Here is a 57,671-nt window from a genome sequence, read left to right on the forward strand (position 1 = left end):
AATGCCCTCCGCCGCCAAAGCGGTAGCAGCACAAACGATCAGCGGTAAAGTCCTCGATGAAAAAGGACAGGCCGTGGAAAATGCCACGGTTACCCTGCTCCCCGGTGCCAAAGGCGCGCTCACAGATGCCAGAGGCACCTTTACTATTACCGGCGTAGCCCCCGGCAGTTACACGCTGCGGGTAACATTTATCGGCTATACTACGTATGAACAAAAGGTCACTGTAGATAAAGACCTGGCCAACCTGCAGATCACTTTAAAGATAGCTGCAAGCTCCTTAAATGATATTGTTGTTGTTGGATATGGTACCACTAAGAAATCTGATATTACCGGCGCTATTTCCTCTGTGACATCAGATGAGCTGACCCAGGTAAATGCGGTATCGAACGTATCGCAGGCATTACAGGGCCATGTAGCAGGTGTGCAGGTAAACCAGGCCTCCGGCCAACCCGGCGAGTTTATGCGTATCAAAGTAAGGGGTACTACCTCCATCGGCGCCAGCAGCAACCCACTCTATGTGGTAGACGGATTGCCACTGGACGACGTGACCGCCCAACTCAATCCTGATGATATTGAAAGACTGGAAGTGCTGAAAGATGCTTCTGCCACGGCTATCTACGGCTCCCGCGGCGCTAATGGCGTCATCCTCATCACTACCAAAAGGGGCAAAACAGGTAAGGCAAGGGTGAGCTATAGTGGCTACTATGGCGTACAACAACTGCGTAAAAAAATGGACCTGATCAATGCCCACGATTTTGCTATCCTGCAAAATGAAGTGGCCACCAATGACGGCACTCCATTACCATGGACTACCGGGCAGATAGACTCCCTTAGCGGTAAGGGCACCGACTGGCAAAACCTGGTGTATCGCAAAGCGCCGGTACAGGATCATAACATCTCCATTTCCGGTGGCAACGAAACCACGAAGTACTTTACTTCCTTCGGTTATTTTAACCAGCAGGGAATCATAGAAAATTCTTCTTTTAGAAGAATCTCTTTCAGAACTAACCTGGACCAGGTGATCACCGACCATTTTAACATCACGTCTAATGTATCGATGCAACAGTCGAGGTACGCACAGGCACAATACGAAGGCGCTGAAGGCGGTGGCGGCGTACCCTGGACCACCATGGTGATCCCGGCTACACAACCGGTGTATAATCCCGATGGCTCCTACACCCGCTTTACAGGCGTGCCCTGGGGTGAGTCCAACCCGGTAGGCATCTCCAAAGAATTGTATCAGCCATCCAATGCCACCCGTATCATTGGTAACGTAGCGCTGAATTATAAAATCATTCCGGGCCTGCTGCTGAAACTCTCTGCCGGCGTTGATAAGAACGACGTGAAAGAAGATTACTACGCGCCAGGTACCATTACCATTGGCCGCAGTACTGATAAAGATGGGAATCCTATTTCCGGCGTAGCCAGAAAGAACTATAGCAACAACCTCACTTTCATTAATGAAAATACGCTGAGCTATAACAAAGCTTTTGGTGAACATACCATCGATGCAGTAGGAGGGATCACCTACCAGCAAACTACCTACGATGAGCTGAGAACCGGCGATGCTACCGGGTTTATCACCGACCTCTATAAGAATAATAATATAGGTGCAGCGGTAGTACCAGCCCAGCCTAATACCGGCTATAGGGATTATAAACTGATTTCTTACCTCAGCCGGGTGAACTACAACTATAAAGGGAAATACTTTGCTACTGTGACTGGCAGGTATGATGGCTCTTCAAAATTTGGGAAAAACAATAAGTTCGCCTTCTTCCCATCTGCTGCCCTGAGCTGGAATGTGTCGCAGGAAGAGTTCCTGAAAAACAGTACCAACGTATCCAATCTGAAGTTGCGTGTGAGCTACGGCGCTGCCGGTAACCAGGCCATCAACCCGTATCAGACACTGGCCAGTATGAGCTCCAGGGCCGTCGTTTTTAATAACACGCAATACAACGGATTCATTCCATCATCACTGGAAAATAACGGGCTGAAATGGGAAACTACCCGGCAGTTTGACGCCGGCTTCGACCTTAGCCTGTTCAGGGATCGCGTGATGATCACCGCAGATTATTATAACAAACGCACCAGCGATTTGCTGTTGCTCGTAAGCCTGCCTTCCTCCAGTGGTTACAACGACGTGATACAAAACGTAGGCGTAGTGGGCAACAAAGGTTTTGAATTCCAGGTAAATACCCGTAATCTCACCGGGCCTTTCAAATGGGAGTCTGCGCTGACTTTCACGAGCAACCGCACCAAGGTACTGGATCTGGGCAAAGATGCACAAGGCAATGAAATTACCTATAAAGAAATTGGTCCCGGCGGTAACTGGTTCCCCACTATCGTAGGACAATCCATGATGCAACTGTATGGCTATACGGTTACCGGCGTATACCAAACAGACCAGGAAGCCATCAACAATGGCGAACCTTCCAAACATGCCGGTGATTACAAATTCAAAAATTGGGATGGAAAAGGCACCGTCAACGATGCCGAGGACCGCACCGTTATCTCTCACCTGGAACCAAAATTTACTTTTGGCTTCAACAATAATTTCTCTTACAAAAACTTCGACCTGTCCCTGCTATTCGTAGGCGCTTACGGGAATGATATCGTGAATGAATTCCGTAAATACAATATTGCCATGAATGGTAAATGGACGCCTACACAAGCGGCATTCGATAATCGTTGGAAAGGAGCAGGCACCAGCACCACCATCGATAAACCTTCCGCCAACAGTGGCAACTCTATCCGTGATTATGCCAACAGCTTATGGGTGGAAGATGGCTCCTATCTGCGTCTCCGCGATATTACGCTGGGTTATACTTTCAATGCCAAACAATTGTCGTTTGCAAAAGTGGCTTCCATTCGCGTGTATGTGAGTGCGCAAAACTGGTTAACACTGACCAACTACTCCGGCTACGATCCGGAAGTATCGTGGGCCATTCCTACCGTCAATGGCTGGGACAGGGGAAACTATCCTTCTACCAAATCCATTACAGTAGGTGCTAAAGTTAATTTTTAACATCGTAAATGTTGAGAGATGAAAAACGGTTTATTAATACTTGTCTGCATATTATGCCCGGTTATTTTCCTGTTGCCGGCCTGTAAAAAATTACTGGAAGAAAATCCGCGTTCGTCCATTAGCCCTGATGCTTATTTCAAGAACCCGGAGAGTTATGAATCGGCTGTAATTGGCACCTACGACGGGCTGCCGTTGAATGTAACCGAACTGAATGAAATGTTCTCTGATATTTATGGCACACCACAGCCTGCAGAGCAGGTGTTACCGATTTATCAAAATCAGCCGTCGGCAAATTTCTATTCGTCAGCTACAGCGTGGAGTGTTCCATTCGCCATGGTAAAGAATGCCAATTTCATTTTAGATAAATTGCAGGCCGCACCGTTGCCCGACGCGAAGAAAACACAGTTGGAAGCAGAAGCCCGGTTCCTGAGAGGCTACGCTTTTTTCTATCTCGTACAAATGTTTGGAGATGTGCCGCTGCCACTGAAAGCGGCCAGCAACTACCAGGATGTACAACTGCCACGAACGCCGCAGGCCGACGTATACACACAGGTGCTCAATGATCTCATCTACGCGGAAGCGAATTTGCCCGATGTGGCGCCACAGCAGGGGCGTGTATATAAACTGGTAGCTACCGCAATCCTGGCAAAAGTATACCTGACCATGGCAGGTAATCCACTGAACAAAACAGAAAATTATGCAAAGGCAAGAGATAAGGCATTAGCGGTAATCGGCTCCAATAAGTTTGCCCTGAAAGATAACTATGCAGATGTGTTCCATAACGTGGCATACACCAGCGAGTCTATCTGGGAGAAACAATACATCCCCGGCAGACAGAACAATCCTTTGCAGAGCCAGGCCTCGCCGGCACCGGGATATGTACCGATTTTATTGCCGGCCGCATGGTTTATCAATAGCTATGCTTCCGGCGACCAACGTAAAGTATGGGGTATCAGAACGAATTATCCTTCACCGGCAGGTGGCACGTTGCCCGCTTTTTTTGCCAAGTTCGTGGATCTTTCCACCATTGATCAGAACATTGGTCCTTCTAATGCCAAAGTACCGTATTCCTTTCCTATAGTGCGTTTGGCGGAAATGTACCTGGTGGCGGCAGAAGCTGAAAATGAAGTCAATGGTCCCGCGCAGGCGTATCAGTATATCAACAAAATCCGCTGGCGCGCAAGGATAAATAAGAACAGTACCACCGACGTACCGGATCTGAAGAACCTGGGTAAAGACCAGTTCCGCGATGCCGTATTGATGGAACGTAAATGGGAATTGTATAATGAAGGAGATGCCTGGTTTGACCTGAAACGTACCAATACCTTCCAGCGTATACAGGCCGTGAGACCCACTTCCCTGAGTGTGCCCATTGGCCCTTATAATCAAACCTGGCTGATACCTACACAGGAAATTACCAATAACAATATCAAACAGAATCCGCAGTATCAATAGTATGAAAAAACTCTTCTTCTTTTGTTGTATCGTCTCTACGCAATGGGTCGCTGCACAAACCGTTTTGCATGTATCAGTTACGGGTAACGACCGGCAACCCGGCACCGCGGCGAAGCCTTTGAAAACAGTACATCGGGCAGTTGAACTGGCCATGAAGAAAAAAAATGAGCCCGTCACTGTCTGGTTGCATGGTGGCACCTATTACCTGGATCAGCCCCTCATCCTGCAGGCCGCCAATATGGCCTGTAAGCGCCTGGACATAAACGCCTGGCAACAGGAGGAAGTTTTTATCAGTGCAGGGCGGCAGCTATCGTTGGATTGGAAGCCATGGAAAAATGGTATCTATGTAGCTACTGTGCCTGCAGGGGTTACGTTTGAACGGCTGTTCGTCAATGGCCGTTTGCAGGTGTTGGCACGTTATCCTGATTATGATTCCACTGCCAAAGTATTTCATGGTACGGCGGCAGATGCGTTGAGTCGTGCCCGTAAGTGGCAGCATCCGGAGAACGGCTATGTACATGCCTTGCATGCGTACGACTGGGGCGGCTTTCACTACCGTATCACTGGTAAGAAAGATACGCTTACCCTGGAAGGCGGCTGGCAGAACAACCGTCCCAACGTGATGCATCCGGAATATCGCTTCGTGGAAAATAACCTGGAAGAACTGGATGTAGCCGGTGAATGGTTCCTGGATAATAACACCCGGCAGTTATATTATTACCCTTCGGGAGATATACAACTGCAGCAGGCCCGCATAGAAGTAGCACATTTAAAGAACAGCATCGTGTTGAAGGGCTCTGCCGCCGCCCCGGTGAAAAACGTTACCCTGCGTGGATTACATTTCATTCATAATGAACGTACGTTTATGGATACCCGTGAGCCGCTGCTGCGGAGCGACTGGACCATTTACCGTGGCGGCGCTGTGCTACTCGATGGTACGGAAAACTGCCGTGTAATGGATTGCTCTTTCAGCTACCTGGGTGGCAACGCCATTATGTTGAGTAACTATAACGTACATGATACCATCAGTGGTTGTTACCTGCATCACCTGGGCGCCAGCGCGGTTTGTTTTGTGGGAGATGTGAAAGCAGTGCGCTCGCCTGACTTCAGGTATGAAGACTTTACCCCGTATCGCCAGCTGGACAAAACGCCCGGGCCGGCCAGCAATAACTATCCGCGGGAATGCGTGGTAACCAATAGTCTCATTCATCATGTGGGTGACATAGAAAAGCAGGCTACCGGCGTGGAAATCACCATTTCTTCCGGCATTACGGTGAGTCATAACAGTATCTATAATACGCCCCGCGCTGGCATCAACATCGGCGACGGCTGTTTCGGCGGCCATGTGCTTGCCTACAACGACGTGTTTAATACCGTGATGGAAACCGGGGATCACGGCGCATTCAATTCGTGGGGGCGTGACCGTTACTGGGCGCCCGACAGGGGATATATGGACAGCCTGGTGGCCGTACACCCGGAGTTAATTAAGTTGGATGCACAAGAAACCACCACCATCCGTAACAACCGTTTCCGGTGTGATCATGGCTGGGATATTGACCTGGACGATGGCTCTTCCAATTATCATATCTACAACAACGTATGCCTCAATGGAGGACTGAAATTAAGAGAAGGATTTCAGCGTATCGTAGAAAATAATATTATGATCAACAACTCATTCCATCCGCATGTATGGTTTAAAAACAGTGGCGATGTGTTTGCGCATAATATTGTTACCCGCCGGTATGCTCCTATAGAAATCAAAGCCTGGGGTAGGGAAGTAGACTATAACCTGTTCCCGGATGCAGCGGCTTTGCAGGAAGCGCAGGCGCAAAACACCGATGCGCACAGCATCGCCGGTGATCCGCAGTTCTTAGACGCCGCTACCGGGAACTACCAGGTAGCGAAAACTTCTCCTGCATTTAAAATCGGGTTTCAGAATATTCCTATGGATAGCTTTGGAGTGATGAAACCGGCGCTCAGGAAAATAGCGTTACAGCCGGAGATTCCTGTGTTCCTGAATTTGAGTCGTGCCGATGCCGGCACCACCACCAATACCAGCATAGTGGAGTTACTGGGCGGCAAAATAAAATCGATAGAAGGATTGGGCGAACGTTCTGCCTATGGCCTGGCTGATGAGTCCGGGGCGCTGGTATTAAGCGCAGGTGAAAACACGTTGTTATCATCTTCCGGAATAAAAACAAAAGATGTGATCATTGCGGCAGACGGCAAGCCCGTGAAAACGGCCGCCGACCTGCAGGATATTGTAAAAGCAGCGGCCTGGAAATCCAGTATTCCTGTGAAGATTATGCGGAATCAGCAGGTCGAAGAAATTATCCTGAAGGTAAAGTAAGTGCTGCCAGGAGACATTTTAATTTGGTTTCATCCGCCGTTCTATAAAATAAAGCCCTGTAACCTTCGTAGTTGCAGGGTTTTTGTTTTATAGAATTATTGTGAAAGAAATAATATTTAGTATTTTTTATTAAAAAGTAGTTGGGTTTATCAGAAAAATTTTATTTTGTGGTATGCACGTGACCATGGAAGCGTTACTATATCGGATACAATTTCATGACGACCAACAAGCCTTTAAAGCGCTGTATCAGCAGCAGGTATTCCCGTTATACCAGTTTGCTTTTGCATTCCTGAAACAGCGACAACCGGCCGAGGAGATCGTGAACGACGTATTTGTGAAGCTCTGGGAAAAGCGGCAGCAACTGGATAAGATCCATGAAATAAAAGTATATCTCTACGTAGCAGTAAAAAATGCCGCACTTAACTACCTGCGCAAAGCCACCATATTCACGGAAACGGACCTGGACTCGCTGCATGTACAACATTTCCGCCTCGAAGCAGATACAGCCCAATTACTGCTTACCCACGAACTACAACAGGCCATAGCCGCGGCCATTCAGCAACTACCGCCCAAATGTAAGCTCATCTTTAAACTCGTAAAACAGGACGAACTATCGTATAAAGAAGTAGCCGGTATTTTGGGTATCTCCCCCAAAACAGTAGACGCACAACTCACTATTGCCATGAAAAAACTGGCGGCCCACTTGCAACCATTTGCCGGAGCAGAAAGTATAAAGCAGAAAGCAAAAAGCTATTGAAGCGGAGATGTAGGTGATTTCCGCTTTCTGCTCAAAAAAAATTTTCCTGTCTCTTAGGGAATCCCTCCGGCAACTGTGTCCCTATACATGATCCTATCTGGAAATAAATGAAATCAGAACGAATTGCAGCCCTGTTGGCAAAAAGAGCAGGACAGGCTGCCACCATAGAAGAGCTGGAAGAATTGGACCGTTTACTGGCGGCAGACCGGGAGGCAGCGTGGCTGGCCGGCATTGTAGATGCCGTTGGCACCCGCAACGAGGACGCCGCTACCACGTTCGCTACCGCCGGATGGGAGCAAGTGGCTGGTAAGCTAACGGTAACGCCTGCACCGTTGCGCCGTAAAGCCGCCTTCTGGTGGGCAGCGGCCGCAATCATCGGCGTTATCTTGTCCGCCGGTATCGGCTGGCAAATGATGCAGCAGCGGAAAACTGCTCCATTGGCGGCTGCCCGGCAACAACTGGCGGCGCCCCTCGGCAAAACAGTGAAAGCACTGCTACCAGACGGTACTATCGTTTGGCTCAATGCAGGCAGTAACATCAGCTATGATGCCGGCTTTAACCACAATAACCGCAACATTACCGTTACCGGGGAAATATTCCTGGACGTCACGAAAAACGAGGCCCTGCCATTTATTGTACATACCAGCAACATGGATGTACACGTGCTCGGTACCTGCTTTAATATCAAGGCCTACGAAGACGACACCCGTTCTGAAGTAACCGTCATAGGAGGAAAGGTACAGGTGATCATGCGCAACAGCCCGGAGAAAAAGGTGATCCTGCTGCCGCATGAAAAACTGGTGCTGGCTGTAAAGCCTAATACCACAGCCGCACCGCAGGCCCACGTGAACTTCCAGGTACAGGGCCTCGCCGGTACAGCAGATACCAGCCTCGTGATGGAAACAGCCTGGCGCGATCAGAAACTGGCTTTTATGAATGAAACATTCGAAGAAGTAGCCCGGAAAATGGAACGACAATTCAATGTTACCATTTCTTTTGAAGATGAAAACATGAAAAGAGAAATACTCAGCGGCGTATTTGAAAAAGAAAATATTAACAAAGCACTACAGCTGCTGCAAATGATTACACCATTCCACTACAGCATAGACCAGCAACACGTTTATCTGTCTAAATGAAAAACAAACCAATCAACATTTTATCAAACCAAAAATCACCTGTAATGCAAACACACGTTAACAACGGCAGTACCTGAAAAGGGGAATAAAAAAAGGAAGAGCTTTCACTCTTCCTTCAAAAGGCTGATATGTATCAACAGGGGTAAGCGGGCTTCGAAACTACACTTACACCCTTCTTTACAAACCTTTCTAAAACAAATCTATGAAAAAAAGCAGATTTGGCAGGGCACCCTATGCGCTCCGCCAGACACTCAAACTACTCCTCATTATGAAGTTATGCTTTGTACTGGTGCTGATATCCTGCCTGCATGCTTCCGCTACCGTATTTTCCCAGGAGAAATTCACCCTGTCTTTTGTAAAAACGGATGCAGACAAAATTTTTGAGAAAATACAGAAAGAAAGCAACTATCGTTTCTTCTACAACTATAACTCTATCCGCCGGTTGGGAAAAATTGACCTGCAGGTAAAAGACGCAGGCCTCAGTGAAATCATGAGCCGCGTATTGGATAGCTCTATGGCCTACAAAATTGTAGACCAAAACCTCGTCATCATTTCCCCCCGCACAGAAGCCGCTGCTGACAAGGTAACCGGGCGGGTGGAAGATACGAAAGGTACCCCACTGGTAGGTGTTTCCGTGAAAGTAAAGGGAAGCAGCCAGGGCGCCATCACCGATGCAACGGGTAACTTCTCCCTTGCTGCTTCCGCTGGCGCCGTACTCGTAGTGACTTACATGGGTTTTGAACCCAAAGAAGTAATGGTGAAAGATAATGAGCCCCTGCGCATTGTATTGGAAGAATCTACCAGCGGCCTGAATGAAGTGGTAGTCATCGGCTACGGCACCCAAAAGAGAAAAGACGTTACCGGCGCTATCAGCTCCCTCGGAGGCAAAGACCTGCGCAATGTCCCCGTACGCAACGCGGCAGAAGCCTTACAGGGAAAAGTGAGCGGCGTTACCGTAGTACAAAGCAGCGGTAGCCCAGGATCTGCGCCTGTAGTACGTATTCGTGGTATCGGCTCTATCAACGGACAAAATAGTCCACTCTATATTGTTGACGGGTTACCACAATCCGATATCGCCTGGCTCAATCCCAACGACATTGAAGCCATGGATATCCTCAAAGATGCTTCTACCGCCGCTATCTACGGTGCCAGGGCCTCCAACGGCGTGGTAATCGTGACCACCCGGAAAGGGAGTCGCACCGATCAGAAAATGCACGTAACCTTCGACACCTATACCGGTATGCAGTCAGCCTGGAAACGCCCACACATGCTCAATGCTGCGGAGTTCATGACCTACAAGCAACGAGCCGCCACCGCCGGTGGTTCTCCACTGCCTGCCAGTATGGACACAGAAGAAAAAAGAACACAACTGCTCAAATTTGTAACGGAAAATACCGGCAGCGCCAATGGCACCGACTGGTGGAATGAAATCATACAAACCAATGCACCCATACAGAGCTATAACGTAGGCCTGAGTGGTGCCGGCAAAAGCATCGTATATGCTACCAGCGCGGGCTACATGAAGCAACAGGGCATTGTGAAAGGATCCGACTATGAACGCATCTCCTGGAGAACCAATGTGGGCGCCGATATCAGCTCCCGCGTGAAGCTCACTACCAACATGAACCTGGTATATGAAAGCCGCCGGAATGTGGATGAAAACAATCCTTTTACCGGCACCATTTTCAGCGCCATGGCCGCCGATCCTATTACACCGGTGTATCGCAACAACCTGAAAGATATACCTGCTTTCTTCAACAGCATCATGGATGGTTATGAAGCAAACAATCCCTATTCCCGCTATGCCGGTATCCTGTATACCAACAAACCTAACCCGGTAGCACAGGTAGACCGTATGCAGCAAAGTGTTTGGGAAGGTATCGCCATCAAAGGTGGTGCTGCACTGGATGTAAAAATTATTGACCCGCTGACTTTCCGTACCAACTTCGGCATGGATCTTTCCCGTGGCATCTCCAAAGGATTTACGCCTTCGTATTTCCTGAACCCGTTTGACTATGCCACGTATAATACTGTGAGCAATAATTCCAGCTGGGGTAACTATTTTGTGTGGGAAAATACGCTCAACTACGATCAAACGTTTGGAAAACATCATATCACCGCACTGGCGGGTATTTCTACGGAGCTGACCAAAGGGCTTACTTACGGCGCTTCCAAACAGGGCATTGTAAACAATGATCCCGACATGCGCATCATCGATGCGGCCACCATGAATCCCGCTGCTTCCGGCTATACCTATTCCAGCGCGCTGCAATCATTTTTTGGACGTATTAATTACGTATATGCTGACCGTTATATCCTGGCCGCTAACATCCGTCGCGACGGTACTTCCAGTTTCGGTGATGGTTACCGTTGGGGAACTTTCCCTTCTGCCTCCGCCGCATGGCGCTTTACAGAAGAGGATTTTATGAAAGGCGCCGGTATCTCCTGGCTAACCAGCGGTAAACTCCGCGCCAGCTACGGTGCCGTGGGTAACCAGTATGTGGGTGGTGGCAGCGGTTTGTATTTATCTACCTACGGTAACACTTTCCAACGTTATGTATTTGGTAATACCAGCGCCGGCTTCCTCGGGGCAGAGCGTAAAACCATGGCTAATCCTGCCTTGCAATGGGAAACCTCTTCACAGGCAGATGTGGCGCTGGACCTGCAATTATTCAACGGAGAACTGGATGTAACTGTAGATTATTTCAACAAGCGGGTGAACAACATGCTGGTGATCATGCCATTACCCTCTACCATGGGTTATCCTACCGTTAACCCGTTTTGGATGAATGGAGGTAGCATGGTGAACAAAGGCTGGGAGCTGTCATTGGGCCATCACCACACTTTTGGTGACTTCTCTTATAATGTTCGTGCTAATATTTCCACGTTTAAAAATGAGGTGTTGAGCATGGGCGGCGGAGAACCTATTTACTCCACTGCCCATTTGGGAGAAGTGATCAGCAAAACAGAAGAAGGTAAACCGGTAGGCTACTATTTCGGCTGGCAAACCGATGGCATCTTCCAAACCCAGGCAGAGGTAGACAAAAGTCCGCAGAAAGGCGTAAGCACACCTGGTGATCTTCGCTTCAAAGACATCAACGGCACCGATGCCAACGGGAAAGTGATCCCTGGCCCTGATGGCAAGCTGGATGCTGCAGACCGCACCATGATCGGCAATCCATGGCCTGATTTTGTGTATGGCGTAAACATCGGCCTCAACTTCAAACGCTTCGATCTGAGCATGTTCTGGCAGGGATCACAAGGCAATGATGTGATGAACATCCTGCGCTATGATACCGAAGCAGGTACCGGCTGGTACAATGCGCCCAAAGGCTTCCTCGACAAAGCCTGGAATGGTGCGGGATCTACCAACAAGTACTACAAAATTTCTTCTGTGGCAGCGTTGAACAACAGTGTGTCTGATTACTTCGTGGAAGATGGCTCCTACCTGCGCCTGAAAAATGTGCAGTTGGGATACAACTTCCCTGAGAAATGGCTGGAGCGTACCCGCATCCCACAGTTACGGATATACGTAGGCGCACAGAACCTGTTTACGTTCACCAAATACAGCGGCCTGGATCCGGAAATGGGCAGCGAAGATCCAAAGCTGATGGGCATCGACCAGGGATATTTCCCGCAGGCCCGCACTTTTATGATCGGGCTGAATGCCAGGTTTTAATCATTAAACACTGCTACTCATGAAAAAACTCGTATATACTTTACCGTTACTGGCGGTTTTACTGACCGTATCGTGTTCAAAAAACTACCTGAACCGCCCACCACTGGGCGTGCAAACGGACGATAACTTTTTTAAATCGCCCGGAGCCGGCATGAAAACCGTAGTTAACTGCTACCTGGGATTCTATGATTTCTGGGGCTACCAGGCTGCCATCGCGGAACTGGGCAACATGGCCACCGATGAAAGTGATAAAGGTGGCTCTGATAACAACGACCGCCCCTTTGTGCTGGACCTGGGCTATGGCAGAACGCTGTCGAATAATGAAACCCTTAATAATTTGTGGAAGGCCTGCTATAATGGTATCGGCAACTGTAACGTAGCGTTGGAACGCCTGCCGGGTGCACCTTTGCTGGATGATAAAGGAAATCCGCTGGATGAAAATGTGAAGAAAAGATACCTCGCAGAAGTACGTTATCTCCGTGCTTATTATTATCTCGACCTGGTACGCATTTTCGGTGGCGTACCACTGCTCACCAAAACGCTGACCATAGACGACCGTAATAAAATTGTGCGTGCTACTGCAACGGAAACCATGCAGTTCATCACCAGTGAGCTGGAAGCAATAACAGCAGATGCAGCACTGCCATCCCGCAAAGATATGCCCGATGCAGAATTGGGCCGTGCCACCAAAGAAGCGGCGTGGGCATTGCAGGCCAGGGCTTATCTCTTCTTCGCGGAAGATGATAAGTCGCTGTACGCCAAAGCGAGGGATGCCGCTAAAAAGGTAGTCGATTCCAAAGCATTTAGCCTGGAACCACAGTACCAGCAATTGTTTTTGAAAGATGGATACAAAAGCAGGGAATCTGTTTTCCCGATTATCTTCGGAGATGATCCTGCCGCCTTTATCTATGGCTCTACACAGCCTATCTATTGCTCACCACGCAGTGCCGGTGGCTGGGGTTTTGATTGCCCTACACAGTCGCTCGTAGACGCATTTGAACCCGGCGATCCCCGTGCCCTCTTCACCATCCTGGACCAGGGCGATGTATTTCCCACAGCCGGCGGTAAAGAGGTGCTCGACTTCTCCAACTATCCCAATACCGGCCATCATAACCGCAAAGTGTTTCTGCCGCAAAACCGCCGTGGACAAGGTTGGGGCAATGATGCCTGGACCATGTACCTGATCCGCTACGCCGACGTATTGCTGATGTATGCGGAGGCAGAGCTGGAAAGTGGTGGCAATAAACAAATAGTGGCAGATAATATCAACCTGGTAAGAAGCCGCGCCGCCACTTCTTCTCATACCGATGTAGAAGCTACTTCCCGCGTGCGCGTTATTCCTGCTACGCCGTTGCCTCCTGTTACGGCCGCCAGCGATCTCCGTGCTGCTGTACGCCATGAGCGCCGCGTGGAACTGGGGGGAGAATATGGCCGCCTGTTCGACCTGCTGCGTTGGAACACCTACGTGTCTACCATGAAAGATTTTTCTGCCAAACCGTATTCCAATGGCAAAGGCAACAGCTTCAAAGCGCCTGCCAGCGGCAATAAATACCTGTTCCCAATCCCTCAGTTGGAAATAGACCGGAGCGGTGGATCTATCAAACAAAACCCTGGTTATTGATTCTATGATACGGGGCCGGCTATACGTTTTTAGCCGGCCCTGCATATGACTACGCGCTATGAAGAAACTTTGTCTGTTATTGCTGCTGGCAGGACTATTTGCCTGTGGCGGAAAACGAACTGTTACCCGGATTTTATGCTTCGCCACCAACCACGAAAGCCCCTGGGTAAAACAACTGCAGGCTACCGCAGGTAAAGAAGGCTGGCAGCTGGTACTTACCTCCGATACCCATTTATTCCGGGAAGATTCCCTGGCCACCTTTAGTGCGGTATGCTTACCTTTTTCATTGACCGACAGCCTGAACTTCCGCACCGTGCCCGCATTGAAACGCTATGCGGAATCCGGCGGCGGAGGCATCCTGGCGATTAAGGATACAGGCTATCAGCGTAAAGACTGGCCCTGGCTGCATGAGTGGCTGGACCAACCCGTTGGGAACGAATTAGTGCAGGACGGCGGCAGGTTATATATTGTTTCTCCGGCAGTAGCAGCCAATGATCTGCGTACCGCACTACAATACCTGGTTGGCAACAACACGCCACCGGATTATAAATCCACTATCACCCTGTTGCCACCGGATACTAACCGTTATACCTATACGGTGTTGGATCATGGCCTGGATGAACCCATGGAAATGTGTATCCTGCCGGATGGAAACGTGCTCTTCATAGAGCGCAAAGGCGCCGTGAAAATGTACGATGCCCGCTTGCATCAAACCAAAACCATCGGGCACTTTGATGTGTTCAGCGGCATTGAAGACGGCCTGCTGGGCGTAGCGCTGGATCCCGGTTTTACTACCAACCACTACATCTATTTCTATTATGCACCCGCCGGTGAAAAATGGTATAACAACCTGGTGCGATTGGAGCTGCACGGTGATACCCTCAACAAAGCAACTCAAAAGGTAGTGATGGAAGTACCCACGCAACGCCGCTACTGCTGCCACTCTGCGGGCTACCTGGCCTTTGGCCCCGGTGGATTGCTATACCTCTCTATCGGTGATAATACCAACGCAGAAGAAACGGAAGGTTACACTCCGGTAGATGAAAGACCAGGAAGACATCTTTCTGATGATCAGGCCAGTGCCGCCAACAGCAATGATTTGAGAGGAAAGATACTCCGCATCAAACCGGAACCGGATGGCAGTTATTCCATCCCCGATGGTAACCTGTTTCCCAAAGACGGCTCCAAAGGCCGCCCGGAAATATACGTGATGGGGTGCCGTAATCCTTACCGCTTCCACGTAGACATGAAAAATGCTTTTGTATATTGGGGCGACATCGGGCCGGATACTAAAGTCCCTTCCCCGGAGGGAAGCACCGTCAGCTTCGATGAAATTAACCAGGCACGGAAACCAGGCTTTTTTGGCTGGCCCTATTTTAACGGCAATAACCAGCCATATCCACTCTGGGATTATGCCGGTAAAAAAGAGCGACCAGTAAAAGATCCGCTGCACCCACTCAACGAATCTCCTAACAATACCGGCATACGCGAGCTGCCACCGGCGCAACCTGCTATGATCTGGTATGGTGATGCGGCCTCGCCGGTGTTCCCCATGGTAGGCAAAGGAGGAGAATCTGCAATGGCTGGTCCCGTTTTTTACAGCGATCGTTATAAAAACGCCCCGTATAAATTATCTGACTACTATAATGGCAAACTGTTTATCTACGATTGGGTACGGCACTGGATCATGGCTGTGACCATGGACTCCGCAGGCAATTACCTGCGCATGGAGCCCTTCCTGGAACATATTCCTTTCGCGGCGCCCGTAGATATGCAGATCGCACCCGACGGCAGTATTTTTATGCTGGAATACGGCACCAACTGGTTTGCTAAAAACTCCGATGCCAAACTGGTACAGATCACCTACGCAGAAGGTAACCGCAAACCGGTAGCCGCCGTGAAAAGCAGCCAGTTGTATGGTGCAGCACCGCTAACAGTGCATTTGTCGGCCGCCGGCTCGCTCGACTACGACAAAGGTGACCAGCTCCGCTACACCTGGAACCTGGAAGGAACGCAACAGGAAGGCGTGGAAATCAACCATACTTTTCAGCAACCCGGTGTTTATAAAGTAAACCTAACGGTAACGGATAATCGTGGTGGCGCAGGTACAGCGGCGATAGACATCAAAGTAGGGAATACCCCACCCACCGTGCAAATTCAAACAAATGCCAACCGAGGATTTTACTGGGATAACGCCTTGCTGGATTACCATGTAATGGTGAAAGATCCGGAAGATGGCGTAATAGATACCAGCAAAGTGCAGGTGTCTTTCGACTATATGCCCGTAGGAAAAGATCTGGCACTGGTGCTGGGCAAAGGTGGCGCGGCCACCCACCTGGAACATCCCCGCGGACATGATTTATTCTGGTCGCTCGACTGTAAAGCCTGTCACGCAGAAAAGACCGCCTCTGTTGGTCCCAGCCTGATGGACGTAGCGCACAAGTATGCTGCAAACGAAACCAACATCACAAAGCTGGCCGCCAAAGTAATTGCCGGCGGTAGTGGCAATTGGGGCAACCGTACCATGTCGTCACATCCGGATATGTCTACCGCCGATGCGAGAGAAATTGTGCAGTACATTTTATCGCTCGCCAATACCAGTGCATCGCTGCCCTTGCAGGGGCAGCAGCCGCTGAGTAAGCATGCCGGCAAAGGCCATGAGGGAGCTTATTTGCTCATGGCCACGTATACCGACAAGGGCGCTAATAAAATAGAACCGATTACCAGCAGGGATTATATCTTGTTAAGAGATCCCCTGGTGCAGATAGAAGACTTTGACGAAGGCAATGTATTTATCAGCACCGTTACCACGCTGGCCGTGAGTTATGGCTATGTAGCACATAATAACTTCATCCGGTTTAAACAATTATACCTCGATGAAGTGTTAAGTCTGCAGTTCAACATCCAGGAGCAGGGTATAGGAGGCATCATCGAAGTACATCTCGATAAGCCCGACGGCCCGGTGGTGAGCAAAGCCACGGTAGCAGCAGGGAAAGCGCCGGATGCCAAAAGCGGATGGAAGGTGATCACTGCGCCGTTCCAACCGGTAAAAGGACAACACGACCTGTATCTTGTATTTAAAAGCAATGATGGACAGCCCGGTCACCTGTTTAACATCGATTGGTGGTATTTATCAAATCGAAATTAATGTATGCCAGTATCTGTTCGTATTCGTTTATCCGTATTGATGTTCCTGCAATACTTTACCTGGGGCGCCTGGTATGTAACTATGGGTACTTACCTGATGACCACGCTAAAAACGGATGCCGTGGAGATGGGAGCAGCTTATGCTAATCTTTCCATTGCGGCCATTATATCACCGTTTTTTATAGGGCTGGTAGCCGATCGTTTTTTTGCTGCGCAGCGGGTACTCGCGGTACTGCATCTAACGGGGGCGGCTATACTCACCTGGATCAGTTATGTGCCGGATTTCAGCAGCTTCTGGTGGCTCATCTTGTTATATACCTTGTTGTACATGCCTACCATGTCGCTAGCCAATGCCGTATCCTTCCGGCAGATGACGGATACAGAACGACAATTCCCCACCGTGCGGGTATTCGGCACCGCAGGATGGATTATTGCCGGCTTATTGATCGGTTTCATGGGCCTGGAAGCCACGGCGGCGCCCTTCCGGATAGCTGCTGCCAGCTCTTTGCTGCTGGGTGGATATAGCCTCTTTTTGCCGCATACTCCGCCTGCACGGACGCCGGTGAAGCTATCGGATATACTTGGACTGGATGCGTTGGTCCTGTTTAAGCAGCGTAATTACGTGGTGTTCTTTATCACCGCCATTACTATTTGTATTCCGCTGGCATTTTATTACAGCCTGGCTAACCCTTTTCTCAACGCCATCGGCGTAGAAAATGCTGCCGGCAAAATGACGCTGGGACAGGTGTTCGAGTCAGTTTTCTTATTGGCCATGCCCTTCCTGTTCAGGAAGCTGGGCGTGAAGAAAATGTTGTTGCTGGGCATGAGCTGCTGGATATTGCGCTATGTTTTCTTCGCCTACGGCGACAACCATGCACAGGTTTGGATGTTGTATGCCGGTGTCCTGTTACACGGGGCTTGTTATGATTTCTTTTTTGTTACCGGGCAGATATATACCGATCAGCGCGCGGATGTTACCGTCAGGAGCGCGGCGCAGGGCCTCATTACATTTGCTACCTATGGCATTGGGATGCTGATAGGTTCTTATGTATCGGGATTTGTCGCCTCACACAACAGTACTACCGTGGGTAACGTATTGCAATATGACTGGCGTCACATCTGGTTGGCGCCCGCCGCCCTCAGTGGGGTGGTGATGGTATGTTTCTTTTTTTTATTCAAAGATCACACACGTAAATCTTAAAATATTTTTATGGGAAGAAAAATTGCCATGCTGGGAGCGGGTTTCATTGGCCGCTTCTATGCCGATTCCATACAGGGACAAAGAAGTAAAGATAAAATTATAAGTATCTATTCCCGCAAAGCGGAAAGTGTGGCAAAGTTTGCCATCGATTATAACGTAGCACATACCACTACCGTAATGGAAGAAGCCATTCAACATCCGGACGTAGACGTAGTATGTATTGCCTTGCCCAATAATCTCCATGAAGTAGCCGTGGACCTGTGCTGCAAACATAAAAAGGCGGTCATCTGTACCAAGCCACTGGGGCGTAATGCAGAAGAAGCGAAGCGAATGTTGCTGGCTGTGGAAGCCGCCGGTATTTTCCATGCTTATATGGAAGACCTGGTGTATACCCCGAAATTTTCCAGGGCGCTTGAAAGCGTACAGGCGGGGGCGTTAGGACGTGTGTTGTGGGCCAAATCCCGGGAAACCCATCCCGGTCCGCACAGTGATTGGTTCTGGGACAAAGAACAGGCCGGCGGCGGATGTATGCTGGACCTGGGTTGTCATTGTGTAGAGATTGCCCGCAGCTTCATCGGCAAAGACATTAAGCCCGTAGAAGTGATGTGCTGGGCCGATACACAGGTGAAACCCATTGAGGCAGAAGACCATGCCATTGCACTTGTGAAGTATGAAAATGGTGCCATCGGGCAGTTTGAAGTCAGCTGGACTTTCCGCGGAGGCCTGGACCTACGCGATGAGGTAATGGGTACCGAAGGAACAATCTGGCTGAATAGCTTCCTGCGCACCGGTTTTGATATGTTTACCACCGGCAGGGGCGGCGACTATATCGCTGAAAAAGCCGAGAGCAACAGCGGTTGGCTATTCCCGGTGGGCGACGAACTCAATGAGTTGGGCTACAACCATATGTTTGCGGATATGTTCAACGCCATCGAAGAAAAGAGAGCGCCCCGCGAAACATTTTACGATGGATATGTGGTGAATGCCATTCTCGACGCCGCTTACCGCAGCGCCGCCAGCAAGCAGTGGGAGCCGGTACAGCTGGATATCTGGCGTGGACAAACCGGTTTAACCAAACCGGTTACCCTGGTACCTTATGATGAGCAACATTATTTGATTAAGGAAGAAGTCACCCATTTTGGCAGTACCAAGTTGATCCTGAAAGAAAAACAAAGCGGTAACATCATCGAAATCGTGAAATAAAAAATCATACATGAACACATCTTCTTATAACCGGCGTCGCTTCATCCGCGATGCCGCCATGACGGGTATTGGCCTGGGGCTCCTGGCACCGGCCGGCAAACTGCTCGCAGCTACACCCGCTGCAGATGGGCGCCGCGTGGGAATCATCGGATTGGATACTTCGCATAGCGTGGAGTTTACAAAAATGTTGAACGCCGTCAACCCTGATCCGGCCTTCGGCGGATACCATGTTACCGTGGCCTATGCGCAAGGCAGCAAAGACATTGCGTCCAGCCTGGAAATGGTGCCCGGTAACCTGAAGCAGGTGAAAGAACTGGGCGTAGAAGTGGTGGACAGCATTGCCGTCTTATTAAAAAAATGCGATGTAGTATTACTCGAATCCAATGATGGACGCGTACACCTGGAACAGGTATTGCCCGTATTTAAAGCCGGCAAACGGGTATTCATCGATAAGCCCATTGCGGCCTCCCTGGCGGATACCCAGGCTATTTTTAAAGCAGCAGCACAGTATAAAGTACCGGTATTCTCTTCTTCCGCCCTTCGTTTTATAGAAAGTATCCGGCAGGTGAAGGAAGGTAGCATTGGTAAAGTAACAGGCGCAGATATTTATACGCCTTCGCCCACTGAAAAAACACATCCGGACCTCTTCTGGTACGGTATTCACGGGGTAGAAATGTTATATGCCCTGATGGGAACCGGTTGTCAGCGCCTTACCCGCACTACCGAAGCGGATATGGATCATATCACGGCCGTTTGGAACGATGGGCGCATTGGTACGCTGAGGGGCGTAAAGAAAGGCCCCTATGGCTTCGGCGGACACGCCTTTGGTGAAAAAGCGATTGCACCTGTCGGCGACTTCAACTCTTACCACCCGCTGATGCTGCAGATCACCGCTTTTTTCCAGAGCGGTATCCCACCTGTGCCTCCGGAAGAAACAATGGAAATGACGGCCTTCATGGAAGCAGCAGATGATTCCAGGCGTAAAAATGGCGCCACCGTGGAGTTGCGGAAAGCATAAAGCCGAAAGCAAAAAGCAAAAAGCTATTTTAGCGAATGATGGATAAGTAGAATTAATAATATACGATTCAATCACTCGCTAAAATAGCTTTTTGCCTTTCGGCTTTATGCTTTCGGCTTATAATAGTACCTTTGTGCCCATTTTTTACAACAAGGGACATTATGAAGCTGAACGAACTATTACAGCAAAGGAGCGACAATAAGTGCGAACTATGTCAGGCCACTGATACGTTGAATGTTTATGAAGTACCTCCTCAATCTTATGCCGATCAGGATAACTGTATCCTCATCTGTGCACAATGCCAATCTCAGATTGAAAAGAAAGCGGAACTGAACAGTGACCACTGGCGTTGCTTATCCGACACCATGTGGAGTGAGATCCCGGGCATACAAATCGTATCCTGGCGCATGCTCAACCGCCTGAAACACGAAAGCTGGGCGATGGACAACCTGGACATGATCTACCTGAACGACGAAGCATTAGCCTGGGCTAAAGCTACCGGCGATCATGAAAGCGATGGCAGTGTAGACCTGCACCGCGATTGTAACAACGCCGTGCTGCAAAACGGGGACTCCGTAGTGCTGATCAAATCCCTCGATGTAAAAGGATCTACCCTGAATGCTAAAATGGGTACTGTAGTAAAGAATATCCGACTGGTAGAAGATAACACCGAACAAATAGAAGGCAAAATAGAAGGGCAGGTGATTGTGATATTGACGAAGTACGTTAGGAAACAGAGCTAGTATTAGCATAAAGCAGAAAGCATAAAGCAAAAAGCTATTGCAGCGAGTGGATTGGCGCGAATATAATTTCCGCTTGGATCACTCGCTGCAATAGCTTTTTGCTTTATGCTTTCTGCTTTATGCCGCTTTATGATGTGCTTCCACTGCTATCACTTTACTGGCTTGAGCTACAAAGAATGGCTCCAGTACTATTTTGGCCCATACAATAGAACAGAAAACCGCTTTTACTGCGTATGGTTCTACATAGGTTCTGGCAATCCAGTAAGGGGTAATTAAATCTGTGGATGAGAAGGAGGTAAATACCAGCGTAAGTACCGCCAGCGTAGTGTTGACGCGTGTGGGCGGCTGCGTGAAATACCAGATGGCTACACCGGTCAACGCAATGATATAAGTAGGTGATTCTCCCTTGTGATTGAAAATAACCACCCATATCAGCACGGATGCCAGCATATTCAGGTTAAATTTCGTTTCCCCGCTGTATAGTATTTTGATAAAAGGCAAGATAAATATAGCAGCTGCGGTAAGGATAAACGCCTGTTTGGAGATGTCCATATTAAACCAGGTATGCCACCAACCCATTACAGAAACGCCATACGAGGCTGAATAATCATTCGCCAGCAGGTGCGCCCAGCTCTTGTACAGGAAGAGTAACTGATCAGCAGAAATCACCATTAAGGGCATTACAGCAATGATCAGTGTCCAGAAGGCAGTGTATAAAGCTGCTTTCCAGCGCTGCGGATACAGCAAAAACAGCGACAAGGCCACAATCCCGAATATTTTAATATAAATAGTAACCACCAGCAATAAGGCTGCCATGGCTATTTTCCTGTTTTCCATGCAATGCCAGGCCAGGATGAAAAAGCCCGTGATAAAAACGTTGATCTGCGAACTGGTCAGGGCAATCATCATCTCTATCGCTAAAAATAACAGGAAAACGGACTGCTTTTCCTTTTTTACCGGCAAGGTTCTGATAGCAACCAGGAATACCACTACGTTCATAATGTTCCAGCAAATCAGCGCCGGTACATCCGGCATCCACGCAAATACTCCCATCCACATCGCAAAGGAAGGACTGTACTTGTACAAATCGTAATATTCGTCCGGATACAGGATATAGAGATCCTTGTTCTGTATCAGATGCGACCAGGCATCTTTGAAAATAAGAAAGTTATTGTAGCGCGTCCATCTGTCCATGTCCTGCGAAGAAAACCAGGAATGGAAAGAGATACCAACGGCCATCAGCAGAAACAAGGTATATAGGTATTTTGGAGGAATGTTACTAATAGCGTGACAGATCGCATTCCAGCGGCCTTTTGTGCCTAAGCTTTGCATAGTCCTTTGTTAAAAGTGTGATCGTTGCAGGTTACCCTATTATAAGTCAGTTAGGTTGTCCGCAAAACTATATAATTTTTTCTTTATTTATTAATTATAAAACTGTTTTAAGAAATTAATAGCATATACCTGCAGTGCCCGCCAGCAAAGGGTTGTGTAGTTGTATTGCCATAATCACTCAATCGTTTGAGTGAATCCTTTATCGCTTATCCAGATAATGATGTATATTTTGCTACTTTTTGTTCAACGCCCGGATCTGTTTCTCAGACGAATAAAATAGTCAACTGATTTTCATAGCCTTACCTTCTGCAGTACTCAATTAACCTTAAAGCTTAATTTTCAACGCCAATGTTAAAATTAACCGTAAAGCATTTGTTGCTGGCCAATACCATCGGCCTTATCATGACATTACCCCTATTTGCACAAACGGGATATAAAATGCAGCCCATCCCCATTCAATCACGGTGGGCGAAGGAGGTGAGCCCCGAAAACGCGCTGCCCGCATATCCGCGGCCACAGCTTGAGCGCGGCAACTGGCAAAATCTTAATGGCCTATGGGATTATGCCATCACCACCGCCAACGCGCAGGCACCCAACACTTTCGACGGACAAATACTGGTGCCCTTTCCACTGGAATCGGCGCTCTCCGGCGTAAAGAAAAGCCTGCAGCCGGACCAACGGCTGTGGTACCGGCGTACTATCAACGTTGCCCCGCACAGCGGCGAAAAAATATTATTGCACTTCGGCGCGGTCGACTGGCAAACCAATGTATATGTAAACGGAAAAAGTGTAGGTACTCACACCGGCGGCTATACGGAGTTTACCCTTGATATTACCGCTGCCGTAAAACCCGGCAACAATACCCTGCTGCTGAAAGTATACGATCCATCTGACCGGGGCATTGGTCCACACGGTAAACAGGTATTGAATCCTGCTGATATTTATTATACGCCCAGCTCCGGCATCTGGCAAACAGTGTGGCTGGAAACAGTTCCTGCCGACTTCATCACCGGTTTACACCTGGTGCCTGATATCGATAAAGATATGCTGGCCATTACCGTACAGGCTCCTCCCGGCTACCAGGTGGAGGCGGTGGCTTCGGGCGCCGGCACAGTAGTAGGCAGCGTTAAAGGCAGCAGCAATACAGTTCTGCAGTTGAAAATACCAGGCGCCGCGTTGTGGTCGCCTGCCAGTCCTTTTCTATACGACCTCTCCGTTACTTTGCTGAAAGGAAATAAGCCGGTTGATAAAGTGAAAAGCTATTTCGGTATGCGGAAAATCTCCATTGCCAAAGACGATAAAGGGGTGGATCGCATCTTCCTCAACAACAAACCCTATTTTAACCTGGGTACGCTGGACCAGGGCTTCTGGCCCGATGGCCTGTATACTGCACCAACAGATGAGGCCCTGGCGTTTGATATCAAAGTCATCAAAGCGATGGGCTTCAACACTATTCGAAAACACATTAAAGTAGAGCCTGCCCGTTGGTACTTCTGGGCAGACAAGCTCGGTATCCTGGTCTGGCAGGATATGGTGAGCCCCAATCACAGCCTGCCAGCCGGGTCTAAAGCCGCCTTCGAAACACAATGCGAGGAAACGCTGGCCCAGCTACGCAATCATCCTGCTATCACTACCTGGGTACTCTTCAACGAAAAATGGGGACAGTTCGACCAGCAACGTTTAACGGAATGGATTAAACGCACCGATCCATCCCGCCTGGTGAACGGGCACTCCGGGGAATACCTCTATGTAAATGATAAGTTACGCAGCCCAAGCCCCAATGCCTATGTCAGCGCTGATCTAACGGATGTACACAGCTATCCCAATCCCATGAACGCCATCCGTATGCCTGGCAAAGCACAGGTACTGGGCGAGTTTGGTGGCATCGGCGTATTTATTCCTGATCACCAGTGGAACATGAGCAGTGCCTGGGGCTATATCCTGGAAAAGCCCGGCGCGCTGAAAGCGAAGTATGCTATCATGAACCAGCATTTGCAACTGTTGCAGCGGCAAGGTCTCTCCGCCAGTATTTACACGCAGCCATTCGATGTGGAGGGAGAGCAAAACGGGTTACTCACTTATGACCGCCAGGTCATAAAAATTCCGTTTGCGGAAATACGGAAAATACACGCACCGCTGAATCCCGATATGGGTACACTCCCGGAGGTAGCCGCGGCAGACGCTGATATCACAGACCCTGCCGCTTTGTACAGCGCAGTATTGCAGGAATATATTGATGGAAAAAGAGACCCTGCATTTTTAAGGAAAATGGCGATGATGGCGGTGCAGGCCGGCGATAAAGAAGGTGCTGCTATGGCTGGTGCAGATTACCTCGCGCAGATCAGGCCTCCCTACACGGAAGATGATCTCCGTTATGTGATGCAGGTCACCAGCAGCACCAGGGATACCGGCTTTACCATTATCCGGAATAATATGGAAGCCATCGATAAAGCCATGGGGGCCAGGCAGGCTGCCGTGAAAATGATGAACCTCATTTACCAGGATCTCATTGCCCCTGCTATGCCAGATAACGGCGCCAATCCTGACTGGCCCGCTATCGCTGCTAATGTACAACCATACGGCGCCACCGGGGAGGAAATATATCTGCGCGCAAAAACTATTTACCTGCTCAATAAACAGGATAAAGCCGGATTTATACCAGTCGCAAAAGAATACCTGGATAAGTACGGGCAATTTGTGAAACTGTCTGAAAAAAAGAAAATAGAAGCATTTATGGAATAGCAGAAAGCAAAAAGCAGAAAGCAAAAAGCTATTGAAGCGAATGACTTGCGCGGATCAACAATTTAGATATCCGCTTAAATTATTCGCTTCAATAGCTTTTTGCTTTCTGCCTTTTGCTTTCTGCTACCCAAAATAACGCATCCAATATCAATTGATCCTGCACATTGCTGCCAAACGTAGCAGATAACTCCCTGTTAGTATGGTGTTCGTAATCAATATCATTATGTCCCATATTCAGGTAGATCATGTTGTATTTTCTGTTGGTCCATACAACAGGGTAGTAGCCGCTATGCCATATCTCATTTGGTTTGGGACCCGTTCCCAGCGGGAAACTCCGGGGATCTATCGATAAGAGAATATCGATATCCCGATTTTTTCGCAGATCATTACTCCAGCGATACCATTCATTGGGACAGGCGGAAAAAGTATCCGGTAAATTTTTCGTTGCCGGATGTTGATGGTCCTCTACCCGTAACACGGCTGTTGTGGGGCGCCAGGTATTGCTGCTATAGGCTCCGGAGCCGAGGAAGGTATGATGATACCAGTGCCAGTTATCCGGGAAGTCGGATGGCGTAAGCGCAAAGGCGGCAAAATGAAAACCCATCCATCCGCCGCCCTGCTCCATGTATTGCTGGAAAGCAGCCCGTTGTGCCGGATCATCCGGGCGTGTATCCAGGAAAATAACCACCTGGTATCTGGACAGAAAGGCAGGGTTCAGGTTTTGCCAGTTGTTGGTGGAGTCATAACTGAAATGATGCTGTGCCGCCATCTTCGGAAACCATGCATTGGCCTCGTGTACAAAGCTGATATGTGCTGCATCGCTTTTGGCAGTATAAAATGCAATCACCCGGAATCGGGGAGTAGTGTCAGTTTGGGCGGAGCTGATGCCAGGAACCAAACCACTTATAATAAGCAGGAGGAGGCAGGTGTGGAATTTTAGCTTCATAAAACCAGTAAATGAATAACAAAATAATTCATTTGAAAGGAATATTCCTGCTTTTTCGTGCAGTGGTATTAGTTAGGAAAGATGGATTAACAACTGTTGTATCTCTGCCGCAATAATTGTCGCATGTCCCCCTTTAGAATGTCGCTAATGCACCTCTTGTATGAGTAAAACGACAGGTACCTTTGTAACAACAGGTCACCTTAAATCTACTGTTATGCAAAAGATCATGCCGTCACTTTGGTTCAATAATAATGCGGAGGAAGCCATGGACTTTTACGCTTCCGTTTTTAAAAGTTTCCGGGTATTTAATAAATCATACTATGGAAAGGGAATGGGGGCGCCGGAAGGCCTGCTGTTGAGCGCTACCTTTGAATTGGAGGGAGAACATTTTATTGCGATCAATGGAGGCCCATTGTTTCCGTTCACCGAAGCAGTTTCTTTTACAATCAACTGTGAAAACCAGGCGGAAATAGATGACTACTGGACCAGGCTCACCGCAGATGGCGGCAGGGAAAGTCAGTGCGGCTGGCTGAAGGATAAATATGGTTTATCGTGGCAGGTGGTGCCCGCTAAATTGAGTACCATGGTGGCCGATAAAGATCCGGCTGTATCCAGCCGCGTAATGGCGGAAGTGATGAAGATGGTGAAGCTGGACATTGCTACACTGGAAAAGGCTTACAACGGTCATTGACGGTGGTTGCCTTCAAAGTTGATCAGCCAGTGATGACCGAATTTATCCGTGAGCGTGCCGAAGAGTGCTCCCCAGAAAGTATTTTCCAATGGTTGCGTTCTCTCACCGTTCCGTGATAATTTTTTATAAAAGGTGCGGGCTTCGTCTTCCGAGTTGCAGTTGAGTAGTAAAGAAACAGCATTCCCGGTCATCAGTCCTGCTTCCGGCACCATATCAGATCCGATAATCACCAGGGCGCCTTTGGTAAGACAGGAATGCAAAATAAAATGTTTCATAAAAGGGGGAATACCAACAGACATAGGCGATTCTCCGATGGTTTGAAAGAGCAGTTCTCCACCCAGGCATTCTTTATAGAAGCTCATTGCCTCCCGGCAGTTGCCATTAAAAGTAAGGTAGGTGTGGATGCTCGTCATTGTACCGGATTTTGCTCGTTAGTAATATTTCACAAAAATCGTAAGCTATCGGCACTCTGAAGGGGGGAGATAGCGACAATTCATAGGTTAATTGCGGCATTCATTCATTTATATTTACCGATATGATACATATCTCCATCCTGGTGCCATTAGGCCATACCAGCGTTGTTAATATCGAAGGCAGTTACCAGATCTTTATGGATCTGAACAATTTCCTGGCTGATAAAGGAAGGGCTCCTCTGTTTGAAGTACAGTTGGTGGGCATTTCTAAAGTGGTGAATCAGCCCAATCGCCTCTTTACCATCACCCCTGATGTGTTGATTAAGGACGTAAAGAAAACAGACCTGATCATTATTCCTGCCTTGCATGGAAATCAGGCCGCGGCGGCGGAACAAAATAAAGCTTTTATTCCCTGGATCATTCAGCAACACGCCATGGGGGCATCGATTGCCAGTCTTTGTCTCGGCGCGTTTTTCCTTGCTGCCACCGGCCTGCTCGATGGTAAAGCCTGCGCTACCCACTGGAAAATGGCGCAGCAATTCAGGGAAATGTTCCCTAAGGTAAACCTGATGGATGAACGTGTCATCACGGAAGAAGATCGTATTTATACCAGTGGCGGCGCATATTCCTATCTCAACCTGATTGTATACCTGGTGGAAAAATATGCTGGCAGAGATATCGCCATCATGACGTCCAAAGCCTACGAGATAGACCTGGAGCGGGATAGCCAGTCGCCCTTCATCATCTTCGAAGGACAAAAAACACATAATGATGAACCGATTCTCAAAGCACAACGGTTTATTGAAGCCAGCTACCAGGATAAAATTACCGTGGACCAGCTGTCGGACCTGACGGCTATCGGAAGAAGAACTTTTGAAAGACGATTCAAAAAATCGACCGGCAACACCGTTGTAGAATATATTCAGCGGATTAAAATAGAAGCTGCCAAAAGGGATTTTGAAACCAGCACCAAAAATATCAACGAAGTAATTTATGATGTAGGGTATGTAGATACGAAATCGTTCAGAACAGTGTTTAAGAAAGTTACAGGACTTACCCCACTGGAATACCGGAATAAATATAACAAACTATCTGTTCACCTTATAAATGAGTAGTCATGGAAAAATTAACATTCAACACCATCATTAACGCGCCTCGTCACAAAGTGTGGGAGATACTTTGGGGCGAACACACGTATCCTGCATGGACTGCCCCTTTTGCAGAAGGGTCTAAAATAGTAACAGACTGGCAGGTGGGCGGTCGTACCTTATTCCTGGATAGTAAAAATGATGGTATGGTATCTACCATCGCAGCGAAGATCCCGGATGAGTATATGTCTTTCAAACACCTGGGCGACATCAGGGATGGTGTAGAGGACCTGACCAGCGACCGTGTGAAAGCCTGGGCTGGCACAACTGAAAATTATACCCTCTCAGAAAGGGATGGTAAAACCGCGCTGCTGGTAGAAATGGATGCAGATGCAGATTTTAAAAGTTATTTCGAGTCAGCGTTTCCCAAAGCGCTATCAGTAGTGAAAGAATTGGCGGAACAATGAGGAGCGGTTTTGACGGGGGAGCACGTTAGCCTATATTTGCAGGCATCGTATTAGCCTGTAAAACTGATCTCATGATATTTCGGAAAGCATCGATTGCCTGCTTACTGTTAATGGCTGTTAGGTCATTATCAGCGCAGGAAAAATATGAACTCAACAGCGGATGGCAATGTAAGAACATTGCCGGGATAACAGCTACGGGACAACAAATTTCAGATCCTGCGTATCAGCTCTCCGGCTGGACACCCGCCACTGTACCGGGTACCGTGTTAACCACGCTGCTGAACAACAAGCAGGTGCCGGACCCGATGTATGGCATGAACAACGAAAAGATTCCGGACATTTATCAAACAGGCCGGGATCATTACACGTATTGGTTTGTAAAAGATTTTACGGAGAAACCCGCTGCCGGCGAGGGGCAGGTATGGCTGCATTTCAGGGGCGTAAATGATGGCTGCGATATTTTTCTCAATGGTCATAAAGTAAATGCCACTACGCATATAGGCGCTTATCAGCGACAGTCTTATAATATCACCCCCTGGCTGGCAAAGAATGGTAACAACCGCCTGGCGGTGATCGTGTATCCGCCTGTATTTCCCGGCAACCCCAATGGTGGCCAGGGAGGAGATGGTACCATTGCTAAAAATGTAGGGCCGCAATACACCGCCGGGTGGGATTGGATACAGCCCATGCGTGATCGTAACACCGGTATCTGGGATAAAGTATTTATTGAGAAAACCGGCGCGGTGCGCATTAAAGATCCACATGTGATCACCCGTGTTCCCGGTGTCCGCAAAGCGGAAGGGCTACAGGCACCGGCTACTGTGATTGTATCGGCCGACCTGGAAAATACCAGCAGCAAAAGCGTAAACGGTACGCTGCGATATAATATCAGTAGTGGAATAACGCTGAAGAAAGTGACATTGCCGCCGCATTCCACTACCACCGTGCAATTGCCGGACATGGTGATAAAAAAGCCATCCTTGTGGTGGCCCGCCGGTTATGGCCCGCAACATCTGTATCATATGCAGTTGCAGTTCGTGAACAACAATCACACGGATGATACAGAAGACGTGGAATTTGGTATCCGCGAAATACAAACCTACTGGAACAATCATACCCGCAGCCGCGAAATTGCGGTAAACGGACAAAAAATATTTATCAAAGGTGGCAACTGGATTACTTCTGATGCCATGTTCCGCTTCAGCAAAGAACGCTATGACGCGGAGGTGCGTTTCCATCGGGACATGAACCTGAACCTCATCCGGATATGGGGTGGCAGCTTAACAGAAAGACCTGAATTCTTTGAAGCCTGCGATAAGTACGGCCTGCTGGTATTCCAGGACTTCTGGATCTCCGGCGATTGCAATGGCCGGTGGCAGGACCCAATGAAGAAAGACGACCAGTGGACCCGCCGCAGGTACCCCGACAATCATTCAATTTTCCTCGAAAGTGTAGCTGACCAGGTGAAACTATTGCGTAACTATCCTTCCCTGGCTTTCTGGTGTGGAGGAAATGAAATTACGCCTCCGGCAGATATATTCCATGCGATGAAAGATTCTATCCTGCCTGCATTGGACGGCACCCGTTATTTCTTCGACTACTCCAACTCTGATAGTATGTCTTATAACTCCCTTGGTGGTAATGGCGACGGACCCTATGGAATCCAGTCGGTGCCCTACTTCTGGAGCTATCGCACATTCCCTTTTAACTCGGAAGTAGGTTCAGTAGGCACCGGTGATTATGAATCACTCGAAAGATTTTTACCAAAAGAGAACCTCGTTGCCCCTGATCCGCAAACGGGTAAAACAGATGCAGTGTGGGATTATCACAAATACATCGCGTATAACAAATCCGTAGATCCATATGGTAAAACTACGGACCTGAGGGAGTGGGCCAATAAAGTACAGTTGGTGAACTACGATCAGTATCGCGCGTTGATGGAAGGTTTCAGCGCACATATGTGGGATTGGTACACGGGTGTTATCATCTGGAAAACCCAGAATCCATGGACCGCACTACGGGGACAGATGTACGATTATTATCTTGATCCCAATGCCTGCCTGTATGGTACCCGCAAAGGCGCTACGCCGCTGCATGTGATGTATGATCCGGTAGAAGGCATGGTAATGGCAGTAAACAACACCTTCAACTACGCCCGCGACCTGATGCTGGAATTGAAAGTATACGATATGAAAGGCCGGGATACTTTGCTGACACAATTATTTGTTGAGGTAGGACCCAGTAAAGTACAAAAGTTCATGACTTTAAAAGGAGTGATCGACAAGATGAGCGAAAAGGAGGGGGCATTCTTTTCTTTACGTCTCCTGGATCACCAACAGCGGGTGGTGGATGAAAACCTTTACTGGCTGGCCGATGGAAAAGGAAATTACTCAGGTCTTCAGCAAATGCCGGCAGCAACAGTGAATATAACTGCACAGAAAGCAGGTACAGACAGTATTGCCGTAACGATCAGTAATCCTGTTGGCAACCCGGTGGCGTTTTTCAACCGGGCATCGTTGGTAGACGCAAAAACGAAACAAAGGATTTTGCCCGTGTTTTACAGTGACAACTACCTCTCGGTATTACCGGGTGAACAAAAAACGGTGAGCATCAGCGGCGCGGCGGTAGGCGCTAACAGCGGTGCACAGGTAGCGGTAGAAGGACACAATGTAAAGCGTCAGTATATTTCGTTATAGCATCACGTCTGGCATTTTAAGCAATACGTCGAATAACTCCGTTGTATTGCTTAAAATGCTAAATGCTTTTTGTACCTTGATTTTGTTAGCCGGTTCCCCAGACCCTATTTGTAGCTGCTGCCCGGAAATCAGGTTTAAAAAAGGATGTTTTACAACAAAATAATTTAGCAAATGACCACCCTGCAGGAAGATACAGTTATCCGGAAATTAAGTCCTGGTGAAAGAATTCCCTATGATCTTTTATTGTTGGCTGATCCTTCTGTGATAGCGATCAACAGTTACCTTTCCCTGTCGGAATTGTATGTAATGGAACAGGGCCAGCAGATTATCGGCAGCTATGTATTGTACACGAATGATCCCGAAGAAGTGGAAATTAAAAACATTGCAGTGAATCCGGCGTGGCAGGGAAAAGGATTTGGTAAAATCTTATTGCAGGATGCCACGCAAAGGGCCAGGGCCAACGGTTTTAGACGCCTCGTAATTGGTACCGGCAATTCCAGCATTGCACAATTGTATTTATACCAACGGCAGGGATTTGAAATCACCGCCGTTAAGAAAGACCATTTTATGATGCACTACCAGGAACCCATCTACGAAAATGGTATCCAGTGCAAACACCTTATCATGTTGGAGAAGCGGTTACGTTGACTTTGGCTCGTTTTCAATGAACGCCCGGGTTTTCGGCAAGCTATCCGGATGATTTTCCCGGATATATTTAATGAGATTTTCCCGGATGTAACAACGCAGGTCAAAGGCGTTACCCGAGGTAGCAGCACTCATCAAAGCCCTCACTTCAATGGTTCTTTCACTGGTATTAGTGACCTGTAGCGCCTTTGCGCGTTTATCCCATAGTGGGGAAAGTGATAATAATCTTTCAAATTCTGCTCTTACCCTGTCTACCGGCACGGTATAATCCATATAGAAGAAAGCGGTTCCCAATATTTCCGCGCCGGTGCGGGTCCAGTTCTGGAAGGGCTTCTCTATAAAGTAATTAATAGGAAGGATCAGCCTTCGTTGATCCCAGATATTCAGCACTACATAGGTCATGGTAATTTCTTCCACCCGTCCCCATTCACCTTCCACTACTAATACATCATCGATACGAATAGGTTGTGTAAATGCAATCTGGAAGCCGGCCAGCAGGTTACCCAATGATTTCTGTGCGGCAAAGCCAATGATGATACCGCCCACACCTACGCCGGTAAGAAGGCCTGCACCCAGCTTGCGAAGACTGTCGAAGCTCAGTAAAATTACGCAGGCTGTAAGTACCAGGATGATGGAGATAGATAACTTACGGATGAACTGTAGTTGCGTGCGTATTTTACGTTCTTTCAGGTTGTTGACTTTGTTCAGGTCATATGTATGGTACACATAGTCTTCCATCACTTTGATTACGCCAATGATCAATGCGGCAAACGACAAGGTTAGCGCTATTTCCGCGGCCTTGCTCATCACCGGTACAAACTTAGGGTTGACGCGCATCAGCGGCAACACCATATTCAGCAGCAGCAAAGGCAGGAAGATGTTGAATGTTTTTCCCAGCCGGTAGAGTATACTGTGCACCAGTGAAAACTCCTGTTTTTGTTTCACTGATTGCCGGATAAATACCGATAATAATAATTTGATCAACCATCCACTGATGAGGGCGATCCCTGCCAGCATCAGGTTCCAGAGGAAATTGGGCAGGTGGTCCGTATAGTCTGTAAATTGATTCCACATGCGCATTTCCGCCCAAAGATGATGCCGGCAGGTGCCGGAAATGTTAATGAGCGTCCGGAAGTACCGTCATCACCAGCTTACGGCCTCTGCTCTGGTTGCGTTCCAACAGCTCATGCGACTGTTGCACTGTCTCCACACTAAAGGTGCCGGTTACATAAACCGGGGAAGGCGTAATCGCTCCCCTTTCCAACAAGGCTGTTATTTGCCGGAGGCCATCTCCATAGTATGATAAATTCCCGTCAAGCGAGTAGGCGTAATTGGAGATATTCATGATCACGATGCCTTTATTGAAAAGGGTAGCGCGCCCCGCTGCTGTGGTCAGTGCTGTCACATCCTGGTAAATACCATTGGTACGGAGTATTTCGGCACATATTTCTGAGAGATGCCCACCTACGAGGTCTATCGCGGCGTCAAATTTCCGGCCATTGTTATATTTTAAAATGGTAGCGATCAATTCCGGTTGCCGGTAATCGATAACCTGTTCCGCTGTTAAACCTGCGAGCAGTAGTTGTTCCCTGCTGGCTTCATTCCCAGCAGTCACAATAAGTCCTGTATATCCCGCGGCCAGCAACAGCTTCACCAGTACCAGTCCTACGCCACCGGCGGCACCACTGATGAAAATGCCGGCATTAGTAGGCAACTGCAACCGCTTATAACACTGCAACGCGGTTAACGACGCAGTAGGCACGGCAGCCGCTTCTGCAAAAGAAATATTGTGCGGTTTGTGCACCAATATTTCCGCCGGCAAACTGATATGCGTGGCATAAGAGCCATTACTACCCATGCTGCCGGAAGCGGCCAGCACTGCATCGCCGGGCGCAAAGCCTGTTACCAGCTCACCTGTTTTTAACACGATCCCGGCACATTCACGACCCAAAATCGGTGAATGCATCCGTTTACTTTCCGGTGCGCCCTGTCTCATCTGATAGTCTATCGGGTTGAATGCAGTAGCCGCTATTTGCACCAATACTTCCGTATCGCCCGGCTCCGGCAGGGGGAGCGTAGCAGCGGAGAAATGTTCTACGCCACCAAAACCATTGAGTATAATTGCCTGCATGTTTTCGTGATCTTTCATGCGTCAAAATTATGGTCGTGTTCCGGTATATTTGCTATAGGTAAACCGGAGGTAACCGGGTAAATGCACATTATGGCAACCATCACAATTAAAGGGGAACAACGGGAAGCCACCTGCAAAGAAGAACTGGCTGCCATGCGTGATAGCATGGAGCTTTTTGGTGGAAAATGGAAACTACAAATACTGCGGCACCTGGCTAACCGCCCCAACGAAACCAATCATTTCAAAAAGATATTGCGCGAGATACATGGTATCTCCGCCAGGATGCTATCGAAAGAACTGAAGTTGATGGAAATGAATTTCCTGCTGACAAGGGCGGTGCTGAAAACGAAGCCGGTAACCGTGGCGTATACCATTACGCCGTATGGGTTAACGGTGCTGCCGTTGGTGGAGCGTTTGGTGCAGTGGGGGCTGGATCACAGGGAGAAGGTGAAGGCCGGGATGCAGGAGGTGACTTGTTGAATGATCCTGTACTGGTGCCACAAGTGATGGCATAAATTCAAATAATTCCTGGAGACATCCGAAAAACAAAAAAGCCTTGCAGCATCGCTGCAAGGCCCGCATATATCTCTAAAACAAAACTTATTGTCCTTGTCCCTGTTTCTTCTTCTTATGATCTACAATTGCACCGGTTCCGGCACCTACACCTGCACCAATTAAAGTACCGATAGCAGCGCCTTTTAAGTGATCCTTGTTTACAATGGCTCCGGTAATGGCACCCGCACCAGCACCAACCACAGCACCTTTAGCGGTGTGGCTCCAACCTTTCCAACCCTTTTTCTTAGCAGGGGCGGGAGCAGGCGCAGGAGCTGCCGGCGCCGGATTGTTCATTTCAGCGTCTGCATAGCCTGGTGTTACGGCTTCATTGCCCTGGGTATGATGAGGGTGTTTTTTCAAATGGTTCATGGAGTCTATTACCTGCTGTTTAATAGCACTCACATTGTTCATCGAGTCGATCGTCGCTTTTTTAGCACTTTCTATAGCGGCGGCATTATCAGCATTGCTTTTGCAGGAAAATAAAACAACTGCTGCTAAGGCTACAAGTAACTGTTTCATGGTTAAAATACTTTTAACCGCCCACCGTCGAAAATTGTGCCAAACTCGAAAAGTTACAGTAGTAGCCGCATTTCTACCAGGTTTTTCCGGAATCCTGCCTTTTCATAGGCCCGCACTGCCGCCTCATTCTGATCGTATACATCCAGTTTAAGCTCGGCAATGCCCCGGGAGATGGCCCAGGCTCTCAGTCCTTCAATAATTAATTTATTCACCCCCTTGCCCCGATGTGCCGGATCTACAAACATAAATCCCAGGTAAGCATACTGCGGGATAGTCCGGTAAGGTTTGGCGTCTTCTATACGTGCATAGCCGGAGCCAATTAATTGGTCGTTATAGGTGGCCACCAGTACTTCCACATGATCGGCTTCAATCATGGCGGCAATATCATAATAATGAATAATACCTGGTTTTAAGGTGTCGTCGTAAGGCCTTTCCGCAGTGATAATGTGTTGTTCGAATGTAAGCAAAACCGGAAGGTCTGCTGCTACCGCCTTTCTGATGAGAACTGTTTCCATGGACTAAATTTATGCTAACAGTAAAACCAAATATCCGTTTTTTTTCAGCAACGTTTGCATAAATAAGCAACATCATTCGTGATTATTGTTGTATAATTGACACTAAAAATGTTGCATGAGATTATCCAGGGCGATGCTGCCAAAATTGTATGGTAAAAACTTTTCTTCTCACTGTTTCGGTTTGCCTGAAAAAGTACTACAATTTGGCACAGGCGTATTACTCCGGGGATTGCCAGACGCGTTCATTGATAAAGCCAATAAAGCCGGTTATTTCAACGGTAGCATTGTGGTGGTGAAATCGACCGGTCGCGGAAGTACAGACGCCTTTGATGAACAGGACAACCTGTATACACAATGTATCCGGGGAATTAAAGAAGGAAAAGAAGTTTCAGAGAATATCATCAACACGGCGATCAGCCGGGTGTTGAACGCTGGCGTACAATGGGAGGAGGTGCTGGCCTGCGCTGCCAATCCACTGTTACAACTGGTCATTTCCAACACTACAGAAGCGGGGATTGTATATGTAGCAGAAAGCATTCACCAACATCCGCCTGCATCGTTTCCGGCGAAGTTGCTCGCCTTTTTATATCACCGCTACCTTCATTTTAAAGGCGACCGGGAAAAAGGACTGGTGATCATCCCTACGGAATTGATACCGGATAATGGCCACCGGCTACAGGAAATTTTGCTCCGGCTATGCACGTACAACGAACTGGATACTGACTTCATAGCATGGCTGCAACACAGCAACGATTACTGCAATTCACTGGTAGACCGCATTGTGCCTGGCGCCGCAGAAAACCTGCCGGAGTATGATGATGCATTGCTGATCATGACAGAAGTATACGGCCTATGGGCCATTGAAACGGATAGTGAACGGGTGAGGGAAGTATTGTCGTTCCGGAAAGCGGCGCCGGAAGTGGTATTGTCGCCCGATATCCGCGTATTCCGGGAGCTAAAGCTACGCCTGCTCAATGGCACACATACGCTTAGCTGTGGACTGGCGCTGCTGGCGGGACTCGACACGGTATGCATTGCCATGAAGCATACGGGAATGGCTGCCTATATCGCAACCCTGATGACCCAGGAAATTACACCGGCTATAACAGACAGGGGTATACGCGAAGATGACGCCCTGCACTTTGCATCCCAGGTGCTTGACCGTTTCCGGAATCCCTATATCGCACATCGCTGGAGTGCCATCAGCAGCCAGTATACGGCCAAATTGCGCACTCGGGTATTGCCCGTGCTGTTGCAATATGTGGAACGTACGGGGCAGGCGCCGGCGCTGATATCACTGGGATTTGCAGGATACCTGTTGTGGATGCGGGAAGCCGGCACTGTGGATGAATATAGCGGTTGGTACCAGGAATTATGGCAGCAGCATTCGCCGGAAGAAGTAGTATTAACAGCATTTCGCAACCAACACCTGTGGGGACAAGACCTGACGCATATTCCCGGTTTTGCATCAGCAGTCACCGACCAGCTGAACGTATTACTGGCAGCAGGTGTGGAAGCTCATCTCTCTAAAAATATATACGCATGAAACAGATAATATTAAAAGTGCACCCGGCCGACAACGTGCTGGTGGCATTACAAGACCTGGAACCAGGAACAACAGTAACGTATAACAGCTCAGCATATACGATGCAGGAAAAGATCCCTGCCAAACATAAATTCGCTGCATCCGCGCTGGCAGAGGGAGATCCGCTGCTGATGTACGGCGTATTGGTGGGACATGCACAAACACCCATTGCTGCCGGCGGCCGCATTACGGTAACGAATGTACGCCATGCCGCCAGTCCATACCAGCTGGCTGCACAACGAAAAACAGCATGGACAGCGCCTGATATCTCCCGGTGGCAGCAAGCCACCTTCCAGGGTTATCACCGGCAGGATGGGAGCGTGGGCACCGCCAATTACTGGCTGGTGATACCGCTGGTGTTCTGTGAAAACAGGAATGTAGAAGTGTTGAAAGAAGCATTGCTGACAGCACTGGGATATGGCCGCCCTGCAAAGTATGCAGCCTTTACCCGCAAGCTGGTAGCGCAACAACAGGCAGGTGCAGATGCCACGGGTATATTGGAAACAGTATATACAGAAGATGAGATTCGCCCGGAAGGTACCCGCATCTTCGGGAATGTGGACGGCATCAAATTTCTGACACATGATGGCGGCTGTGGCGGTATCCGGCAGGATGCACAAACCCTCTGCGGACTGCTCGCCGGATATATTACGCATGCCAACGTAGCCGGTGCCACAGTACTCAGCCTGGGATGCCAGAATGCACAGGTAAGTTTGTTACAGGACGAAATCAGGAAACGGGACCCTGCCTTTGCAAAGCCTTTGTATATATTGGATCAGCAGCAAACCGGTACAGAAAGCGATTTAATTACACAGGCCATCCGGCAAACATTCGCAGGGTTAATGACCGCCAATCAATATACCCGGCAACCGGCGCCCCTGAGCAAACTGTGTATAGGGCTGGAATGCGGCGGCTCCGATGGATTCTCCGGTATTTCGGCCAATCCCGCTATTGGATATACGGCCGACCTGCTGGTGGCACTCGGTGGCTCCGTGATATTATCGGAATTCCCTGAATTATGCGGTGTAGAGCAGGAAATGAGTGATCGTTGCGCCAGCGAAGCAGATGCCACCCGCTTCATTCAGCTCATGCGTACGTACCAACAACGCGCAGAAGAAGCCGGCTCAGGATTCGATATGAATCCATCTCCCGGAAACATAAAAGACGGCCTTATTACCGATGCCATTAAGTCGGCAGGCGCAGCAAAAAAAGGAGGTACTTCACCGGTGACGGCTGTATTGGATTACCCCGAAAAAGTGCAACAGCCGGGACTCCATTTGCTATGTACGCCGGGAAACGACGTGGAATCCACCACCGCAGAAGTAGGCAGCGGCGCCAATATCGTTTTATTTACCACCGGGCTCGGTACCCCTACCGGGAATCCTATTGCGCCCGTGATTAAACTGTCGAGCAATACGCCACTGTATCAACGCATGCACGATATCATTGATATCAATACCGGGACGATCATAGAAGGAACCGAAACCATTCCTGAAGCCGGTGCACGTATACTGGATTATGTGATAGCGGTGGCCAGTGGTACCACTGCCGCAAAATCCGTGGTAAACGGACAGGATGATTTCATTCCGTGGAAAAGAGGGGTGTCCCTGTAAATCTTCTCCCGAAAATTTTTTTAATCACTGCTGACATAGGGCTGTCATACCCCTGTTCTTTCTTTGTGTTATCAAACAAAAAAAACAATAAAAATACAGCCTTATGGAAAGCAATGTTTTAACCGCTAACGTATCAGCAACACAATCCGTATTGACCCCTGAGCAGCTCCTGAAGCACTGGCAGGGACACCGTGACCTGACCCGTCGCACCATTGAGAAATTTCCGGCCGATAAGCTGTTTTCCTACAGCATAGGCGGTATGCGTCCTTTCTCTGTACTGGCCATGGAAGTATTAGGTATTGCTTCTGCCGGCGTACACGGCTTTGCTACGAATGGTGAATGGAAAACGATGGCCGAACTGCTGGAGCACACCGGTGCTACCAATCCCACTACCAAAGAAGAGTTACTGCAGTTGTGGGATATTGTGACCGAACAGATTGACGACTATTGGCCCCGTATTGCTTCGGAAGATTTCCAGCGCCCCATGAAGGCATTCGGACGGTACGAAGGTACTGTTATCAGCCTGCTGCTTTATTTTATCGATAATGAAATACATCACCGCGGACAGGGATTCGTTTATCTCCGCAGCCTGGATATTGAGCCACCATTTTTCTGGGACAGGCATTAATCTTATCGTACAGCACTAAACTTCTCCCGGTATTCAGAAGGGGTCATTCCAACGGTTTTACGGAATACCTTTCTGAATGCTTTGGGGTCGTTGTAGCCGGAATTGAAGATCACTTCCATCATTTGCTGGCCGGTTTGTTCCAGTAGTTTTTTGGCAGCTTCAATCCGGGTGAGCTGAAGGTATTCAATGGGTGTTACACCGGTGACCTGTTTAAACCGGCGTACAATATTTCTGCGGCTGGATGGAATATCTTTTATCATCTCTTCAATAGTGCCGGCTTCCTGGTAACAGGTTTCAATTTTTTGTTGCGCGGTGGCTACCAGGTCATCGTGATGATTACGGGTAGGCTGAAAGGTAGCGAAATAGGACTGCTTATCTCTGCCCATGTCAATAGCAAATATTTTGGCGGTTCTTACGGCTATTTCAATACCGCAATGTATCTCCAGCAAATGCAGCAACAGGTGGAAGGTAGAAGTAGCACCACCGCTGGTATAAATACCGGCATCATGGGTAACTGTTTTATCAGACAAGAGATTTACGGCGGGGAAAGCGGCGGAAAAATCTTTGCAGGCATCCACATGTGTAGTCGCAATTTTTCCATCCAGCAGGCCGGATGCACCCAATAGGAAAGCACCCGTACAGAAGCTGGCTAATGCAGCGCCGTTTTTATATTGTTCTTTTAACCAGGGTAGGCAGACCTTGTTTTCACAAACGGATTGTTGCAGGTCGTCACTGGTAAAAGAGGGTATCAACACCAGGTTGAAACCCGGAGTGGCCGCAATGTCCAGCGATTCATAATTCGGAAAAGCAGTGGATAGATGCGCGGTTTCTTTGGTGCTGACAAGTGTAATGGTAAATGGTGTGGTATCACCATTTTTTTGGTAAATTTTGTTGACGGTTTCAAGTACATCGGTGATAGCTGCCAGGCTGAGAAGCTTGTAATGGCGGATGAGCAGGATCCCTATCTTGATCATATGGGTTTTAATTTTTAATTCGCAGGTTAAACTTAATGATTTTGTCGCAAATACACCCTAAGATTGGCTTTATCAGCATCTGTTGATGCAAGGATTTACTGCTACCTTACAACAACTTTGAATACCTAAAAATACTAAGAAAATGGAAACAGCAAGCAACAGAATGCTGGGCATTCTTTCACTGTTTGATTTGCAAACAGGATTTTTTCCGAATGCCTTGTTTGGAATTTCAGATTCAGATGCGCACAAACGCCTGGATACACCGGCTAATCACATAGCATGGCTCGCCGGCAGCATCGTACAACAACGTTACGACCTGGCCGGTTTTTTAAAGGTGGAAGCCAAATCTTCTGCAGATCACCTGTTTAATAAAAACCAGGGTATTAAAGGAGACGTGATTTATCCATCATTAGAGGTGTATAAAAAAGATTGGGAAACGATTACTCCCTTATTACGTGCGGCCCTGGTATCTGCTACTGATGAGCAGTTGAATGCTATTTTGCAGTTTCCGGAGATGAACATGTCTTTTCCCGTGTGGGATATGGTGACTTTTTCTACCTACCGCGAAGCCAATTGCATTGGCCAGATAGCGCTGTGGCGCCGTTTATTGGGGTATCCTGCTATGAGCTATATGTAATTAAATTTAATGGCATGGTAGAAGTATTTGTAACAAATGTCAGACGGGTAGCAACTGCACAGGAAATAGTAGCGCTGTTGCTCGAGAATTTTCCGGATAGTAAAATCAATTTCGACCTGGAAGATTGTGATAAGGTATTACGCGTGGAAGGAGAAAATTTTCACCCCGGAAAAATAATGATGCTGGTAAATGAAACGGGTTTTCATTGCCAGATTATGGAAGACTAAAGCGCATCCGGGTCTACAGCACCGGGTGCCTTTTGAATTTAGTAAATGAAGAATTAACCTCACTTTGCAATTTTTTTAACTGAATTGATATATTTTCTGCCCTGTTTGGATAAGATAGTTTGAGTATTCCGGATATGCGTTAATTTCAGGGTATGAAAGCGCAGTTTATTGAAGTAGGTACACCTGCCACGAAGACGATTCATATAAAAAAAGTTAACACCGACTATCTGCAATCGCCGTTTCATTTTCATGAGCTCTGCGAACTGGTTTGGATACAGGAAAGCCATGGACAGCGGATTGTAGGCGATCATATTGATCATTTTTTACCCGGTGACCTGGTATTGATGGGACCTAACCTGCCCCATATCTGGCTAAATGATGCCAGCTTCAGGGAAACACCCGTAAAGGGCAGTGTAAAGTCAATAGTAGTATATTTTCCCGCCAACTTTCTACAACAACTATCTGAGGAAGAAGAAATGATCGCTCCCGTAAAACGATTAATAGAAAGAGCCGAACGAGGCGTGCGATTTACTGGTCGTACCCAGCAGGAAGTGATCAAATTACTGTCAGGTATCACTAAACGCAAGGGGCTGGGCAAATTGCTGGACTTCATAAAGATACTGGAATTGCTCACCGACTCTGCAGAATTTGAATACCTGGGTAGTATACAGTTTGAAAACTCCATTCACCCTAAAGATACCGCACGCATTAACCTGGTATACCAGCACCTGATGAATAATTTTTCAGGAGAGATTTCCCTGCAGGAGGTGGCCGCCATAGCCAATATGACGCCCCCGGCTTTCTGTCGTTATTTTAAGAAGCATACCGGCAAATCGCTTACCCGGTTCATTAACGAAATAAGAGTGGGCCATGCCTGCAAGTTATTGCTGGAGGATGTGCTTAGTATAGGAGAGATCTGCTATGAAAGCGGCTATCAGAATCTGACCAATTTCAATAAATTCTTCCGGGAAATAAAGGGGGAGAACCCAAGTCAATACAGAAAGTCTATACGGGCATCTGCCGCGAAGGAATCTTTGTTTTAAATTTTATTAATAAAATATAACGGAAATTGGCCTTTGTTGGGTTAAAAAAGTTGTGATGTTGATTAATAGAGTTGAAAGATTTGGAAGATGGTAGAAATATCTTTGGGCTGTTTAACAACCAGATAATACCATGGAGAAATGGAATAATGATGACGAACTCTTTTCGCTGATTAAAGCAGAACTATTTACAGCGGTAGTAGGGGATGTAATGGACAAAATAGGACTGGTAAGGCAGTTTCTGCCACCACAGATACAACCCCTGCACCCTGCCATGGTGGTGGTAGGAAGGGCCATGCCGGTACTCGAAGCAGATACGATTTCCGGCGAACAAAGTTTATATAACCCCATATTGCAGCAACCATTTGGGCTAATGTTGCGGGCGCTGGATGACCTGAAAAAAAATGAGGTATATATCTGCTCCGGCTCATCACCTGCTTATGCTTTGTGGGGAGAACTGATGAGTACCCGCGCTATGAAACTGGGAGCCGCAGGAGCGGTGGTGAATGGCTACTCACGCGATACCCGCGGCATTTTGGAACTGAACTTTCCTGTTTTCTCTTATGGACGCTATGCCCAGGACCAGGCACCAAGAGGTAAAGTAATGGACTTCCGGGTACCCATTGAAATGAACGGCGTGGTGATTCATCCCGGCGATATTGTAATAGGGGATATGGACGGTGTATGTATTGTTCCCCAGGTGGCAACAGAAGAGGTATTCCGCCTGGCGCTGGAGAAAGCAAGGGGCGAAAAAACAGTGCAGAAAAGCATTGAGAATGGTATGTCAGCCTCCGCTGCTTTTGCGCAATATGGTATTATGTAACAGTATAAAGGGAAAATAGTGACGAAGAAAATTTTACTTTTTATTTCGGGATTATGGCTGTATTTATCTGCATGGGCACAAGCGCCGGCAGATCAATTCGAAATACCCCGTTTATCGCCGCGGCCTTCTATGGTAAAGGGTATTGCAAATCCCTTGCTGTCGCTTAACGGCACCTGGTCATTTTCAAATGGAACCGCAGGGAAAACCTCGCCGGTGAAGGTGCCCGGAGAATGGGTCATGCAGGGATTTCAATTGAATGAAGGAGATACGGCCATATATCGCAAAGAATTTTCTCTTCCGGCCGACTGGCAGGGAAACCGGGTTATGATACGGTTTGACGGGGTAAGCTCCCTGGGAAAAGTATGGGTCAATGGTAAGGCAGTCGCCGAACATGAAGGTGGCTTTGTTCCTTTTGAGGTAGATATCACAGCCGCTTTACATGCCGGTGTTAATCAGCTGGAAGTACAGGTGCAGGCACTCACAATATCGGATAAGCTGGGCTGCGTTTCGCAGTATGCAGTACATACGGTGGGAGGCATCTTACGAAAAGTAACTTTATTTGCGTTACCTGCTGCTAACATAAAGCGCCTGGATGTTACCACGCATTTAAGCGAAGGCTATATAAACGGTACTTTGGATATTAACCTGCAAACTACCGCTGCCAATGGAAATATGCAATACGTTTTAAAAGATGCCACCGGTAAAACGATCATCAACAAAACGTTACCATTGCATGTGCCGCAGCACCTGCCGGTTGGCCGTATACAAACATGGAACCCTGAAAACCCCTGCCTGTATATCCTGCAAAGCAGTTTGATACAGGATGACCAGGTGCTGGAAACAATTACACAAAAAGTGGGTTTCCGCGAAGTGAAAGTAAGCGGTTCCCAACTGCTGGTCAACGGACAACCAGTGAAACTGCATGGCGTAAACCGGCATGATATACATCCTTTATTGGGACGAAGTATTACCCCGGAATTGTCCAGGCAGGATGCTGCCCTGTTTAAAAAAGGAAATTGTAACTATATCCGTACTTCCCATTATCCGCCATCAGAGGAATTCCTGGAGGCAGCAGATGAGCTGGGACTTTTCGTGGAAAGCGAATCGGCGATTTGCTGGATCCGGCACGGTGCCTCGCCAATATGGCAACACTGGAATTATAAAGATGAAAAATACCTGCCTTATTTTATTCGCGCCAATGTGGAAAAAGTAAATGCACAAAGAAACCATCCCAGCGTCATCATCTGGTCGCTCGCCAATGAATCGGGATGGAGCCCTTTATTTGCGCAGGTAAATACCATCGTGAAAGCCCTGGACCCTACCAGGCCTACTACCTTTCATGACCAATGCTGGGGCGGATTTAATAATGCGCACAGCCAGGCAGATATTGCGGTATATCATTATCCTGGCGTCAATGGCGCTGCAGCTACAGATACCATGAACCGCCCGGTATTATTTGGGGAATATGCACATATTTCCTGTTATAATCGCCGGGAGCTGATCACTGATCCGGGCATCAGAGCGGCTTATAGTATGCCTTTAGTCAGTATGTACGATTCCATGTATCATCATCCTAATTGTTTAGGTGGTGCTATCTGGAGTGGTATAGATGATATTTTTCACCTGCCGGATGGCCGCATTGTGGGTTATGGTCCCTGGGGGCTCATTGATGCATGGAGAAGGGAGAAACCCGAATTTTATGGCATGAGAAAAGCTTATGCACCGGTGGTGATTACAAACCTGCAAACACCCGTGATCAAAGGGAAGCAATTATTGCTGACGGTAGAAAACCGCTTTGATTTTACCCGGTTAACAGGAGCGACAATCCAATGCAGCATTGATGGCCGGTCTACGAAGATAGTAGCAGATATTGCCCCACATAAAACCGGTGTGTTGCATATTCCGGTGAATGCGAATACTACTACCGTAATGATATCTTTTACAGATCCCATGGGCAAAGTGGTTAACGAAGAACAGATCACCCTGAAAGCCGCTGCAGCACCATCCGCCCGGTTGGCCGTTGAAATGGAGTATACACAAAATGAACAAACCTATACGATACGCCAGGGAAATCATACCTTCGACATCAGCCGGTTAACAGGCCTGATCGTAGCTGCCAAAAAAGGGGATCATACAATTTTGTGTCAGGGACCGGTATGGTGTGTGGTGCCCATGAACAGTGAAGACGGGGGGAAGCCCAACGTAGCCGGAGAAACCTATCAGAATAACATTTACCCGTTAAAAAATTATCCGTTATATACCCTCTTTGTTACTGCTGCTGAGATATCAAAAAGCGACAGTGGTATTGTGTTAAAAGAAGCGGTGACCTATACCAACGCAAAGGGAACGATCCGTTATCATTTCCGGCCAGACAATAAGGTAAGCATGACCTATGAAATACAGTACAACGGGGAAGATTCACTGCCCCGGCAATATGGCATGCTGCTGCAGTTGCCAGTTACTTTTGATCGTTTAAGCTGGAGCCGCAAGGGAAGTTTCTCTACATATCCGGCAGATGATATTGCCCGTAACAACGGTAGTGCCATGCTGCAGGAATTACAAACCCAGGCCGTAGAGCCATGGGGCAAAGTGCCGGCAGGTAACTGGAAAGATGATGCAAATGAAATGGGAAGCAATGATTTTCGTTCTACCAAACGTCATATTTTACAGGCTTCCCTGAAAGATGTCACAGGAAATGGTATCACTATTTTATCAGATGGCCGGCAGTCGGCCCGCAGCTGGTTGCAGGATGCGCATATACAATGGCTCATTGCGGATTATAGCAACAACGGGGCCGAGCCTTTTTATGGTTCACCATTCACCGATAAACAACATAAGCTACCATCACTTGTTAAAGGAGAATTGGTATTTATAATAGAATAACTGATTAGTATCATGAAAATAACCGAGGTTAAAGTATGGCTGGTAGAAGGAGTTAAGTATAACTGGACACTCCTGAAAATATATACAGATGAAGGATATACCGGGGTAGGCGAAGCTACAAACTGGCCGGGAAGCCCTATTGTATATCATGCAGCCAAACACGTAGGCGAACGTATTATCGGCATGGACCCGATGCGCACAGATTTTATCTGGACCAAACTTTACCGCGACCTGAACTGGATAGGTCCTTATGGCGCCAGTCTTTGTGCTATCAGTGGTATTGACATGGCATTGTTAGACCTGAAAGCAAAAGTATTGGGCGTTCCCTGTTATGAATTGTTGGGTGGCGCCTTCCGGAAAGATGTTTTGTTGTATGCCAATTATTGGTTTACCGGTGGGGCACATACACCGGAAGATTATGCAGCACAGGCATTACAGGTAAAAGCAGCTGGATTTACCGGGTTGAAGTTTGATCCGTTCGCACATGTAAATTATTTCTATGGAGAAGATTTATCTGCTAACCTGAATCTAACTGTGGCACAGCAAAACCTGGCTTTTGATGTCAGTAAAGCAGTGCGTGATGCCGTAGGTCCTGAGTTCGATATTATGATAGAAACGCATGCTATGCTGAATTTCAGGGTGGCCGTAAAAATGGCCCAACGACTGGCTGCGCTGGACATTACCTGGTATGAAGAACCTGTAGGCCCTGAGAGTGCAGATACCCTCAAGGCAGTGCGGGAGCGGCTACCGGGCAACGTAGCCATTTGTGTGGGAGAGCGGCATTATACCCGTCATGGCATCCGGCAGGTACTGGAAAAACAGTTATGCGATATTATCATGCCGGATATTACCCGCTGCGGTGGCCCTTCAGAAATGAAGCGTATGGCTGCCATGATGGAGGCATACAATGTATTGCTGGCACCGCATAATCCTAATGGACCGTTATCTACCATTGCCAGCGCACATGTATGTGCATCTGTTCCTAATTTCTTCCGGCAGGAATTTATGTTTAATGATGTTCCCTGGAGAGATACGGTGATTAATTATCCTATCAAAGATATGATCAGTAACGGGCAGTTGCATTTATCAGATCGTCCTGGCCTGGGAGTAGATTTAGTGGAAGCAGAAATGGAAAAACATCCGGGCATTTTACAACCCCGTCCCGGGTTTTATGTTTAATAAATTATGGCATTATCATTATCACTCACCGGAAAGGTAGTCCTGGTATCCGGTGTAACCTCCGGTATTGGAAAAGGTATTGCGTTGATGATGGGCAAAGCTGGAGCGATGGTAGCCGGCTGTGGCCTTGATCCGGCTGAAAGCCCCGCTGCAAGGGAGTTCCTGGTTGAGCTGCATGCAGCAGGTGCAACGGGCATGTATATCCAGGCAGATATCACCGACGCGATGCAACAGCGCAACCTGGTAAACCAGGTTATCACAGCCTGGGGGCGGCTGGATATTTTAGTATCCAACGCGGGCGCTAATTTTTTCGAAGGCGCTGCTGATTGTACAGAAGAGCAATGGCAGCAAAATATAGAATTGAATCTGGCCTCGCACTGGCGGCTGTGTAAACTATGTCGCCCATACCTGGCAACATCCGGGCAAGGTGTGATTATTATTATCAGCTCCAATCAGGCATATACTACCATACCGGGCTGTTTTCCCTATAATGTAGCAAAAACGGCGCTTACCGGCCTTGTAAGAGCGTTGGCCATTGAATGGGGACCATTCATCCGCGTGGTAGGATTGGCACCGGGATTTATAGATACGCCGGGTAATCAACAGTGGTTCGCTTCTTTCCCCGATCCTGCTGCTGAGCGCGCACGTACAATACAACTTCACCCGGTGAAACGCCTGGGTACACCAGACGAAACCGGTGCCTGGTGCGTTTTCCTGGCCAGCGAATACGGCAGCTTTGCGTCGGGTACCACTTACGTGGTGGATGGAGGGAGATCTGCATTGCTACAAGACCAGGTATAAAAAAATGCAAAAAGCCATCGAATAGATGGCTTTTTACAATGGATGAAATGGATGAGGAGTTTGCAGGATGAAATAATAGGGTGAGATGAAACAGTTAAAGCGCTAATGTCTTCCCCGACCGCCGCCACCATGGCCGCCACCACCGCCGAAATGTTCTCCGCCGCCGCGAGGCATGCCACCACCGTTCATATGCGGCTGTGAGAAATGGGGCTGGTGCTGCATGGCCACCATGCGATTACCACCACCGTTGCTAAAATGATTTTCCCTTGGTGCAGGATTATTGAAATGAGTCTCTCGAGGCGCAGGATTATTAAAGTGATTTTCTCCTCCATTAACACGATTGCTGCTATTGTTAAAATGATTGCCGCCATCGCTGTTATTCATACGCGCCGTTGCATTGTTGTTGCTGAAATGATTGGGTTGTGCACCGCCATGATTTCCTTCCGGTGAAGGTGAAGTAGTACCCTGCCTCACCGTGTGATTTCCGCCCATGATACGTCCGCTGTTGCCGGCAGCCAGCATACTCCGGTTATTCCGTGCATTTTGTTCATGCGATAATTGTGCTGAAGTTGCATTGATATGCTGCTCATTCATCGCTGCCGTTTCTACACGTGTAGGCCTGGCCGTAATACCACCAGGGCCATTAAAGCTGCTGCGGTTGTTGACAACAGTGTTGTTATTGATGTAGGTGTTGTTCACATAGGTGTTATGTACAATAGTGGTATTCACGTTTGAATAAGCCGTGTTGTAATGGTAGGAATTGCCCCGCCACATACCGCCATAGAAGCCCGAACCACAATAACCATAACCGTAATTAACACCACCGTAGAATCCTACATGAGGTCCCCAGTAGCCGGCATGCCAGCTATAAATACCCCCTGCAAATCCCCAGTAACCTGGTGTCCAGAGTACTCCTACGCGCGGTGGCATCACCCATGCACCCGGTATCCAGTAATAACCGTCCGGTCCGTAAGCCCAGTAGCCCGGTGTCCAGATATAGCCGTCATATGGACAGGGAGGTTGTGTATATACCCGCAGTGGGGGAGGTGCTACCCGGATAGAAACGCCTACGCCCACACTTACCTGCGCATATGCTGTTGATCCGGTGCCGATTACTGCTGCCAGCAACAGTAAAGCGATGGTGAACTTTTTCATGTTCAATATGGTTTTTCCATTGGTTGGACCCCGGGGAAAGGAGAAAGTTTAAAAAGTAATAGTCTACAAAACTTGTGTACTAATAAAATTATCTTTACTTTTACGCCGTTGTTCAACATACAGCGTCGTCAGCACTACTTACAGCAGGAACGAAAGCCCTTATAGTTTTTAGCACCACCACATAAAACTATCAGGAAGACAACGCTATGGCACAACACCATTCTCAACCAATAAAACAAGCCAGATGTCAACATCTCACATCTTCTCTATGAGCGACGGAACAAGGTGCTGTTTCGTCTGTTGCGCTATGCAGTAGCCATTTTCCGGCACCTTCTTTTTAATACTTATTCATTCATGCTGTTCATTCAACCAGGTGACAGTGGGCATATTGTGCCCCTTACTCACACTGTATAGGCTTTCCTGTTATCTGATGTGGTCACGGTACTGATCAGCAGATTAAATGTTGTTTACAATGCGACAAATTTTACGAGATAAACACCTGTTAAAAACGGGCTTCTTCCTGTTATTTATTTTCCCTGTTGTGCTGCTGGCACAAACGCCAGGTACACCACTGATCAACTCTCATCTCACCGGCGTAGTGGTGGATGCTAAAACGCACGAACCGCTACCAGGCGCCGTGATAAATATTAAAGGGACCACCCATGGCGTATCTGCCGATGCTGCCGGACGATTTACTTTTGTTACCGGGCAAAAATTTCCATACATACTAATCGTTAGTTACGTTGGTTATCGTCGCCTGGAAATCACGGCCAACGGGGAACACATCGAAATTCCGCTGGAACCGGCACAAAGTCAGCTGAACGATGTGGTAGTGGTAGGCTATGGCACACAGAAAAAAAGTGACCTCACCGGCGCTATTGCCGCCGTTTCCGGTCCCTTGCTAAAGCAACCACTCAGCTCTGTAGATCAGGCACTGAAAGGCGCTGTGGCTGGTGTACAGGTAACGCAAACCTCCGGGCAGCCCGGAGGAGGCGTGAGTATCCGCGTTCGCGGAGGTAGCTCCATACAAGGTGGAAATGAACCACTTTATGTGATAGATGGATTTCCGATTTATAACAGTCCTGCCGGGCCCGGTATCCTCACCGGTACACCGGTAAATCCGCTGGCCAGCATCAATCCATCTGATATTGAAAGTGTAGATATCCTGAAAGATGCTTCTGCCACCGCCATTTATGGCTCCCGCGGCGCCAACGGCGTAGTGATTATTACTACCCGCAAAGGAAAGGCCGACAGGAACAGCATTACCTATGAAGGTAGTTACGGTGTGCAATCGCTTCGCAAAAAAATAGATGTGCTCAACGCACATGATTTCGCGATCCTGAGAAACGATGCTTTCTATGATACCGATCCTTCCAAAGGAAAGTACCAATACCTGTCGCAGGCCGACATTGATAAACTGGGAGCTGGCACCGACTGGCAGGATGCTGCCTTCCGCACAGCTCCGCAACAAAATCATCAGTTGTCGGTGAGCGGGGGAACCGCCAAAACACGGTACTTTATTTCCGGTAACTATTTTGATCAGACGGGTATACTGAAAAATACAGATTTCTCACGCATTGGTTTGCGTGCCAACATAGATGCGCAACCCTATGATAAGTTGAAAATCGGCGCCAATCTCACCGTGAGTAAATCTGACGCAAACGTTGCGCCTTCCGGCATTATCACTTCCCTGCTGCAGATGCCGCCTACCGCCACCATCTACGATGCCAGCGGCAACTACACCCTGCGTAATCCATTTGAAAATATTTTTGCAAATCCAATTGCCACCCTACAGGAGCAGATTAACAAGTCCACCGCCAACCGCCTGTTAGGTACTGCCTTCGCAGAATACAACCTGGTAGAAGGATTAAACCTGAAAGTGTTGCTCGGTACCGACGTAAGTAATAATACCGAAAAAAATTACATACCGGCCTCTATTTATGAAGGGCTGTTAACGAAAGGAAATGCCGCTAAAGGTACTTACAACAGCTATTCCTGGCTCAATGAAAACACCATCTCCTATAGTCGTGTATTCCATCGACACTCGCTGGATGTGTTGGCCGGATTTACCCAGCAGGAATTTAAAAGCGATGTTACCAGGGCCGGCGCACAGCGCTTTGTAACAGATGAGCTGACGTATAATAACCTGCAGGGCGGATCTACCTTGGTTCGGCCTTATTCCGACGCTACTGCATGGGTATTGCATTCTTATCTCTCCCGGGTAAATTATAATTATAACAGTCGCTATTATTTTACGGCCAGTATCCGCGCAGATGGATCTTCCCGCTTCGGTAAAGGCAACAAGTGGGGCTACTTCCCCTCTGCGGCGGCTTCATGGCGAGTGAGCAATGAATCATTTTTTGCACCCTTGTTAAAAAAAATCAGTGACCTGAAACTCAGGGCCAGCTTCGGTACTACCGGTAACCTTGAAATAGGAGAGTACCAGTCGCTCGCCACTTTATATACATTGGGATACCTTTTCGGAAAAGAAGTAGCCACAGGGTTTGCGCCTTCCCGCCTGGCAAATGACCACCTCGGCTGGGAGAAAACCTTCCAGTACAATGGGGGCATAGATATCGGGTTTTTGGATAACCGGTTGTTGCTGACCCTCGATGCCTATTATAAAAAAACAACCAACCTGCTCCTGAATGTAGAAATACCGTGGACTTCCGGGCAGGCATCTTCCCTGCAAAACTTCGGTAGCGTACAGAATAAAGGAATAGAAATAAGCGTAAGCAGCAAGAATTTCGTAGGGGCGTTCACGTGGGGAACGGATTTAAATGTTTCCCTGAACCGTAATCGCGTGTTAACTATTGGAAACGGCGCGAAGTCGTATATCAGCGGCAACTACATTATACGTGTGGGCGAGCCGCTGGGCAGCTTCTATGGCACGGTAACCGACGGTATCCTGCAAACCGGGGAAGAAGGAAAGAAAGGGAAGCTGACGGGCAATGCTGTTCCTAAACCGGGCGACAGGCTATATAAAGATATCAACGGAGATGGCACTTTTACTACGGCTGCCGACAGAACGATTATCGGCAATGCACAACCGGATTTTATTTTTGGCCTCACCAACAACTTCTCGTGGAAGGGATTTAATTTGTCGCTGCTGCTACAAGGGTCCTATGGCAATCAAATATTGAATTCCAACCGCCAATCGCTGGAGCTGTTTAACGGTCAGCAAGGAGCGGCAGCATCTGCCCTGGACCGCTGGACGCCAACAAATCCAAGTCAGGCAATACCCCGCGCAAAGCTGGATCCGGCGCCGGTTTTCTCCGACCGCTTTATTGAAGACGGTTCTTTCCTGCGGGTGAAGAGCATCACGCTGGGATATACACTGCCTAAACGAATCACCGGGAAAATATCGGCGGTGAATGTATTCGCCACTGCACAAAATTTATTCACGTGGACCAAATACACCGGTTTCGATCCGGAAGTGACTTCCGGGAACAACGTTTCACCGGGAACAGACCTGGGTATTTACCCGGTAGCACGTACTATTAGCGGCGGCGCCAGGATTACTTTCTAATCCATATTGTTTATCTAAAAAATCAGGACACATGAAAAAGATATATATCGCTCTACTGCTGGTTATTACGGCGGCATCCTGCTCCAGGCTGGATGAACAGCCGGAAGCAGTGATTACTTCCGATAATTTTTATAAGAATGAAGCAGAAGCCACGGCAGCGGTAACTGCCGCCTATCGTAAATTGTATGAAACAGGACAATCACTGTACAACAGCCTTTTCCAGATAGGCGTGGAAATGGCGACTGATGATTATGAAGCAGGCCCCAGGGCCCGTAACGCCCATGTACGCGCTATCTCCGGTCTTACCCACGATGCTTCCAACGATCGTATGGAGCAACTGTGGAAACAGAGCTATGATGCCATCAATGTATCTAATATCGCCATTGATCAGATTGCGTTGATCCGTAAAGGTAGTATCAACGAAACCATTAGAACGCGTTTGATCAATGAAGCAAAATTCCTGCGGGCACTACATTATTTTAACCTGGTGAGATGGTTTGGCGCAGTGCCATTGGTGCTGCATGCACCGGCATCATTGTCGCCGGACGCCTTATATGTTGAGAAAGCACCCGAACAGGCCGTATACCTGCAAATCATCCAGGACCTGCAGGATGCAGAACATCTGCCGGCACCGGCGGAATATGGCCCGGCAGATATTGGCCGCGCCACTGCCGGCTCCGCAAAGAGCCTGCTGGCCAAAGTATATCTTACAAAAAAAGACTGGCAACTGGCTGCCGATAAAAGTAAAGAGATCATTGATCTTCACTGGTATGAACTGTTTGAGAACTTTGCCGATGTATTTAATGTGGCGAAAAAAAACGGGAAGGAACATATTTTCTCTGCACAGTTCCAGGGAAACGCTGCATACCAGGGAAACAGCCTTGCCAGTCGCTCCGCTCCCAATGAAGTACCTGGTATTAACGGCGACTATGCCGACGCCATACACAAACAGGGAGGGCTATACGAAAGTTTTGGTGAAGGAGATGCCCGTAAAGCGGTCACATTTGTGACCCAGATGACCAGCCCCACAGATGGTAAACTGTACACCTTTGAACCACACCTGAATAAATATTATGATCCTGCCGTAGTAGGCAGCCAGGGCGAATCGTCTAAAAACTTACCTATTATCCGGTATGCAGAAGTATTGCTTATTTATGCAGAAGCATTGAATGAAGTGAATCATGGCCCTTCTGCTGCCGCATACGACGCCATTGATGCCGTACGGCAACGATCCAATGTGCCACGCCTGCAGGACGTAGCCCCCGGATTGAGTGCAGATAATTTCCGAGATAGCGTGTTCCAGGAGAGAAGGAAAGAACTGGTATATGAATACCAGCGTTGGTTTGACCTCGTAAGAAGAGGCCCTGATTATTATGTGAAAGTATTAAAGGCAGCAGGGAAAACGCTGGCGGCGCCCCGTCATATTCACTTTCCTACGCCACAACGGGAACTGAACCTAAATCCGAAGTTGAAACAAGACCCGCTTTGGGTGAACTATTAATACATAAATGCCAACAATGAAACGAATATTATTCCTGCTCTCATGGCTTGCTGCTAGCCATGGGGGCTTTGCCCAGCAGAAACAGGCGTCGCGGCCCAACATCATCCTGATTATGGTGGATGACATGGGTTACTCCGATATCGCGCCTTATGGCTCAGAAATACACACGCCTAATCTCAGTCGCCTTGCGGCGGAAGGCCTGCGGCTACAGGAGTTTTATAACAACTCCATCTGTGCGCCCACGCGTGCGTCGTTGCTTACCGGTCAATCGAATCACAAAGCCGGTGTAGGCTATTTTAACGTGAACCTCGGTCTGCCTGCCTACCAGGGATACCTGAACAAAGAATCACTGACGCTGGCAGAAGTATTGAAGGAAGCGGGTTACAGCACGTTGATGTCGGGAAAATGGCATGTGGGAGATGATAGTATTGCCTGGCCTAATCAGCGGGGTTTCGACCGTTTTTTTGGTTTTATTGGCGGCGCCAGCAACTATTTCGATATTGGTAACTACCCGGATAAGGCGCCACCAGTACCGCTTGTAGAGAACAACCGTTCTTTCAACCTGCAACCGGGACAGTACCTCACCGACGAAATTGCCGGCCACGCGGTGAAATTCCTGGACGAACAAAGCAAATTAAACAAGCCTTTCTTTTTGTATGTAGCCTACAATGCGCCACACTGGCCGCTACAGGCATTGCCGGAAGATATTGAAAAGTATAAAGGTCGTTATGCGATCGGCTGGGATTCATTGCGCCGGGAACGGATTGCTCAACAGAAAAAACTAGGCATCATTGCTCCCAATGCAACGATTGCGCCGGATCCAGAAGTACCTGCCTGGGAAAGTCTTACCTACGACGAGCAGCAATTGTGGCAAAAGAAAATGGAGGTATATGCCGCCATGATTGATCGTATGGACCAGGGCATCGGTAAGATATTGACGAAGTTAAAAGAGTTGAAGAAAGATGAGAATACGTTGATTGTATTTATCTCCGATAATGGCGCCCAGGGCGGTTTTATACCAACAGGCAGGAAAAGGCCACGCAGTTCCGGTCCTATTGGTTCTGCAGGATCTTATGATTACCAGGAACAGAGCTGGGCGCATGTATCTAATACGCCGTTCCGGTCTTACAAGGCCAGTGCCTATGAAGGCGGTATCAGCTCGCCGCTGATTGCCTGGTATCCTGCCAGGATCAAGGCAGGTAGCATCGCACGGGGTACGGCCCACCTGATCGACCTGGCGCCTACATTTTATGAAATAGGCGGCGCTGCGTATCCATCTTCCTACCATCATATCAACACAAATCCTTTACCTGGCATTAGTTTAACGCCATTGCTGTTTGCACAACAGGAAATTACCCGCAAGGTGCCGCTCTTCTGGGAACGGGCCGGCAACAGGGCGGTACGGCAAGGGAAGTGGAAATTGATTTCCTCCTGGCCATCCAAACAATGGGAACTGTATAACCTGGAAACAGACCGCGCAGAAACCAATAACCTGGCGGCACAGGAGCCACAGGTGGTAAAAGAACTGGCTGCTGCCTATGATAACTGGGCCAAAGAAAATGATGTGGTAGACTATGATAAAATAAAGCCCGCCGGTCCGGCTGGATTTGCGGGCCCTACAGGCGGTGGTCAGCCTGCCGGAGGAAAACGGAATAAATAATGCAAACACAAAAAATGATCATGAAAAAATTATTGATTGCTTTAACGGTAGCCGCTATATGGACTACTAACGTTGCCGCACAAACGAAGAAGCCCAATATTATTCTCATCATGGTAGATGATATGGGATATTCGGACCTGGGCGCCTATGGCTCTGAAATACATACTCCCAACCTCGATCGGCTAGCTGCTGAAGGATTGCGTTTAAAAGAGTTTTATAATAATTCTATTTGCGCGCCTACCCGCGCATCTTTGTTGAGTGGTCAGTACCAGCATAAGGCCGGCATCGGCTATTTTGATGTAAACCTGGGCCTGCCTGCTTATCAGGGCTTTCTTAACAAGGAATCGCTGACGCTGGCGGAGGTGTTGAAAACAGCGGGTTATAATACCCTGATGTCGGGTAAATGGCATGTAGGCAACGATAGCCTGTCCTGGCCTAATCAACGTGGTTTCGAGCAATATTACGGTGTGATTGGTGGTGGGGCCGACTACTTCGATGCAAAGCCGATGCCATTGGGCGGGAGCCAATATCCTGTGGTACTGGTAGAGAATAACCAGCGCCTGCACCCGGCAGACAACAGTTATTATTTTACCGATGAAATTGCCGGCCATGCCGTGAAATACCTGCAGGAACAAAGCAAAACCAATAAGCCCTTCTTTTTATACCTTGCCTTTAATGCGCCACACTGGCCCTTACAGGCCTTGCCGGAAGATATTGCAAAGTATAAGGGGAGATATGATATTGGCTGGGATTCTCTTCGCCACGAGCGTTTAATACGGCAACAACAACTGGGCATACTGGACCCTCGTCAAACGGTCGCGCCCCGCGATGAAGAAGTACCGGAGTGGAATAGTCTCACCTGGGATGAAAAGCAACTCTGGAAATCGAAGATGGAAGTATATGCCGCCATGGTAGACCGGATGGACCAGGGTGTAGGCAAGGTACTGGATGCCTTGAAAGCATTGAAGAAAGATGATAACACGCTGGTAATATTCATTTCAGATAATGGTGCGCCGGCGGAAGATGTTGCACACTGGGGGCCTAAAGCAGCCAGGAATACAGGCCCGGTGGGTACCGCCGGTTCTTTTGAGTCGCAGGGGAAAAACTGGTCTTTCGTATCAAACAGTCCTTTCAGGGCTTTCAAAAACTTCATGTATGAAGGAGGTATCAGTTCTCCGCTGATCGCCTGGTTTCCCGGTAAAATTAAAGGGGGCACTATTGCGAAAGGCACTGCCCATCTGATAGATCTGGCGCCTACCTTCTATGAAGTAGCGGGCGTGAAATATCCCGAAAAATACAATGGTGTAAAGCCGAATGCATTACCCGGGAAAAGTCTTGCCGGCTTGTTTTTCCGTGGAGAT

The 57,671-nt window shown here is 48.3% G+C and carries 42 protein-coding genes (2 of these 42 cut by a window edge); 33 read left to right on the plus strand and 9 right to left on the minus strand.

All coding sequences use genetic code 11. The annotated features are described in order from the left end of the window. The 12 genes from J7623_RS08805 to J7623_RS08860 form a co-directional block, all read left to right on the plus strand. Nucleotides 1-3,025, plus strand: partial view of a TonB-dependent receptor gene (locus J7623_RS08805; RefSeq protein ID WP_291919451.1) — the 3' portion only. 299 nt of this gene lie to the left of the window's left edge; the window shows 3,025 of its 3,324 coding nt (coding positions 300-3,324); its start codon lies off the left edge, out of view; its stop codon occupies nucleotides 3,023-3,025. Nucleotides 3,026-3,043: 18 nt separating this feature from the next. Continuing rightward, the gene (locus J7623_RS08810; protein ID WP_291919452.1) at nucleotides 3,044-4,480 is read left to right on the plus strand and encodes a RagB/SusD family nutrient uptake outer membrane protein; all 1,437 of its coding nucleotides are present in this window, start codon (nucleotides 3,044-3,046) and stop codon (nucleotides 4,478-4,480) included. Nucleotide 4,481: 1 nt separating this feature from the next. Continuing rightward, nucleotides 4,482-6,830: a PDZ domain-containing protein gene (locus J7623_RS08815; RefSeq protein WP_291919453.1), complete on the plus strand. Its 2,349-nt coding sequence runs from the start codon at nucleotides 4,482-4,484 to the stop codon at nucleotides 6,828-6,830. A gap of 172 nt (nucleotides 6,831-7,002) precedes the next feature. After that, on the plus strand, nucleotides 7,003-7,587 hold the full coding sequence (locus tag J7623_RS08820; protein ID WP_291919454.1) for an RNA polymerase sigma-70 factor: 585 nt from the start codon (nucleotides 7,003-7,005) through the stop codon (nucleotides 7,585-7,587). Between the two features lie 107 nt (nucleotides 7,588-7,694). Further along, complete coding sequence (locus J7623_RS08825; protein ID WP_291919455.1) at nucleotides 7,695-8,723, plus strand: FecR family protein; 1,029 nt, start codon at nucleotides 7,695-7,697, stop codon at nucleotides 8,721-8,723. 202 nt (nucleotides 8,724-8,925) lie between these two features. Continuing rightward, nucleotides 8,926-12,402 (plus strand): TonB-dependent receptor, encoded by a 3,477-nt coding sequence (locus J7623_RS08830; RefSeq protein ID WP_291919456.1) that lies wholly within the window; start codon nucleotides 8,926-8,928, stop codon nucleotides 12,400-12,402. A 19-nt stretch (nucleotides 12,403-12,421) separates the two neighbouring features. Further along, a complete protein-coding gene (locus tag J7623_RS08835; protein ID WP_291919457.1) occupies nucleotides 12,422-14,023 on the plus strand; it encodes a RagB/SusD family nutrient uptake outer membrane protein in 1,602 nt (533 codons plus the stop codon). 58 nt (nucleotides 14,024-14,081) lie between these two features. Then, complete coding sequence (locus J7623_RS08840; protein ID WP_291919458.1) at nucleotides 14,082-17,171, plus strand: PQQ-dependent sugar dehydrogenase; 3,090 nt, start codon at nucleotides 14,082-14,084, stop codon at nucleotides 17,169-17,171. A gap of 3 nt (nucleotides 17,172-17,174) precedes the next feature. Continuing rightward, nucleotides 17,175-18,371 (plus strand): nucleoside permease, encoded by a 1,197-nt coding sequence (locus tag J7623_RS08845; RefSeq protein ID WP_291919459.1) that lies wholly within the window; start codon nucleotides 17,175-17,177, stop codon nucleotides 18,369-18,371. A 9-nt stretch (nucleotides 18,372-18,380) separates the two neighbouring features. Next, nucleotides 18,381-19,574, plus strand: a complete 1,194-nt coding sequence (locus J7623_RS08850) for a Gfo/Idh/MocA family oxidoreductase (protein ID WP_291919460.1) — start codon at nucleotides 18,381-18,383, stop codon at nucleotides 19,572-19,574. A 10-nt stretch (nucleotides 19,575-19,584) separates the two neighbouring features. Beyond that, nucleotides 19,585-20,592 (plus strand): Gfo/Idh/MocA family oxidoreductase, encoded by a 1,008-nt coding sequence (locus tag J7623_RS08855; protein ID WP_291919461.1) that lies wholly within the window; start codon nucleotides 19,585-19,587, stop codon nucleotides 20,590-20,592. 161 nt (nucleotides 20,593-20,753) lie between these two features. Then, a complete protein-coding gene (locus tag J7623_RS08860) occupies nucleotides 20,754-21,335 on the plus strand; it encodes an alkylphosphonate utilization protein (protein WP_291919462.1) in 582 nt (193 codons plus the stop codon). Between the two features lie 117 nt (nucleotides 21,336-21,452). Here J7623_RS08860 and J7623_RS08865 read toward each other — a convergent pair whose 3' ends face one another. Then, complete coding sequence (locus J7623_RS08865; protein ID WP_291919463.1) at nucleotides 21,453-22,667, minus strand: glycosyltransferase family 87 protein; 1,215 nt, start codon at nucleotides 22,665-22,667, stop codon at nucleotides 21,453-21,455. Nucleotides 22,668-23,015: 348 nt separating this feature from the next. On the opposite strand from J7623_RS08865, the gene J7623_RS08870 reads away from it, so the two are divergent. After that, nucleotides 23,016-25,409 (plus strand): sugar-binding domain-containing protein, encoded by a 2,394-nt coding sequence (locus J7623_RS08870; protein ID WP_291919464.1) that lies wholly within the window; start codon nucleotides 23,016-23,018, stop codon nucleotides 25,407-25,409. 88 nt (nucleotides 25,410-25,497) lie between these two features. On the opposite strand, the gene J7623_RS08875 is transcribed toward J7623_RS08870, so the two are convergent. After that, on the minus strand, nucleotides 25,498-26,355 hold the full coding sequence (locus J7623_RS08875) for a ThuA domain-containing protein (RefSeq protein ID WP_291919465.1): 858 nt from the start codon (nucleotides 26,353-26,355) through the stop codon (nucleotides 25,498-25,500). A gap of 160 nt (nucleotides 26,356-26,515) precedes the next feature. On the opposite strand from J7623_RS08875, the gene J7623_RS08880 reads away from it, so the two are divergent. Then, the gene (locus tag J7623_RS08880; protein WP_291919466.1) at nucleotides 26,516-27,046 is read left to right on the plus strand and encodes a VOC family protein; all 531 of its coding nucleotides are present in this window, start codon (nucleotides 26,516-26,518) and stop codon (nucleotides 27,044-27,046) included. Here the strand turns inward: J7623_RS08880 and J7623_RS08885 are convergent. Further along, complete coding sequence (locus J7623_RS08885; protein WP_291919467.1) at nucleotides 27,040-27,459, minus strand: VOC family protein; 420 nt, start codon at nucleotides 27,457-27,459, stop codon at nucleotides 27,040-27,042. The genes J7623_RS08880 and J7623_RS08885 overlap by 7 nt on opposite strands. A gap of 122 nt (nucleotides 27,460-27,581) precedes the next feature. Between J7623_RS08885 and J7623_RS08890 the strand changes: the two genes are divergently transcribed. The 4 genes from J7623_RS08890 to J7623_RS08905 all read left to right on the plus strand — a co-directional run bounded on the left by J7623_RS08890 (nucleotide 27,582) and on the right by J7623_RS08905 (nucleotide 32,358). Further along, a complete protein-coding gene (locus tag J7623_RS08890; protein ID WP_291919468.1) occupies nucleotides 27,582-28,574 on the plus strand; it encodes a helix-turn-helix domain-containing protein in 993 nt (330 codons plus the stop codon). A gap of 2 nt (nucleotides 28,575-28,576) precedes the next feature. Beyond that, a complete protein-coding gene (locus tag J7623_RS08895; protein WP_291919469.1) occupies nucleotides 28,577-29,014 on the plus strand; it encodes an SRPBCC domain-containing protein in 438 nt (145 codons plus the stop codon). A 71-nt stretch (nucleotides 29,015-29,085) separates the two neighbouring features. Further along, the gene (locus J7623_RS08900; RefSeq protein WP_291919470.1) at nucleotides 29,086-31,710 is read left to right on the plus strand and encodes a glycoside hydrolase family 2 TIM barrel-domain containing protein; all 2,625 of its coding nucleotides are present in this window, start codon (nucleotides 29,086-29,088) and stop codon (nucleotides 31,708-31,710) included. A 171-nt stretch (nucleotides 31,711-31,881) separates the two neighbouring features. Beyond that, the gene (locus J7623_RS08905; RefSeq protein WP_291919471.1) at nucleotides 31,882-32,358 is read left to right on the plus strand and encodes a GNAT family N-acetyltransferase; all 477 of its coding nucleotides are present in this window, start codon (nucleotides 31,882-31,884) and stop codon (nucleotides 32,356-32,358) included. Here the strand turns inward: J7623_RS08905 and J7623_RS08910 are convergent. Next, the gene (locus J7623_RS08910; protein WP_291919472.1) at nucleotides 32,350-33,429 is read right to left on the minus strand and encodes a mechanosensitive ion channel domain-containing protein; all 1,080 of its coding nucleotides are present in this window, start codon (nucleotides 33,427-33,429) and stop codon (nucleotides 32,350-32,352) included. The two genes, J7623_RS08905 and J7623_RS08910, sit on opposite strands and share 9 nt — an antisense overlap. 43 nt (nucleotides 33,430-33,472) lie before the next feature. Continuing rightward, nucleotides 33,473-34,504, minus strand: coding sequence for an NADP-dependent oxidoreductase (locus J7623_RS08915; RefSeq protein ID WP_291919473.1), 1,032 nt, complete (start codon nucleotides 34,502-34,504; stop codon nucleotides 33,473-33,475). A 72-nt stretch (nucleotides 34,505-34,576) separates the two neighbouring features. Here J7623_RS08915 and J7623_RS08920 point away from each other — a divergent pair, with 72 nt between their 5' ends. Further along, on the plus strand, nucleotides 34,577-34,966 hold the full coding sequence (locus J7623_RS08920) for a helix-turn-helix domain-containing protein (RefSeq protein WP_291919474.1): 390 nt from the start codon (nucleotides 34,577-34,579) through the stop codon (nucleotides 34,964-34,966). A gap of 120 nt (nucleotides 34,967-35,086) precedes the next feature. On the opposite strand, the gene J7623_RS08925 is transcribed toward J7623_RS08920, so the two are convergent. Together J7623_RS08925 and J7623_RS08930 are read right to left on the minus strand one after the other, a co-directional pair. Next, complete coding sequence (locus J7623_RS08925; protein ID WP_291919475.1) at nucleotides 35,087-35,560, minus strand: glycine zipper domain-containing protein; 474 nt, start codon at nucleotides 35,558-35,560, stop codon at nucleotides 35,087-35,089. A 53-nt stretch (nucleotides 35,561-35,613) separates the two neighbouring features. Beyond that, nucleotides 35,614-36,075 carry a GNAT family N-acetyltransferase gene (locus J7623_RS08930; RefSeq protein ID WP_291919476.1) on the minus strand — a complete coding sequence of 154 codons (462 nt, stop codon included), beginning with the start codon at nucleotides 36,073-36,075 and terminating at the stop codon, nucleotides 35,614-35,616. 115 nt (nucleotides 36,076-36,190) lie between these two features. Between J7623_RS08930 and J7623_RS08935 the strand changes: the two genes are divergently transcribed. The 3 genes from J7623_RS08935 to J7623_RS08945 all read left to right on the plus strand — a co-directional run bounded on the left by J7623_RS08935 (nucleotide 36,191) and on the right by J7623_RS08945 (nucleotide 39,901). Further along, nucleotides 36,191-37,621: a tagaturonate reductase gene (locus J7623_RS08935; RefSeq protein WP_291919477.1), complete on the plus strand. Its 1,431-nt coding sequence runs from the start codon at nucleotides 36,191-36,193 to the stop codon at nucleotides 37,619-37,621. Then, the gene (locus J7623_RS08940) at nucleotides 37,618-39,273 is read left to right on the plus strand and encodes a UxaA family hydrolase (RefSeq protein ID WP_291919478.1); all 1,656 of its coding nucleotides are present in this window, start codon (nucleotides 37,618-37,620) and stop codon (nucleotides 39,271-39,273) included. The genes J7623_RS08935 and J7623_RS08940 overlap by 4 nt, the downstream gene beginning before the upstream one ends. Nucleotides 39,274-39,376: 103 nt before the next feature. Then, nucleotides 39,377-39,901 (plus strand): DinB family protein, encoded by a 525-nt coding sequence (locus J7623_RS08945; protein WP_291919479.1) that lies wholly within the window; start codon nucleotides 39,377-39,379, stop codon nucleotides 39,899-39,901. Nucleotides 39,902-39,903: 2 nt separating this feature from the next. Here the strand turns inward: J7623_RS08945 and J7623_RS08950 are convergent, their stop codons facing one another. Next, nucleotides 39,904-40,875, minus strand: coding sequence for a helix-turn-helix domain-containing protein (locus J7623_RS08950; RefSeq protein ID WP_291919480.1), 972 nt, complete (start codon nucleotides 40,873-40,875; stop codon nucleotides 39,904-39,906). A 142-nt stretch (nucleotides 40,876-41,017) separates the two neighbouring features. Here J7623_RS08950 and J7623_RS08955 point away from each other — a divergent pair, with 142 nt between their 5' ends. From J7623_RS08955 to J7623_RS08985, 7 genes are all read left to right on the plus strand, one after another. Further along, complete coding sequence (locus J7623_RS08955) at nucleotides 41,018-41,512, plus strand: DinB family protein (protein WP_291919481.1); 495 nt, start codon at nucleotides 41,018-41,020, stop codon at nucleotides 41,510-41,512. 14 nt (nucleotides 41,513-41,526) lie between these two features. After that, the gene (locus tag J7623_RS08960) at nucleotides 41,527-41,739 is read left to right on the plus strand and encodes a hypothetical protein (protein WP_291919482.1); all 213 of its coding nucleotides are present in this window, start codon (nucleotides 41,527-41,529) and stop codon (nucleotides 41,737-41,739) included. A 152-nt stretch (nucleotides 41,740-41,891) separates the two neighbouring features. Next, a complete protein-coding gene (locus J7623_RS08965; protein WP_291919483.1) occupies nucleotides 41,892-42,782 on the plus strand; it encodes an AraC family transcriptional regulator in 891 nt (296 codons plus the stop codon). Nucleotides 42,783-42,912: 130 nt separating this feature from the next. Further along, the gene (locus tag J7623_RS08970; protein ID WP_291919484.1) at nucleotides 42,913-43,602 is read left to right on the plus strand and encodes an RraA family protein; all 690 of its coding nucleotides are present in this window, start codon (nucleotides 42,913-42,915) and stop codon (nucleotides 43,600-43,602) included. A gap of 18 nt (nucleotides 43,603-43,620) precedes the next feature. Further along, nucleotides 43,621-46,485 carry a glycoside hydrolase family 2 TIM barrel-domain containing protein gene (locus tag J7623_RS08975; protein ID WP_291919485.1) on the plus strand — a complete coding sequence of 955 codons (2,865 nt, stop codon included), beginning with the start codon at nucleotides 43,621-43,623 and terminating at the stop codon, nucleotides 46,483-46,485. 12 nt (nucleotides 46,486-46,497) lie between these two features. Next, on the plus strand, nucleotides 46,498-47,664 hold the full coding sequence (locus tag J7623_RS08980; RefSeq protein WP_291919486.1) for a mandelate racemase/muconate lactonizing enzyme family protein: 1,167 nt from the start codon (nucleotides 46,498-46,500) through the stop codon (nucleotides 47,662-47,664). A gap of 6 nt (nucleotides 47,665-47,670) precedes the next feature. Continuing rightward, a complete protein-coding gene (locus tag J7623_RS08985; protein ID WP_291919487.1) occupies nucleotides 47,671-48,465 on the plus strand; it encodes an SDR family oxidoreductase in 795 nt (264 codons plus the stop codon). Nucleotides 48,466-48,567: 102 nt separating this feature from the next. On the opposite strand, the gene J7623_RS08990 is transcribed toward J7623_RS08985, so the two are convergent. Continuing rightward, complete coding sequence (locus J7623_RS08990; RefSeq protein ID WP_291919488.1) at nucleotides 48,568-49,620, minus strand: YXWGXW repeat-containing protein; 1,053 nt, start codon at nucleotides 49,618-49,620, stop codon at nucleotides 48,568-48,570. A gap of 472 nt (nucleotides 49,621-50,092) precedes the next feature. On the opposite strand from J7623_RS08990, the gene J7623_RS08995 reads away from it, so the two are divergent. The 4 genes in view from J7623_RS08995 to J7623_RS09010 are tightly spaced (at most 31 nt apart) and all read left to right on the plus strand, a layout consistent with a single transcriptional unit that may run on beyond the window. Next, a complete protein-coding gene (locus J7623_RS08995) occupies nucleotides 50,093-53,149 on the plus strand; it encodes a TonB-dependent receptor (protein ID WP_291919489.1) in 3,057 nt (1,018 codons plus the stop codon). A 31-nt stretch (nucleotides 53,150-53,180) separates the two neighbouring features. After that, a complete protein-coding gene (locus J7623_RS09000) occupies nucleotides 53,181-54,650 on the plus strand; it encodes a RagB/SusD family nutrient uptake outer membrane protein (protein WP_291919490.1) in 1,470 nt (489 codons plus the stop codon). Between the two features lie 16 nt (nucleotides 54,651-54,666). After that, entirely contained in the window at nucleotides 54,667-56,310 is a 1,644-nt protein-coding gene (locus J7623_RS09005) for an arylsulfatase (protein ID WP_291919491.1), read from the plus strand. A gap of 20 nt (nucleotides 56,311-56,330) precedes the next feature. Then, nucleotides 56,331-57,671: the 5' portion of an arylsulfatase gene (locus J7623_RS09010; protein ID WP_291919492.1), read on the plus strand. Its footprint extends 276 nt past the window's final position; only the first 1,341 of its 1,617 coding nucleotides appear in the window; its start codon is at nucleotides 56,331-56,333; the stop codon falls past the right edge of the window.

Origin of the sequence: Chitinophaga sp., assembly GCF_017745275.1 — a bacterium.
GTDB lineage: Bacteria > Bacteroidota > Bacteroidia > Chitinophagales > Chitinophagaceae > Chitinophaga.

Bases quoted from the DNA above. Each gene is read 5' to 3' on its own strand.
- J7623_RS08810 (WP_291919452.1), top strand. From the start codon at position 3,044: ATGAAAAACGGTTTATTAATACTTGTCTGCATATTATGCCCGGTTATT.
- J7623_RS08815 (WP_291919453.1), top strand. From the start codon at position 4,482: ATGAAAAAACTCTTCTTCTTTTGTTGTATCGTCTCTACGCAATGGGTC.
- J7623_RS08820 (WP_291919454.1), top strand. From the start codon at position 7,003: ATGCACGTGACCATGGAAGCGTTACTATATCGGATACAATTTCATGAC.
- J7623_RS08825 (WP_291919455.1), top strand. From the start codon at position 7,695: ATGAAATCAGAACGAATTGCAGCCCTGTTGGCAAAAAGAGCAGGACAG.
- J7623_RS08830 (WP_291919456.1), top strand. From the start codon at position 8,926: ATGAAAAAAAGCAGATTTGGCAGGGCACCCTATGCGCTCCGCCAGACA.
- J7623_RS08835 (WP_291919457.1), top strand. From the start codon at position 12,422: ATGAAAAAACTCGTATATACTTTACCGTTACTGGCGGTTTTACTGACC.
- J7623_RS08840 (WP_291919458.1), top strand. From the start codon at position 14,082: ATGAAGAAACTTTGTCTGTTATTGCTGCTGGCAGGACTATTTGCCTGT.
- J7623_RS08845 (WP_291919459.1), top strand. From the start codon at position 17,175: ATGCCAGTATCTGTTCGTATTCGTTTATCCGTATTGATGTTCCTGCAA.
- J7623_RS08850 (WP_291919460.1), top strand. From the start codon at position 18,381: ATGGGAAGAAAAATTGCCATGCTGGGAGCGGGTTTCATTGGCCGCTTC.
- J7623_RS08855 (WP_291919461.1), top strand. From the start codon at position 19,585: ATGAACACATCTTCTTATAACCGGCGTCGCTTCATCCGCGATGCCGCC.
- J7623_RS08860 (WP_291919462.1), top strand. From the start codon at position 20,754: ATGAAGCTGAACGAACTATTACAGCAAAGGAGCGACAATAAGTGCGAA.
- J7623_RS08865 (WP_291919463.1), bottom strand. From the start codon at position 22,667: ATGCAAAGCTTAGGCACAAAAGGCCGCTGGAATGCGATCTGTCACGCT.
- J7623_RS08870 (WP_291919464.1), top strand. From the start codon at position 23,016: ATGTTAAAATTAACCGTAAAGCATTTGTTGCTGGCCAATACCATCGGC.
- J7623_RS08875 (WP_291919465.1), bottom strand. From the start codon at position 26,355: ATGAAGCTAAAATTCCACACCTGCCTCCTCCTGCTTATTATAAGTGGT.
- J7623_RS08880 (WP_291919466.1), top strand. From the start codon at position 26,516: ATGAGTAAAACGACAGGTACCTTTGTAACAACAGGTCACCTTAAATCT.
- J7623_RS08885 (WP_291919467.1), bottom strand. From the start codon at position 27,459: ATGACGAGCATCCACACCTACCTTACTTTTAATGGCAACTGCCGGGAG.
- J7623_RS08890 (WP_291919468.1), top strand. From the start codon at position 27,582: ATGATACATATCTCCATCCTGGTGCCATTAGGCCATACCAGCGTTGTT.
- J7623_RS08895 (WP_291919469.1), top strand. From the start codon at position 28,577: ATGGAAAAATTAACATTCAACACCATCATTAACGCGCCTCGTCACAAA.
- J7623_RS08900 (WP_291919470.1), top strand. From the start codon at position 29,086: ATGATATTTCGGAAAGCATCGATTGCCTGCTTACTGTTAATGGCTGTT.
- J7623_RS08905 (WP_291919471.1), top strand. From the start codon at position 31,882: ATGACCACCCTGCAGGAAGATACAGTTATCCGGAAATTAAGTCCTGGT.
- J7623_RS08910 (WP_291919472.1), bottom strand. From the start codon at position 33,429: ATGTGGAATCAATTTACAGACTATACGGACCACCTGCCCAATTTCCTC.
- J7623_RS08915 (WP_291919473.1), bottom strand. From the start codon at position 34,504: ATGAAAGATCACGAAAACATGCAGGCAATTATACTCAATGGTTTTGGT.
- J7623_RS08920 (WP_291919474.1), top strand. From the start codon at position 34,577: ATGGCAACCATCACAATTAAAGGGGAACAACGGGAAGCCACCTGCAAA.
- J7623_RS08925 (WP_291919475.1), bottom strand. From the start codon at position 35,560: ATGAAACAGTTACTTGTAGCCTTAGCAGCAGTTGTTTTATTTTCCTGC.
- J7623_RS08930 (WP_291919476.1), bottom strand. From the start codon at position 36,075: ATGGAAACAGTTCTCATCAGAAAGGCGGTAGCAGCAGACCTTCCGGTT.
- J7623_RS08935 (WP_291919477.1), top strand. From the start codon at position 36,191: ATGAGATTATCCAGGGCGATGCTGCCAAAATTGTATGGTAAAAACTTT.
- J7623_RS08940 (WP_291919478.1), top strand. From the start codon at position 37,618: ATGAAACAGATAATATTAAAAGTGCACCCGGCCGACAACGTGCTGGTG.
- J7623_RS08945 (WP_291919479.1), top strand. From the start codon at position 39,377: ATGGAAAGCAATGTTTTAACCGCTAACGTATCAGCAACACAATCCGTA.
- J7623_RS08950 (WP_291919480.1), bottom strand. From the start codon at position 40,875: ATGATCAAGATAGGGATCCTGCTCATCCGCCATTACAAGCTTCTCAGC.
- J7623_RS08955 (WP_291919481.1), top strand. From the start codon at position 41,018: ATGGAAACAGCAAGCAACAGAATGCTGGGCATTCTTTCACTGTTTGAT.
- J7623_RS08960 (WP_291919482.1), top strand. From the start codon at position 41,527: ATGGTAGAAGTATTTGTAACAAATGTCAGACGGGTAGCAACTGCACAG.
- J7623_RS08965 (WP_291919483.1), top strand. From the start codon at position 41,892: ATGAAAGCGCAGTTTATTGAAGTAGGTACACCTGCCACGAAGACGATT.
- J7623_RS08970 (WP_291919484.1), top strand. From the start codon at position 42,913: ATGGAGAAATGGAATAATGATGACGAACTCTTTTCGCTGATTAAAGCA.
- J7623_RS08980 (WP_291919486.1), top strand. From the start codon at position 46,498: ATGAAAATAACCGAGGTTAAAGTATGGCTGGTAGAAGGAGTTAAGTAT.
- J7623_RS08985 (WP_291919487.1), top strand. From the start codon at position 47,671: ATGGCATTATCATTATCACTCACCGGAAAGGTAGTCCTGGTATCCGGT.
- J7623_RS08990 (WP_291919488.1), bottom strand. From the start codon at position 49,620: ATGAAAAAGTTCACCATCGCTTTACTGTTGCTGGCAGCAGTAATCGGC.
- J7623_RS08995 (WP_291919489.1), top strand. From the start codon at position 50,093: ATGCGACAAATTTTACGAGATAAACACCTGTTAAAAACGGGCTTCTTC.
- J7623_RS09000 (WP_291919490.1), top strand. From the start codon at position 53,181: ATGAAAAAGATATATATCGCTCTACTGCTGGTTATTACGGCGGCATCC.
- J7623_RS09005 (WP_291919491.1), top strand. From the start codon at position 54,667: ATGAAACGAATATTATTCCTGCTCTCATGGCTTGCTGCTAGCCATGGG.